The 56,000-nt window shown below is 75.0% G+C and carries 59 protein-coding genes and 1 tRNA gene (2 of these 60 cut by a window edge); 28 read left to right on the forward strand and 32 right to left on the reverse strand.

The genetic code is table 11. The features are described from left to right. The 7 genes from ACI792_RS09280 to ACI792_RS09310 all read right to left on the reverse strand — a co-directional run. A protein-coding gene (locus tag ACI792_RS09280) for a lipopolysaccharide assembly protein LapA domain-containing protein (protein ID WP_456602343.1) crosses the window boundary here: on the reverse strand, positions 1–250 show its 5' portion. The gene continues 122 nt to the left of window position 1, outside the view; 250 of the gene's 372 nt are visible here — the first part of the coding sequence; its start codon is at positions 248–250; the stop codon falls past the left edge of the window. Continuing rightward, positions 247–417: a hypothetical protein gene (locus ACI792_RS09285; protein ID WP_456602344.1), complete on the reverse strand. Its 171-nt coding sequence runs from the start codon at positions 415–417 to the stop codon at positions 247–249. The genes ACI792_RS09280 and ACI792_RS09285 overlap by 4 nt, the downstream gene beginning before the upstream one ends. Positions 418–498: 81 nt before the next feature. Further along, positions 499–924 carry a hypothetical protein gene (locus ACI792_RS09290; RefSeq protein ID WP_456602345.1) on the reverse strand — a complete coding sequence of 142 codons (426 nt, stop codon included), beginning with the start codon at positions 922–924 and terminating at the stop codon, positions 499–501. A 15-nt stretch (positions 925–939) separates the two neighbouring features. Beyond that, a complete protein-coding gene (locus ACI792_RS09295; RefSeq protein WP_456602346.1) occupies positions 940–1,566 on the reverse strand; it encodes a TetR/AcrR family transcriptional regulator in 627 nt (208 codons plus the stop codon). Positions 1,567–1,728: 162 nt separating this feature from the next. After that, complete coding sequence (locus ACI792_RS09300; RefSeq protein WP_456602347.1) at positions 1,729–1,863, reverse strand: hypothetical protein; 135 nt, start codon at positions 1,861–1,863, stop codon at positions 1,729–1,731. Positions 1,864–1,950: 87 nt separating this feature from the next. Next, positions 1,951–2,106, reverse strand: a complete 156-nt coding sequence (locus ACI792_RS09305; protein ID WP_456581011.1) for a hypothetical protein — start codon at positions 2,104–2,106, stop codon at positions 1,951–1,953. Between the two features lie 64 nt (positions 2,107–2,170). Further along, positions 2,171–3,097, reverse strand: coding sequence for a ribokinase (locus tag ACI792_RS09310; protein ID WP_456602348.1), 927 nt, complete (start codon positions 3,095–3,097; stop codon positions 2,171–2,173). A 106-nt stretch (positions 3,098–3,203) separates the two neighbouring features. Between ACI792_RS09310 and ACI792_RS09315 the strand changes: the two genes are divergently transcribed. From ACI792_RS09315 to ACI792_RS09330, 4 genes are all read left to right on the forward strand, one after another. Beyond that, positions 3,204–3,545, forward strand: a complete 342-nt coding sequence (locus ACI792_RS09315) for a DUF3140 domain-containing protein (protein ID WP_456602349.1) — start codon at positions 3,204–3,206, stop codon at positions 3,543–3,545. Between the two features lie 5 nt (positions 3,546–3,550). Beyond that, positions 3,551–4,255 (forward strand): methyltransferase domain-containing protein, encoded by a 705-nt coding sequence (locus ACI792_RS09320; RefSeq protein WP_456602350.1) that lies wholly within the window; start codon positions 3,551–3,553, stop codon positions 4,253–4,255. A 73-nt stretch (positions 4,256–4,328) separates the two neighbouring features. Beyond that, entirely contained in the window at positions 4,329–5,357 is a 1,029-nt protein-coding gene (locus ACI792_RS09325) for a type III polyketide synthase (protein ID WP_456581015.1), read from the forward strand. Between the two features lie 64 nt (positions 5,358–5,421). Continuing rightward, entirely contained in the window at positions 5,422–6,066 is a 645-nt protein-coding gene (locus ACI792_RS09330; protein ID WP_456602351.1) for a response regulator, read from the forward strand. A gap of 11 nt (positions 6,067–6,077) precedes the next feature. On the opposite strand, the gene ACI792_RS09335 is transcribed toward ACI792_RS09330, so the two are convergent. The 4 genes from ACI792_RS09335 to ACI792_RS09350 all read right to left on the reverse strand — a co-directional run bounded on the left by ACI792_RS09335 (position 6,078) and on the right by ACI792_RS09350 (position 9,566). Beyond that, positions 6,078–7,706: a GAF domain-containing protein gene (locus tag ACI792_RS09335; protein ID WP_456602352.1), complete on the reverse strand. Its 1,629-nt coding sequence runs from the start codon at positions 7,704–7,706 to the stop codon at positions 6,078–6,080. A gap of 187 nt (positions 7,707–7,893) precedes the next feature. Then, positions 7,894–7,967: transfer RNA gene (locus ACI792_RS09340), tRNA-Gly, on the reverse strand. Between the two features lie 50 nt (positions 7,968–8,017). Then, positions 8,018–8,986 (reverse strand): methyl-accepting chemotaxis protein, encoded by a 969-nt coding sequence (locus tag ACI792_RS09345; RefSeq protein ID WP_456602353.1) that lies wholly within the window; start codon positions 8,984–8,986, stop codon positions 8,018–8,020. Position 8,987: 1 nt separating this feature from the next. Continuing rightward, on the reverse strand, positions 8,988–9,566 hold the full coding sequence (locus ACI792_RS09350; protein WP_456602354.1) for a PAS domain-containing protein: 579 nt from the start codon (positions 9,564–9,566) through the stop codon (positions 8,988–8,990). Positions 9,567–9,777: 211 nt separating this feature from the next. On the opposite strand from ACI792_RS09350, the gene dcd reads away from it, so the two are divergent. Beyond that, on the forward strand, positions 9,778–10,362 hold the full coding sequence (gene dcd / locus ACI792_RS09355; RefSeq protein WP_091930153.1) for a dCTP deaminase: 585 nt from the start codon (positions 9,778–9,780) through the stop codon (positions 10,360–10,362). On the opposite strand, the gene ACI792_RS09360 is transcribed toward dcd, so the two are convergent. Both ACI792_RS09360 and ACI792_RS09365 read right to left on the reverse strand, forming a co-directional pair. Beyond that, a complete protein-coding gene (locus ACI792_RS09360) occupies positions 10,334–11,695 on the reverse strand; it encodes a CynX/NimT family MFS transporter (RefSeq protein ID WP_456602355.1) in 1,362 nt (453 codons plus the stop codon). The two genes, dcd and ACI792_RS09360, sit on opposite strands and share 29 nt — an antisense overlap. A gap of 134 nt (positions 11,696–11,829) precedes the next feature. Then, on the reverse strand, positions 11,830–14,130 hold the full coding sequence (locus ACI792_RS09365) for a heterodisulfide reductase-related iron-sulfur binding cluster (RefSeq protein ID WP_456602356.1): 2,301 nt from the start codon (positions 14,128–14,130) through the stop codon (positions 11,830–11,832). A gap of 772 nt (positions 14,131–14,902) precedes the next feature. On the opposite strand from ACI792_RS09365, the gene dnaK reads away from it, so the two are divergent. Genes dnaK through ACI792_RS09390 form a run of 5 tightly spaced genes read left to right on the forward strand, consistent with a single transcriptional unit; the run spans position 14,903 to position 19,661 of the window. Further along, positions 14,903–16,777 carry a molecular chaperone DnaK gene (gene dnaK, locus ACI792_RS09370; protein ID WP_456602357.1) on the forward strand — a complete coding sequence of 625 codons (1,875 nt, stop codon included), beginning with the start codon at positions 14,903–14,905 and terminating at the stop codon, positions 16,775–16,777. Beyond that, positions 16,774–17,496 (forward strand): nucleotide exchange factor GrpE, encoded by a 723-nt coding sequence (gene grpE / locus ACI792_RS09375; protein WP_456602358.1) that lies wholly within the window; start codon positions 16,774–16,776, stop codon positions 17,494–17,496. Before dnaK ends, grpE begins: the two co-directional genes overlap by 4 nt. Positions 17,497–17,530: 34 nt before the next feature. Further along, positions 17,531–18,742 carry a molecular chaperone DnaJ gene (dnaJ, locus tag ACI792_RS09380; RefSeq protein ID WP_456602359.1) on the forward strand — a complete coding sequence of 404 codons (1,212 nt, stop codon included), beginning with the start codon at positions 17,531–17,533 and terminating at the stop codon, positions 18,740–18,742. Further along, positions 18,739–19,191, forward strand: a complete 453-nt coding sequence (locus tag ACI792_RS09385; RefSeq protein WP_456602360.1) for a heat shock protein transcriptional repressor HspR — start codon at positions 18,739–18,741, stop codon at positions 19,189–19,191. Before dnaJ ends, ACI792_RS09385 begins: the two co-directional genes overlap by 4 nt. Beyond that, positions 19,188–19,661 carry a MarR family winged helix-turn-helix transcriptional regulator gene (locus tag ACI792_RS09390; protein WP_456602361.1) on the forward strand — a complete coding sequence of 158 codons (474 nt, stop codon included), beginning with the start codon at positions 19,188–19,190 and terminating at the stop codon, positions 19,659–19,661. Before ACI792_RS09385 ends, ACI792_RS09390 begins: the two co-directional genes overlap by 4 nt. Before the next feature lie 34 nt (positions 19,662–19,695). Here the strand turns inward: ACI792_RS09390 and ACI792_RS09395 are convergent, their stop codons facing one another. From ACI792_RS09395 to ACI792_RS09455, 13 genes are read right to left on the reverse strand one after another with little or no spacing between them, the layout of a single operon-like run. Further along, the gene (locus ACI792_RS09395; RefSeq protein WP_456602362.1) at positions 19,696–21,069 is read right to left on the reverse strand and encodes an MmgE/PrpD family protein; all 1,374 of its coding nucleotides are present in this window, start codon (positions 21,067–21,069) and stop codon (positions 19,696–19,698) included. Next, positions 21,066–22,007: an LLM class flavin-dependent oxidoreductase gene (locus tag ACI792_RS09400; RefSeq protein ID WP_456602363.1), complete on the reverse strand. Its 942-nt coding sequence runs from the start codon at positions 22,005–22,007 to the stop codon at positions 21,066–21,068. Before ACI792_RS09400 ends, ACI792_RS09395 begins: the two co-directional genes overlap by 4 nt. Further along, positions 22,004–22,672: a hypothetical protein gene (locus ACI792_RS09405; RefSeq protein WP_456602364.1), complete on the reverse strand. Its 669-nt coding sequence runs from the start codon at positions 22,670–22,672 to the stop codon at positions 22,004–22,006. The genes ACI792_RS09400 and ACI792_RS09405 overlap by 4 nt, the downstream gene beginning before the upstream one ends. An 8-nt stretch (positions 22,673–22,680) precedes the next feature. Continuing rightward, positions 22,681–23,034, reverse strand: coding sequence for a hypothetical protein (locus ACI792_RS09410; RefSeq protein ID WP_456602365.1), 354 nt, complete (start codon positions 23,032–23,034; stop codon positions 22,681–22,683). Further along, positions 23,031–23,591, reverse strand: coding sequence for a hypothetical protein (locus ACI792_RS09415; protein ID WP_456602366.1), 561 nt, complete (start codon positions 23,589–23,591; stop codon positions 23,031–23,033). The genes ACI792_RS09410 and ACI792_RS09415 overlap by 4 nt, the downstream gene beginning before the upstream one ends. After that, positions 23,588–24,475 carry a DUF3891 family protein gene (locus ACI792_RS09420; protein WP_456602367.1) on the reverse strand — a complete coding sequence of 296 codons (888 nt, stop codon included), beginning with the start codon at positions 24,473–24,475 and terminating at the stop codon, positions 23,588–23,590. The genes ACI792_RS09415 and ACI792_RS09420 overlap by 4 nt, the downstream gene beginning before the upstream one ends. Then, positions 24,472–25,839, reverse strand: a complete 1,368-nt coding sequence (locus ACI792_RS09425) for an MmgE/PrpD family protein (RefSeq protein ID WP_456602368.1) — start codon at positions 25,837–25,839, stop codon at positions 24,472–24,474. The genes ACI792_RS09420 and ACI792_RS09425 overlap by 4 nt, the downstream gene beginning before the upstream one ends. Then, the gene (locus tag ACI792_RS09430; protein ID WP_456602369.1) at positions 25,836–27,203 is read right to left on the reverse strand and encodes an MmgE/PrpD family protein; all 1,368 of its coding nucleotides are present in this window, start codon (positions 27,201–27,203) and stop codon (positions 25,836–25,838) included. Before ACI792_RS09430 ends, ACI792_RS09425 begins: the two co-directional genes overlap by 4 nt. After that, a complete protein-coding gene (locus ACI792_RS09435) occupies positions 27,200–28,606 on the reverse strand; it encodes an MmgE/PrpD family protein (RefSeq protein WP_456602370.1) in 1,407 nt (468 codons plus the stop codon). Before ACI792_RS09435 ends, ACI792_RS09430 begins: the two co-directional genes overlap by 4 nt. Beyond that, the gene (locus ACI792_RS09440; protein WP_456581037.1) at positions 28,603–29,436 is read right to left on the reverse strand and encodes a cyclase family protein; all 834 of its coding nucleotides are present in this window, start codon (positions 29,434–29,436) and stop codon (positions 28,603–28,605) included. Before ACI792_RS09440 ends, ACI792_RS09435 begins: the two co-directional genes overlap by 4 nt. Continuing rightward, positions 29,433–30,296: an HpcH/HpaI aldolase/citrate lyase family protein gene (locus ACI792_RS09445; protein WP_456602371.1), complete on the reverse strand. Its 864-nt coding sequence runs from the start codon at positions 30,294–30,296 to the stop codon at positions 29,433–29,435. Before ACI792_RS09445 ends, ACI792_RS09440 begins: the two co-directional genes overlap by 4 nt. Continuing rightward, positions 30,293–31,477, reverse strand: a complete 1,185-nt coding sequence (locus tag ACI792_RS09450; protein WP_456602372.1) for a CaiB/BaiF CoA transferase family protein — start codon at positions 31,475–31,477, stop codon at positions 30,293–30,295. The genes ACI792_RS09445 and ACI792_RS09450 overlap by 4 nt, the downstream gene beginning before the upstream one ends. Beyond that, the gene (locus tag ACI792_RS09455) at positions 31,474–32,271 is read right to left on the reverse strand and encodes an IclR family transcriptional regulator (protein WP_456602373.1); all 798 of its coding nucleotides are present in this window, start codon (positions 32,269–32,271) and stop codon (positions 31,474–31,476) included. Before ACI792_RS09455 ends, ACI792_RS09450 begins: the two co-directional genes overlap by 4 nt. Positions 32,272–32,555: 284 nt before the next feature. Between ACI792_RS09455 and ACI792_RS09460 the strand changes: the two genes are divergently transcribed. The 9 genes from ACI792_RS09460 to ACI792_RS09500 are packed head-to-tail and all read left to right on the forward strand — an operon-like array spanning position 32,556 to position 42,200. Next, the gene (locus ACI792_RS09460; protein ID WP_456581041.1) at positions 32,556–33,770 is read left to right on the forward strand and encodes an ABC transporter substrate-binding protein; all 1,215 of its coding nucleotides are present in this window, start codon (positions 32,556–32,558) and stop codon (positions 33,768–33,770) included. After that, the gene (locus tag ACI792_RS09465) at positions 33,767–34,822 is read left to right on the forward strand and encodes a branched-chain amino acid ABC transporter permease (protein WP_456602374.1); all 1,056 of its coding nucleotides are present in this window, start codon (positions 33,767–33,769) and stop codon (positions 34,820–34,822) included. The genes ACI792_RS09460 and ACI792_RS09465 overlap by 4 nt, the downstream gene beginning before the upstream one ends. Beyond that, complete coding sequence (locus ACI792_RS09470) at positions 34,819–35,856, forward strand: branched-chain amino acid ABC transporter permease (RefSeq protein WP_456602375.1); 1,038 nt, start codon at positions 34,819–34,821, stop codon at positions 35,854–35,856. The genes ACI792_RS09465 and ACI792_RS09470 overlap by 4 nt, the downstream gene beginning before the upstream one ends. Beyond that, the gene (locus tag ACI792_RS09475; protein ID WP_456602376.1) at positions 35,853–36,587 is read left to right on the forward strand and encodes an ABC transporter ATP-binding protein; all 735 of its coding nucleotides are present in this window, start codon (positions 35,853–35,855) and stop codon (positions 36,585–36,587) included. The genes ACI792_RS09470 and ACI792_RS09475 overlap by 4 nt, the downstream gene beginning before the upstream one ends. Beyond that, positions 36,574–37,275: an ABC transporter ATP-binding protein gene (locus ACI792_RS09480; protein WP_456602377.1), complete on the forward strand. Its 702-nt coding sequence runs from the start codon at positions 36,574–36,576 to the stop codon at positions 37,273–37,275. Before ACI792_RS09475 ends, ACI792_RS09480 begins: the two co-directional genes overlap by 14 nt. A 14-nt stretch (positions 37,276–37,289) precedes the next feature. Further along, a complete protein-coding gene (locus ACI792_RS09485) occupies positions 37,290–38,648 on the forward strand; it encodes an MmgE/PrpD family protein (RefSeq protein WP_456602378.1) in 1,359 nt (452 codons plus the stop codon). A gap of 32 nt (positions 38,649–38,680) precedes the next feature. Next, complete coding sequence (locus ACI792_RS09490; protein ID WP_456602379.1) at positions 38,681–39,325, forward strand: aspartate/glutamate racemase family protein; 645 nt, start codon at positions 38,681–38,683, stop codon at positions 39,323–39,325. Further along, a complete protein-coding gene (locus tag ACI792_RS09495) occupies positions 39,322–40,728 on the forward strand; it encodes an FAD-dependent oxidoreductase (protein ID WP_456602380.1) in 1,407 nt (468 codons plus the stop codon). Before ACI792_RS09490 ends, ACI792_RS09495 begins: the two co-directional genes overlap by 4 nt. Further along, a complete protein-coding gene (locus tag ACI792_RS09500; RefSeq protein ID WP_456602381.1) occupies positions 40,725–42,200 on the forward strand; it encodes a dihydroorotase in 1,476 nt (491 codons plus the stop codon). The genes ACI792_RS09495 and ACI792_RS09500 overlap by 4 nt, the downstream gene beginning before the upstream one ends. A 75-nt stretch (positions 42,201–42,275) precedes the next feature. Here ACI792_RS09500 and ACI792_RS09505 read toward each other — a convergent pair whose 3' ends face one another. After that, entirely contained in the window at positions 42,276–42,713 is a 438-nt protein-coding gene (locus ACI792_RS09505) for an OsmC family protein (RefSeq protein ID WP_456581050.1), read from the reverse strand. Between the two features lie 76 nt (positions 42,714–42,789). Further along, on the reverse strand, positions 42,790–43,266 hold the full coding sequence (locus ACI792_RS09510) for a MarR family winged helix-turn-helix transcriptional regulator (protein ID WP_456602382.1): 477 nt from the start codon (positions 43,264–43,266) through the stop codon (positions 42,790–42,792). Between the two features lie 207 nt (positions 43,267–43,473). Here ACI792_RS09510 and clpB point away from each other — a divergent pair, with 207 nt between their 5' ends. Continuing rightward, the gene (gene clpB / locus ACI792_RS09515) at positions 43,474–46,059 is read left to right on the forward strand and encodes an ATP-dependent chaperone ClpB (protein ID WP_456581052.1); all 2,586 of its coding nucleotides are present in this window, start codon (positions 43,474–43,476) and stop codon (positions 46,057–46,059) included. A gap of 508 nt (positions 46,060–46,567) precedes the next feature. Beyond that, the gene (locus tag ACI792_RS09520; protein ID WP_456602383.1) at positions 46,568–47,050 is read left to right on the forward strand and encodes a hypothetical protein; all 483 of its coding nucleotides are present in this window, start codon (positions 46,568–46,570) and stop codon (positions 47,048–47,050) included. Positions 47,051–47,063: 13 nt separating this feature from the next. On the opposite strand, the gene ACI792_RS09525 is transcribed toward ACI792_RS09520, so the two are convergent. Further along, complete coding sequence (locus ACI792_RS09525; RefSeq protein ID WP_456581054.1) at positions 47,064–47,525, reverse strand: hypothetical protein; 462 nt, start codon at positions 47,523–47,525, stop codon at positions 47,064–47,066. Between the two features lie 241 nt (positions 47,526–47,766). Between ACI792_RS09525 and ACI792_RS09530 the strand changes: the two genes are divergently transcribed. The 7 genes from ACI792_RS09530 to ACI792_RS09560 all read left to right on the forward strand — a co-directional run bounded on the left by ACI792_RS09530 (position 47,767) and on the right by ACI792_RS09560 (position 53,846). Continuing rightward, on the forward strand, positions 47,767–48,432 hold the full coding sequence (locus ACI792_RS09530; RefSeq protein WP_456602384.1) for a fasciclin domain-containing protein: 666 nt from the start codon (positions 47,767–47,769) through the stop codon (positions 48,430–48,432). 44 nt (positions 48,433–48,476) lie between these two features. After that, complete coding sequence (pyrE, locus tag ACI792_RS09535) at positions 48,477–49,079, forward strand: orotate phosphoribosyltransferase (RefSeq protein WP_456602385.1); 603 nt, start codon at positions 48,477–48,479, stop codon at positions 49,077–49,079. 117 nt (positions 49,080–49,196) lie between these two features. After that, complete coding sequence (locus tag ACI792_RS09540; RefSeq protein ID WP_456602386.1) at positions 49,197–50,615, forward strand: FAD-binding oxidoreductase; 1,419 nt, start codon at positions 49,197–49,199, stop codon at positions 50,613–50,615. Next, a complete protein-coding gene (locus ACI792_RS09545; protein ID WP_456602387.1) occupies positions 50,612–51,964 on the forward strand; it encodes an FAD-dependent oxidoreductase in 1,353 nt (450 codons plus the stop codon). The genes ACI792_RS09540 and ACI792_RS09545 overlap by 4 nt, the downstream gene beginning before the upstream one ends. 126 nt (positions 51,965–52,090) lie before the next feature. Further along, on the forward strand, positions 52,091–53,125 hold the full coding sequence (fbaA, locus tag ACI792_RS09550) for a class II fructose-bisphosphate aldolase (protein ID WP_456581059.1): 1,035 nt from the start codon (positions 52,091–52,093) through the stop codon (positions 53,123–53,125). Between the two features lie 2 nt (positions 53,126–53,127). Further along, positions 53,128–53,550, forward strand: coding sequence for a DUF3151 domain-containing protein (locus ACI792_RS09555; RefSeq protein WP_456581060.1), 423 nt, complete (start codon positions 53,128–53,130; stop codon positions 53,548–53,550). A 152-nt stretch (positions 53,551–53,702) separates the two neighbouring features. Further along, positions 53,703–53,846 carry a GPGG-motif small membrane protein gene (locus ACI792_RS09560; protein ID WP_346620395.1) on the forward strand — a complete coding sequence of 48 codons (144 nt, stop codon included), beginning with the start codon at positions 53,703–53,705 and terminating at the stop codon, positions 53,844–53,846. A gap of 38 nt (positions 53,847–53,884) precedes the next feature. Here the strand turns inward: ACI792_RS09560 and ACI792_RS09565 are convergent, their stop codons facing one another. From ACI792_RS09565 to ACI792_RS09575, 3 genes are all read right to left on the reverse strand, one after another. Then, complete coding sequence (locus tag ACI792_RS09565) at positions 53,885–54,709, reverse strand: ATP-binding cassette domain-containing protein (protein WP_456602388.1); 825 nt, start codon at positions 54,707–54,709, stop codon at positions 53,885–53,887. Next, on the reverse strand, positions 54,706–55,776 hold the full coding sequence (locus tag ACI792_RS09570) for an ABC transporter permease (protein WP_456602389.1): 1,071 nt from the start codon (positions 55,774–55,776) through the stop codon (positions 54,706–54,708). The genes ACI792_RS09565 and ACI792_RS09570 overlap by 4 nt, the downstream gene beginning before the upstream one ends. A 99-nt stretch (positions 55,777–55,875) precedes the next feature. Beyond that, a protein-coding gene (locus ACI792_RS09575; RefSeq protein WP_456602390.1) for a hypothetical protein crosses the window boundary here: on the reverse strand, positions 55,876–56,000 show its end. It continues 490 nt past the right edge of the window; 125 of the gene's 615 nt are visible here — the last part of the coding sequence; its start codon lies beyond the right edge, outside the window — the gene reads right to left on this strand; its stop codon occupies positions 55,876–55,878.

Here is a 56,000-nt window from a genome sequence, read left to right on the forward strand (position 1 = left end):
TGATCTGCACCGACTGGCCGTTGAAGACGACGAACAGCACGAGCACGACGGTGACGAAGATGAGCAGCGCCAGCGCGAGGGAGCGGCCGATGGCCTTCCCGGTGTGCCGTTCGCGGGCCGGGGCCGGCTCGGCCGGTCGTTCGGTGGTGCGGTCGGGTTCGGCGCCGGGATCGCCCGGGGGCTGGGAGCCGAGCCCGACGCTGAGCGGGTCGCGCTGCGCGCCGGCAGGCTCCCGTCCGGGGCCGGTCACCGGGCGTCCGGTTCGGTGTCGGCGGGCGGGTAGGCCGGGCCGGCGATGCCGTCGGCCGGGCCCTCCGTGGCGCCCAGGGAGTCGCGGTCCTCGCCGGGCGCCTTGTGCGCGCCGAGCGGCTGGGCCTCGCGGTCGGAGCCCGCGTTGTTCTCGTCCGGCATGGTCATGAGGAGTGATCTGCCCGCGCTCCCGCACGCGGAAACAGGGCCCTCACCAGGCGTGTCGGGATCGCGCCCCCGGGCGGGCCGTCAGTCGGCCAGCGCCGGGCCGGCCTCGTGCGCGGGGTGGCCCGCGGTCCGCTCGCGCTGCTTCATCCGCGCCTCGAACACGTGCCGGTCACCTCCGGCGAGCTCGTCCCGGGCGCGCGCGTCGAAGGCGCGGAAGGTGCCCCAGTAGTTCTCGTCGAAGTCCTCGACGATCTGGAACGTCCACCGGTCGGCGATGACGTTGCGCCCCACCAGGTCCCGCTCGAGGTCCGCGGCCAGCGGGCCGGCGCCGGCGTCCCGGAACAGGTCGACGGACTCCTGCAGGAGCCGGTCGGCCTTGCCGGTCAGCTGGTGGAAGGCGTACAGGAAGCCACGCGCCTGGTCGACGGTCTCCAGGGCCTCGGACAGCTTGCCGAGCGCCTCCACGGTCTGGTCGTCGAGGTCGGGCCGGGTGCGGTCGTTGCTCACCGGCCCATCCTGCGGTCAGCCGCGGGCGACCGCGATCTCGATCAGCCGCTCGGCCAGCCGTCGCCCGTGGGCGGCGGGGCCGTCGGGGCCCAGGAGCCCGCCCGAGAGGTACATCCCGTCGATGATCAGGTGGACCTGGGCGGCGAGGTCCTCGCCGTCGCCCGGGACGATCTCGTCGGCCAGCCGCTCCAGGCGCGCGTGCAGCTCGAACTTGTAGTCGGCGGCGGCGCTGCGGGCGGGGTGCTGCGGGTCGTCGTACTCGCTGCTGACGTTCGTGAACGGGCAGCCGCGGAACCCGGTCCGCGTGACGTCGCGCTCGACGGCGTCGACGACCGACAGCAGCGCCGCGCGCGGGTCGCCCTCGAGCCGGTCGAGCTCGGCGTCGATGAAGCCGAGCACGGTCGCCGCCTTGCGGCTGAGGTAGGCCCCGACGAGGTCGTCCTTGCTCTTGAAGAGCCGGTAGACCGTCATCTTGCCCAGCCCGGTCTCGCGGACCAGCTCGTCCATGCCCACGCTGCGGGAGCTCCGGCCGGCGAAGAGGCGCTCGGCGGTGTCCAGCACGATCGCCTGCCGCTCGGCGCGGCTGCGGCGGACCGGAGCCGTGGCGTCGTCGGCGGCGGTGAGGGGCAGGGCGGCGGTCACGTCACCGATGCTGCACCAGATCGTGACGGAGCAGTTCGCGGCACGCCGACCCTGATCGCTCTGGGTGACGAGGGGCGCGCGGGCTCCCCGTGGCACCGGGGAGCGGAGGTGTTCGTGTGACGACGCAGCGTGACCGCCGAGCCCCGCAGGGCCCAGCCGACGTCAGTCCCGCCGGGTGCGGCGCGGGTTCGCCAGCAGCCGCGCGACGGCGCGCGCCGCGGTCTCGCCGGAGGAGTCGGTCCGCGACCCGTCGGTCGACTCGTCGGTGGCCCGGGTGTGCAGCAGGTTGTCCTCCATGCTCCGGCGCGTGCCCGGGTCGTGGCGGTGCGAAACCGGGACGCGGCTGATCAGGGCTGAGAGGTGGGTCACCCGCCCGGGCACTGGTCAGGTGTCCGGGGTGTCGGCACCCCCGCCGGCGGCGTCGGTGCGGCCCTCGGCCGGCTCCTCGGGGTGCGGGGTGCGGCCGCTGCCGGGCTCCTCGCCGGCCGGGTCGCCCTCGGCGCGCTCGGCGCTGCGCGGCGTGCGGTGGGATTCGCTCATCGCGGGTTCCTCCTCGGGTGGGACGGGAAGCCTGTGCCCGGTCCTCGGGCGGGGAAACCGGGGGTCAGCCCACCGGGGTGGCCGCGGGCACCCGGGTCAGGAGCTCGCGCACCGTCTCCTCGTCGGGCAGCGCGCCCCGCGCGCCCGGGCCCGTGGTGGACGCCGCCGCCGCCGCGACGGCGTGCCGGACGGCGTCGGGGAGCGTCGCGCCGGTGGCGAGCGCCTGGCCCAGCGCACCGCAGAAGCAGTCCCCGGCGCCGGTCGTGTCGACGGCGGTCACCGGCGGCGGCGGCTGCAGCACGGCCGGCCCCTCCCCCGCGGGCACGACCAGGGCACCGCGCGCGCCGAGGGTCACCACGACGGCGCCCGGCGTCACCCGGCGGGCCAGCCGCACCAGGTCGGCGGGAGAGCGGTCGGCCGGCCCGGCTCCGGCCAGCAGGAGCAGCTCGTGCTCGTTGGGGACGAGCACGTCGACCCGCTGCAGCAGGGCGTCGGACAGCGGGGCGGGCGGTGCCGGGGTGAGGACGACGGTGCCGGTCGCGGCCCGCGCCGCCGCCTCGACCGCCGGCATCGGCACCTCGAGCTGGAGCAGCAGCACGCGCGCCGACCGCACCGACGGCACCTCGACGTCGACGGGGGAGAGCTCGGCGTTCGCGCCGGGCACCACGACGATCAGGTTCTCGCCGGTGCCCGCCTCGACCGGGATGGTGGCGCTGCCGGTGAGCGTGCCGATCGTGCGCAGCACGCGGCTCACGTTGACCCGGGAGGAGGCCAGCGCGGCCAGCTGCCGGTCGCCCGCCGGGTCGTCGCCCACCCGGCCGACCATGTGCACGCCGCCGCCCAGGAGCCCCGCGGCCGCGGCCTGGTTGGCGCCCTTCCCGCCCGGGGCGAGCGCCGAGGCGCGGGCGACCACCGTCTCCCCCCGGCCGGGCAGCCGGTCGACGGACACCAGGACGTCCTCGTTGAGGCTGCCGACGACGGTGACGGACACGGGGACCTCCGGGGACGGGACAGGGGTACCAGCAGTACCAGACGCGCGGTTTCCGCCGGTCGGCGCGGCGGTACCCGGGGGAGGACGACCACCGAGCGGAGAGCTGATGGCGACCGACGACCCAGACACGATCCGGCGCGCGTTCGGCGAGGCGGTGAACATGACCGCGGGCGAGCTGGAGAAGTGGCTGGAGACGGAGGAGTCCCGGTCCGTGGGGCAGAAGGACGGCGACGGCGAGTCCACCGGCCACGCCTCCGGCCGGCGGATCGTGGAGCTCCTGCGCACCAGGAAGGCCGACCTCGACGACGACGACCTCGCCCACATGCGGAAGGTGCACGGCTACGTGGCCCGCCACCTGGCGCAGCGCCCCGAGCACGAGGACGTGGAGAGCTCCCGGTGGCGGTACTCCCTGATGAACTGGGGGCACGATCCGCTGAAGAAGGGCTAGGCACCGTGCGACCGACCACCCTGCCGCGCAACGACCCCGCCCAGTACGACGACCTCGCCGACCAGTGGTGGGAGCCCGCGGGCGGGTTCGCCGCGCTGCACTGGCTGGCCGCCTCCCGGGCCGAGCACATCCCCCCGGCGGAGGGGCCCGCGCTCCTGGTCGACCTCGCCTGCGGCGGCGGGCTGATGGCCCCGCACGCCGCCCGGCTGGGGTACCGGCACGTGGGCGTCGACCTCGGGCTGGAGGGGCTCCGGGTCGCCGGCGCCCGGGGCGTGCTCCCCGTGCGCGGCTCGGTCCTCGCCGTCCCCCTGGCCGACGGCTGCGCCGACGTCGTCGTCGCCGGCGAGATCCTCGAGCACGTCGAGGACGACGTCGCGGTGCTCGCGGAGTGCGCGCGCCTGCTCCGGCCCGGTGGGGTCCTGGTCGTCGACGCGCTGGCCGCCACCCGGATCGGCCGCTTCCTCATGGTCACCGTGGCGGAGCGGCTGCCCGGCGGCCCGCCACCGGGCATCCACGACCCGGCGCTCTTCGTCGACCGCGAGCGGCTGCTCGCCGCAGCCGACCGGCTGGGTCTGGACCTCCACCTGGTCGGCCTGCGCCCGTCGTTCCGGGACGCGATCGCCTGGCGGCTGGGCCGCCGCGACTCGGTCCGCATGAAGCCGATCCGGTCCACGGCCGTGGTCTTCGCCGGCTACGGCCGGAAGCGGTGAGCGGGCGACGCGGCGGCGGCGCACGTACCGTCGGAAGCATGATCCCGAGCAGGTCGGCCGTGGAGCCGCGCCCGTGACGACCGCCGTCCTCACCGGGGCCGGGTCCGCGCTGCCCACCACGCTCGACCAGGAGGCCGCCTGGGACGGGTTCTTCGCCGACCACTACGCGGGGGTCCGCGCCGCCCGCCGGATCTTCCTCGGCGCCGGCGTCCGCAGCCGGCACGCGGTGGCCAACCCCATGGACGAGGACCTCAGCGGCTGGGGCACCGGCGCGCGCATGGCCCGGTACATCGAGGAGGCCCTGCCACTGGGCAAGCAGGCGGTGGCCGGCGCGCTGGACTCCGCCGGGCTCGCCCCGGGCGACGTCGGCCTGTTCGCCGTCGCGACCTGCACCGGGTACGCGACGCCCGGGCTGGACATCCGGCTGGCCAGCGACCTCGGCATGCCCACGGGGCTGCAGCGGCTGCTGGTCGGGCACATGGGCTGCTACGCGGCCATCCCCGGCCTGGCCGCCGTCGGCGACTTCGTCACCGCCCGGTCCCGGCCGGCGGTGCTGCTGTGCTGCGAGCTGACCAGCCTGCACGTGCAGCCCGCCCAGGACGACCTCGAGCAGGTGGTCGCGCACGCGTTGTTCTCCGACGCCGCCGCGGCGGTGGTCGTCGAGCCCGGCACGTCCCGCGGGCGGCGGCTGGCCGCGGTCGTCGCGCGCACCGACGCCTCCACGGCCGACCACATGACCTGGGACGTCACCGACCTCGGCTTCCGCATGGGGCTCTCCCCGCGGGTGCCCGACGTCCTCTCCCGGCACGTGGGCGACGTCGTCGACGAGTTGCTCTCCGGAGCAGGCCTGCGCACCGAGGACGTCGCCGGGTGGGCCGTGCACCCCGGCGGCCCGCGCATCATCGACGTCGTCCGCGACGAGCTGGGGCTGCGCGAGGAGCAGGTCGCGGCGTCCCGCCGGGTGCTCTCCGAGCACGGCAACTGCTCCTCGGCGACCGTCCTGCTGGTGCTCCAGGAGCTGGCCGACGTCGACGGCCCGGTCGTGGCCATGGCGTTCGGGCCGGGCCTGACCCTGTACGCGGCGCTGCTGCTGCCGGCCTGAGGAAGCCCTTCCCGCGTGCTCGGGACGCTGCCCCGGAGGGCGACCTCGGTCTAGCGTTCGCGGCGTGGAGCAGGCAGCCGGTGGGGCCCCGACCGTGCGGGTGTTCCTGGTCGACGACCACGAGGTGGTGCGTCGCGGCGTGGCCGACGTGCTCGAGGACGACCCGGCCATCACCGTCGTCGGGGAGGCGGGCTCGTGCGCCGAGGCGCTGGCGCGGGCGCCCGCCGTCCGTCCCGACGTCGCCGTCCTGGACATGCGGCTGCCCGACGGCGACGGCGCCACGCTCTGCCGCGACCTGACCGCCCGCCTCCCGCGGGTGCGGTGCCTGGTCCTCACCAGCTACGCCGACCGGGCGGCCCGCGACGAGGCGGTGCGGGCCGGCGCGGCCGGTTTCCTGCTCAAGCAGGTGCGCGGCTCGGCGCTGGTGCAGGCGGTGCGGACCGTCGCGGCGGGCGGCACCCTCGCCGAGCCCGGTGCGCCGCCCCGGCCCCGGTCCGGCAGCGACCGGCTCGCGGTGCTGACCGACCAGGAGCGCACCGTCCTGGCGCTCATCGGCGAGGGGCTGACCAACCGCCAGATCGGCGAGCGGATGGGCCTGGCCGAGAAGACCGTGAAGAACTACACCAGCCACCTGCTGGCCAAGCTCGGGCTCGAGCGCCGCACCCAGGCCGCCATCCTGGCCACCGAGCTGCGCGACCCCCGGCGCTGAGGCGGCGGCCGTCAGGCCGGCAGCGGCACCGTCCACCGGATCTCGGTCCCCGAGGGGCCGGTGGAGACCGCCAGCCGCCCGCCGCGGCGTTCGGCGCGGTCGGCCAGGTTGGCCAGCCCGCTGCGCACCGTGACCGCCGGCACGCCGCCGCCGTCGTCGGTGACCACGACCCCCACCTCGTCGCCCAGGGTCACCGACACGGTCACGCGGGTCGCCCGGGCGTGGCGGACCACGTTGGTGACCAGCTCCCGGACGACGGCGATCACGTCGCCGGCCATGCCCGGCGGCAGGTCCTCGACCTCGCTGCGCACCCGCAGGTCGGGGCGCAGCCCGTGCCCGTCGGTCACCGAGCGCACCACCTCGGCCAGCCGCCGCCGGACGGCGTCCGACGAGGAGTCCTCCGCGCCGTGCAGCTCGAAGATCGACGCGCGGATGCGGGCGATGGTGCCGTCGAGCTCGTCCACGTGCGTCGCGATCCGCCCGGCGACGGCGGGGGCGGTCTCCTCCACGGAACGGCCCAGCCGGTCCAGGGCCAGGGCGGTGGCGAAGATGCGCTGCACCACGTGGTCGTGCAGGTCCCGGGCGATGCGGTCGCGGTCGGCCTGGACCTGCAGCCGCTGCTCGCGCTGCTGGCTGCGGACCAGGCGCATGGCGACGGTCGCGTGGGTGCCGAACGCCGAGGCCGGCTCCAGCACCGCCGGGTCGAAGGGCGGTCGCCCCCGCACCCGCAGCGCGACCAGCGTGGTCGGCGGGGACGCGCCGCCCAGGGGGAGGAACAGGGCCGGGCCGTAGCGGGCCGTGAACTCACCGATCACCGCGGCGTGGGTGGTGCCCGGCTCCTGCGGGACGGCGACGTCCTCGACCAGCACGGGCGTGCCGGAGCGGTGCGCGTCCCCCAGCCGGGTGCCGGCCAGCGGGATCCGCACGCCCTCGGAGTCGGCGGCGTCCGGCCCGACCGCCGCGGTGACGGTCAGCGTCCCCTCGTCCCCGGTCAACGGCGCGAGGATGCCGACGGTGTCGGCGTCGGCGAGCTCGGCGACGCGCGCCGCCGCGGCGCGCAGCACCTCGCCGGCCGGGCGCCCCGAGAGCAGCGCCGTCGCGATGTCGGTGCCCGCCTGCGACCAGGCCCGGCGCTGCTCGGCGTGCTCCAGCAGCCGGGCGTTCTCGATGGCCAGCCCCGCGACCGCCGCCATGGCCCGGGTGATCTCCAGGTCGGCGGCGGTGAACTCGCCCCCGGTCCGTTTCTCGGTGAGGTACAGGTGGCCGAAGGCGGAGTCGCGGGCGCGGACCGGCACGCCCAGGAAGGACCCCATCGGGGGGTGCCCCGCGGGGACGCCCACGGAGGCGGGGTGGGCGCGCAGGTCGGCCAGCCGGAGCGGCGTCGGGTCCTGGACCAGCAGGCCGAGGATGCCCGCGCCCGCGGGCGGGTGGCCGATCCGCTGGTGGTCCTCGGGCCCCATGCCCACGGTGACGAACCGGTCCAGGCTGCTCCCGTCAGGGGTGAGCACGCCCAGCGCCCCGTAGCGGGCGTCGACGTGCCGGACCGCGACGGCGACGATCTCGTGCAGGGTCGCCTCGAGCTGCCCGCCCGAGGCCGCCGCCAGCACCGCGGCGGTGAGCGCCGCGGCGTCGTCGCTCATCGACGGGACCGGCGACAGGGCGGGGGCACGGCCCTGACGGTAGGAGCGCCGGCCCGGTGAGGGAAGCGCCTCGCCCATCGTCGGGCACGATCCGGTCGCCCCCCAGGGACCAAAGGCCCGGTCCTGGTCCGTAATTGCCCGCCCAGAACGCGACGAGGCCCCGGTCGCGGGGACCGGGGCCTCGGGGTGGAGCGGGTGACGAGAATCGAACTCGCACTGTCAGCTTGGGAAGCTGATGTTCTACCATTGAACTACACCCGCGAACGGCGACGAGACTACCTGGTCGCCGTCCCGCCGCGACAGCGGCCTCCTCAGCGCCGCATCTCGGCCAGGAAGCCGATCGCCTCCGACCGCAGCTTCTCCGCCATCCGCGAGAGCCCGGTGACGTCCTCCTGGGCGGTGTTCAGCGACGCCGAGCCGTCCACCGCGGCCGCGATGCCGTCGACGAGCCCGTTCATGTCGTCGACGGTCGAGCTCACGCTGCTCATGACGGCCGCGACGTCCTCCGACGCCTGCCGGATCTGCTCGACCTGGGCGGTGACGCGTTCTGTGGCGCGGCCGGTCTGGTCGGCGAGGTCCTTGACCTCCGAGGCGACGACGGCGAACCCCTTGCCCGCCTCGCCCGCGCGGGCCGCCTCGATGGTGGCGTTGAGCGCGAGCAGGCGGGTCTGGGCGGCCACCGAGTCGATCAGCGCGATGATCTCCTTGATCTCGGCCGACGAGCGGGTGAGCGACCCGATGGTGTCCTGCGCGGTCCCCACCTCGGTGCTGGCCGCGGAGGCGGCCGCGGTGAGCCCGGACGCCGACGCGCTGAGCTCGGTCGCGGCGGTCGCCACCTGCTCGGACATGGAGAGCACCACGGACTCGAAGTCGTCGGCCAGCCGCAGCCGGCTGCTCTGCGCATCGGTGACCCGACCGGCGGTCGCCTGCATCGCGCCCCGGGCGTCGTTGATGTCGGTGGCGGTGCGCCGGAAGGAACCCAGCAGGCCCGTGGTGAGCAGACGGCGGTGGAACCGCCCGTCCGCCGCGGACGTCAGCGCCGCGGACGACTCCCGGACGAAGGCGTCGGAGACGTCGAGCACCCGGTTGAGCGCGTGGTGCAGGGCGACGAGGTCGGGCACCTCCTCCGCGGCGGGCTCGATCCGGCTGCGGGCCTCCAGGTCGCCGCGGGCGGCCGCCTCGCAGGCCGCCGTCAGCTGGCGCACGAAGTCGCGGTGCAGGGCGAGCTCCGCGGCGTCCGAACGCCGGCTCCCCTCGCCGCGTCCGGCACGGATCCCCATGTCAGCTCTCCTCGCGGGTGATGATCGACCAGATGAACTCCTCGTAGGTCTGCCCCTGCTCGGCGAGCACCTCCTCGAGGAGGGCCGAGGAGGCGGCGACCGCGCTCCGCGCGTTCGCGTGCCGGCGCTCCTCCGCGAGCAGCCGCTGGTAGAGCGGCTGCACCCGCTGGACGGCGCCCCGAGAGGGTCGCCGGCGGTTGGAGTGGTAGCCGACCACGGTGCCGCGCGCGTCGTAGGAGGGCGTGACGTGCGCGAGCACCCAGTAGTGGCCCCCGTCGGCCGCCAGGTTGTTGATGTAGGCGAACACCTCGCGGCCGGCCCCCAGGGTGTCCCACAGCAGCGCGAAGACCGCGCGCGGCATCTCCGGGTGGCGGATGACGTTGTGCGGCTGGCCGAGCACGTCGTCGAGCGGGTAGTCGCTCACGCGGAGGAAGACGTCGTTGGCGTAGGTGATCACGCCGCGCAGATCGGTCTTCGACACGATCAGCTCGTCGGCCGAGAAGCTGCGCTCGCGCCCGGTGGGGCGTACGGCGTGGCGGGTGCCGCGGGGGACGGCGGTCGCCGGCCGGGTGTCGAGCACGCAGGTCTCCCTCGGAACTCTGGATCGATTGCGTCCCGTACATCGGCAGCCGGGAGCCCGATCGGCACCGGGGAGGCGACACCGCGCGTGGCCCGGCCGGCCGCGGCGGGCTCTCGCGGGCGGCCACGGCGCCGGCCGACTGCGGCTTCGTGCGCCGGGCGCTGCCCTTCACTCCGAGAGAGGGGGGAGGCGGTTCCCTAGACTCCGCGCCATGCTGCTGAGCGACCGCGACATCACGGCCGCGATCGCCGGGGGACGCCTCGGCATCGAGCCCTACGACCCGGGGCTGGTGCAGCCGTCCAGCATCGACGTCCGGCTGGACCGGTTCTTCCGCGTGTTCAACAACGCCCGCTACACCCACATCGACCCGGCGAAGCAGCAGGACGACCTCACCACCCTGGTCGAGCCCGAGGGCGACGAGCCGTTCGTGCTGCACCCGGGGGAGTTCGTGCTTGGGTCCACGCTGGAGGTCGTGAGCATCCCCGACGACCTCGCCGCCCGGCTCGAGGGGAAGTCGAGTCTCGGCCGTCTCGGACTGCTCACGCACTCGACGGCGGGCTTCGTCGACCCGGGCTTCTCCGGGCACATCACGCTGGAGCTGTCCAACGTGGCGAACCTGCCGATCACCCTCTGGCCGGGCATGAAGATCGGGCAGCTCTGCCTGTTCCGCCTCACCAGCGCGGCCGAGCACCCCTACGGCTCCGCCGTCTACGGCTCCCGGTACCAGGACCAGCGCGGGCCGACGCCGTCGCGCTCGTTCCGCAACTTCACCCGCGCGGAGACCCGGCGCCCCTAGCCGGGCGCGGCGTGGCGTCGTCGACCCGGGCGGCGGCCGGGACCTCGACGCCGGCGCTCTCCAGCACGGCGGAGCACCGCCCCGCCGGCGACCAGCCGGGGACCGTCCGCTCCACCTCGTCGTCGACGAAGACCTGCCGCGTGGCGGTCCACCCGGCGACGGCGAGCACCGCCACACCGGTGAGCACGATGACGAACATGCCGTCGTAGCTGCCGGTCGCCCCGCGCAGGACCCCCACCAGCAGCGGGCCCGCCCCGGCGACGACGTAACCCCAGCTCTGGCTGACGGTGGAGAGCGCCGCGACGGTCTCCGGCGTTCGGGCGCGCAGGCCGATGAGCGTGAGCACCATCGAGAAGGTGCCCATGCCGACGGCGATCAGGATCATCCACAGCCACGGCGCGGCGGTCGGCGCCGTCCAGAGGCCGACCCAGCCGGTCACGTAGCTGGCGAGGAACACAGCCAGCAGCGGGCGCTGCAGGCGCGGCCGGACGGTGAGCGACGGGATGACGGCGCTCAGCGGGAGGCCGACGACGGAGTTCAGGCCCAGCAGCAGCCCGGCGGCCGCTGCGCTCAGGCCCGAGTCGCGCAGGTACTGCGCCGACCAGCCGATGACGACGTACGCCTGCAGCGCCTGGACGCCGAAGAACGCGGTGATCGCCACCGCCGTCGGGCTGTGCACCAGCGACCGCATGCGGACGGCGGTGTGGCTCTGCCGGGAGGTGTCCGGAGCGGCGGGGAGGGCCAGCCAGACCGTCGCCGCGATCAGCGCGGGCAGCGCCCAGACGACGAGCGCCCAGCGCCACCCGCCGCCGTCGGTGCCCGCCGCGTCGGCGATGGGCTGCGAGGCGACGGCGGCCAGGGTCGCGCCCAGGCCCATCGCCGTGCTGTACGCGCCGACGAGCGGTCCGGTCCGCCCCGGGAAGTGGCGCTTCACCAGGCCGGGCAGCATGACGTTGCCGAGGGCCCCGCCGGCCATCGCCAGCGCCGTCCCGGCGAGGAAGACCGGGAAGGCGGCGGCCAGGCTGCGCAGCGCGAGCCCGGCGGTCATCGCGATCAGGGCGCCGGCGAGCACGCGCGAGTCGCGGAAGCGCGCCGACAGGGCCGGGCCGGCGAAGCCGATGAGCGCGAAGCAGAGCACCGGCATGGTGGTGATGACGCCGGCCGCGCTGCTCGAGATGCCCAGGCCCCGCTCGATCTCCTGCAGGACGGGGCCGACGCTGGTGACCGCCGTCCGGAGGTTGAGCGCCGTCAGGACGATGGCGACGGCCAGCATCCCGAGACCCCGCCGTCGATCGCGGCCGGTGCTGCTGCGGGCAGGGGCGGTGCGCGTCACCCCGAAAGCGTCCTCCATGACGCGGCGCACATCGCCCCCCGGGTGGGTGCGCCGCGCAACCACCCTGTGCCCCGGAACGGCGACGGCGCGCGCCCCCGAGCGGGGGACGCGCGCCGTCGCCGGGCTGCCGCGGGTCAGGTCTGCGGACCGTGCTCCGTGGCCGCCGAGCCGGTGCCGGCCGGGTCGTCGGCCTTGGTGGCGACGTCGGCACCGGACTCCGCGCCCGGGGCGCTGACGCCGACCGGCGTCATGGAGCGGAGCAGGATCTGGCTGACGTCGAGGACCTCGACGTGCTCGCCGGCCTCGCCGTTCTGCTTCTTGCTGGTCAGCGCGTCGCTGAGCATCGTGATGCAGAACGGGCACGCGGTGGAGATGACGTCGGGATCGAGCTCGAGGGCCTCCTCGGTTCGCTCCATGTTGATCCGCTTGCCGATCTTCTCCTCCATCCACATGCGGGCACCGCCGGCGCCGCAGCAGAAGCCGCGGTCCTTGCAGCGGTGCATCTCCTGCGTGGAGAGGCCCTGGACGGAGTCGAGGATCTCGCGCGGGGGCGTGTAGACCTTGTTGTGCCGGCCCAGGAAGCACGGGTCGTGGTAGGTGACCTTGCGGTCGATGGGCGTGACCGGGGTCAGCCGGCCCTCCTCCACGAGCTTGCCCAGCAGCTGGGTGTGGTGCACGACCTCGTACTCGCCGCCGACCTGGGGGTACTCCCGGCCGAGCGAGTTGAAGCAGTGCGGGCAGGTCGCGACGATCTTGCGGGTGCCCGGCACCCGGCCCTCGAAGACGCCGTTGAGGGTCTCGACGTTCTCCATGGCCAGCTGCTGGAAGAGGAACTCGTTGCCCATGCGGCGGGCCGGGTCACCCGAGCAGGTCTCGCCGTTGCCGAGGACGGCGAACTCCACGCCGGCGGTGTGCAGCAGCTCGGCGACGGCCTTGGTGACCTTCTTGGCGCGGTCGTCGACGGCGCCGGCGCAGCCGACCCAGAACAGGTACTCGACCTCGTGCGGCAGCGGACCGTCGGCGACGCGGACCTCGAAGTCCATCTCCTTGATCCAGTCCTCGCGGACGTTGCCACCCATGCCCCACGGGTTCCCGCGCTTCTCGAGGTTGGTCATCATGACGCCGGCCTCGGACGGGAAGTTGGACTCGATCAGCACCTGGTAGCGGCGCATGTCCTCGATGTGGTCGATGTGCTCGATGTCCACCGGGCACTGCTCCACGCAGGCGCCGCAGTTGGTGCAGCTCCACAGGACGTCGGGGTCGATGACCCCGCCCTCCTCGAGGGTGCCGACCAGCGGGCGGTGCGCCTGGGCGTCGTTGGTGCCCTCGATGCGGGCGTAGCCCGACGCCCACACCTGCTCGTCGGAGGGCTTGAGGACGTCGTAGTCCGGCGCCGTCTCGGACGCCGTCTTCTCACCGAGGAGGTAGGGGGCCTTCGCGTAGAGGTGGTCGCGGAGGTCCATGATCACCATCTTCGGGCTGAGCGGCTTGCCCGTGTTCCACGCCGGGCACTGGCTCTGGCACCGCCCGCACTCGGTGCAGGTGGTGAAGTCCAGCATCCCCTTCCAGGTGAAGTCCTCGATCTTCCCGCGACCGAAGACGTCGTCCTCGCCCGGGTCCTCGAAGTCGATCGGCTTGCCACCGGAGGTCATGGCGGGCAGCGGGCCGAGCGCGGGAGCGCCGTCGGGCTCGCGCTTGAAGTAGATGTTGAAGAAGGCGCTGAACCGGTGCCACGCGACACCCATGTTCAGGATCCGGCTGATGACGACCAGCCAGGTCAGCGAGACCACGATCTTGATGAACGCGACGATCGAGACGACGTCGGGGTTGTCCGGGAAGAGATTGGACACCAGGCTCGCCACCGGGTGGGACCAGGTCGGGGCGTCGTCCAGGCCGGAGGCGATCTTCGCGGCGCGGATGCTCAGGATGCTGATGCCGACGATCAGGACGACGGCCTCGACGAAGTAGCCGCGGCCCTCGTTGGACCCGGCGAACCGGCTCTTGCGGCCCTGCCGGCGCGGGTGGTCTCGCTGGCGCCGGATGATCAGGTAGAGGATCCCGAGGATCGTGCCGGTGCCGATGAAGTCGACGAAGAGGCTCCAGATCGGCCAGGTCCCGATGAGCGGCAGGTGGAACGCCGGGTCCCACACCTCGCCGAACGCCTCGACCAGCGTCAGGAAGAGGCCGTAGAAGCCGACGAAGACGAACCAGTGGGCGATGCCGATGCTCGACCACTTCAGCATCCGGGTGTGGCCCAGCGACTCGACGACCAGCGTCTTCAGCCGGGTCTTGACCGGGCCGAAGCGGGTGCCGTCGGGCTGGCCGGTGCGGATGATCCGCACCATCGCCCGGACGGCCCGGTAGGCCATGACGGACGACACGATCAGGAACAGGACGCTGATCGTCCCCAGGACGATCTGCAGCGGGCCCGTCATGTTTTCCCCTCCCGTACGCCTGGCGGCGTCGGTCGACTCCCGCCGGCCGCGCTGGCGACGGGGCTGTGTGCGGTGCGCGCGGGCCCACCGGCCGGTGGGCCGGCGATCGGCGCGCAGTGCGGGCAGGCGCAGCCCGCACTCCAGCGCACGATAGCTGGCGCGCTGTGAGGCTACTCGCCGGTAACCGTGGGCGCTGCGCCCCGGATCGGCCGACCTCCACGGGGCGCCGTGCCCAGCGGCCGACCGTCACCCCGGGCCCGTGGTCGGCATCACAGCGTTCTGCGCCTGGGGTCGCGGCGATCGGCCGCGGTCTCAGCCGGCGCGCGTCCGACCTCGCGCGCGGGGTGTGGCGGCGGTGGAGCGGCCAGCCGGTGGCGGGTCTCGGGGTGCTGGCAGCCGGCACGTCGCGCGTCCCGTGCGGTGCACAGGCCCAGCCGGCGCTCGGCGGCGGCGCGGAGGAGGGGGCGCACCGGCGCAGTCTCGGCCGTGCGGGGGCCGTGCGGCGGGTGGTCGACAGATCTGCGGATGCCCGCGAAGGGGCTTCGAGGCTCGTGGGAACCGCCTCCAGCCTCGTACCGCTGGGGGCGCGACCACGAGGCTGGGGCGACGCGTCGAGCGGTGGGCGACAGGGAGCGTCGACGGGGCTCGGGAACACGAGCGCCGCGCCTGCCGTTAGGGTGGGCAGGAAAGTTGAGCGGACCCCGCGCAAGGCGGACCCCGACTCCTCGCACGGACCAGTACCACCCCAGCACACGGAAGAGAGGCCATCTCCATGGCTCGAGCGGTCGGTATCGACCTCGGCACCACCAACTCCGTCGTCACCGTCCTCGAGGGCGGTGAGCCGACGGTCATCGCGAACTCCGAGGGCTCGCGCACCACCCCGTCGGTCGTCGCCTTCGCCAAGAACGGCGAGGTCCTCGTCGGCCAGTCGGCCAAGAACCAGGCCGTCACCAACGTCGACCGCACGATCCGCAGCGTCAAGCGCCACATGGGCACGGACTGGCGGACCGAGGAGATCGACGGCAAGAAGTACACGCCGCAGGAGATCAGCGCCCGCATCCTGCAGAAGCTCAAGCGGGACGCCGAGACCTACCTGGGCGAGCCGGTGACCGACGCCGTCATCACCGTCCCCGCCTACTTCGAGGACGCGCAGCGCCAGGCCACCAAGGAGGCCGGCGAGATCGCGGGCCTCAACGTCCTGCGCATCGTCAACGAGCCGACCGCGGCCGCGCTGGCCTACGGCCTGGACAAGGGCGAGACCGAGCAGACGATCCTCGTCTTCGACCTCGGTGGCGGCACCTTCGACGTCTCCCTGCTCGAGATCGGGGACGGCGTCATCGAGGTGAAGGCCACCGCCGGTGACAACCACCTGGGTGGTGACGACTGGGACGAGCGCGTGGTCAAGCACCTGGTGCAGACCTTCAACGCGCAGAACGGCATCGACCTGTCCAAGGACAAGTTGGCGATGCAGCGCCTCCGCGAGGCCGCCGAGAAGGCCAAGATCGAGCTGTCCGGCGCGCAGTCGACCAACCTCAACCTGCCCTACATCACCGCCGGCGCCGAGGGCCCGCTGCACCTCGACATCACGATCACCCGCGCCGAGTTCCAGCGGATGACGCAGGACCTGCTCGACCGCGCCCGCGCGCCGTTCAACCAGGCGATCCGCGACGCCGGCATCTCGGTGAACCAGATCGACCACGTCGTCCTGGTCGGTGGCTCGACCCGCATGCCCGCGGTCTCCGACCTGGTGCGCGAGCTCACCGGCGGCAAGGAGCCCAACAAGGGCGTCAACCCCGACGAGGTCGTCGCCATCGGCGCCGCGCTGCAGGCCGGTGTCCTCCGCGGCGAGGTCAAGGACGTCCTGCTCCTCGACGTCACCCCGCTCTCCCTGGGCATCGAGACCAAGGGCGGGATCATGACCAAGCTCATCGAGCGCAACACCACGATCCCCACCAAGCGCTCCGAGATCTTCACGACGGCCGACGACAACCAGCCCTCCGTGCAGATCCAGGTGTTCCAGGGCGAGCGCGAGATGGCGATGTACAACAAGAAGCTCGGCATGTTCGAGCTCACCGGTCTGCCCCCGGCGCCGCGCGGCGTCCCGCAGATCGAGGTCGCCTTCGACATCGACGCCAACGGCATCGTCCACGTCCACGCGAAGGACCTCGGGACGGGCAAGGAGCAGTCGATGACCATCACCGGCGGCTCGGCCCTCCCCAAGGAGGACATCGAGCGGATGATGAAGGACGCCGAGGCGCACGCCGAGGAGGACAAGCGCCGCCGCGAGGAGGCGGAGACCCGCAACCTGGCCGAGTCGCTGCAGTACCAGACCGAGAAGTTCCTGGCCGAGAACGGCGACAAGATCCCGGCCGAGAAGAAGGACGAGCTCGGCGAGGCGCTGTCGGAGCTGCGCTCGGCCCTCGGCGGCTCGGACATCGAGGCCATCAAGTCGGCGCAGGAGAAGGTGGCCCGCGTGTCGCAGGAGGTCGGCGGCGCGCTCTACGCCCAGCAGGCCGAGGCGGCCGGCGGGGCGCCCGGCGCCGAGGGCGGTGCCGACGCCGGCGCCGGTGCCACGGGTGCCCGGGCCTCGGGTGACGACGACGTCGTCGACGCCGAGATCGTCGACGAGGACACCGACCGCCGATGAGCTCGGGGGACGAGCAGCCGCGGGTCGTGATCCGTGACAGGCGGCGGATCGACCCCGTCACCGGCGCAGTGCGGACGCCGGCCGGCGAGCAGCCGGCCGGCGTCCGGCCCGGTACCGACCTCCCAGGGGAGCAGATGAGCGAGCACGACACGACGGCCACCGACGAGGCCGTGGGCCCGGACCAGGGCACGGCGCCGCAGCAGGAGACCGAGGCGCAGGACGCCGCACCGCAGGCCGGCGCCGAGGGCGACCTGGCCCAGCAGCTGGCCGAGCGCACGGAGGACCTGCAGCGGGTCACCGCCGAGTACGCCAACTACCGGCGGCGGGTCGACCGGGACCGCGCGCTGGTCGTGGACCAGGCGGCGGAGCGGTTCGCCGCGCAGCTGTTCCCGATCGTCGACGACATCGAGCGGGCCCGCGACCACGGCGACCTGACCGGCGCCTTCAAGGTGGTGGCCGACCGCGTCCTCGGGTTGCTCGACGGGCTCGGGGTCGAGGCGTTCGGGAAGGCCGGCGACGAGTTCGACCCGTCGCTGCACGAGGCCGTCATGCACGACACCTCCGCCGAGGTGAACGTGCCCACGGCCACGACCGTGCTGCGGCAGGGCTACCGCCGCGGCGAACGGGTGCTGCGCACCGCGATGGTCGCGGTCACCGAGCCGGAGTCGCCGGCCCCGGCGGCGGAGCCCGCCGGGTCCGCCGACCAGACCGCCGGCTGAACGGCGACCGACCGAGCACGAGAGGGGGCGTCCGATGAGCACCCGTGACTTCATCGAGAAGGACTACTACGGCGCGCTCGGCGTCCCCCAGGACGCCGACGCCGCCGCGATCAAGAAGGCCTACCGCAAGCTGGCCACCGAGCTGCACCCGGACAAGAACCCGGGGAACGCCGAGGCCGAGGCGCGGTTCAAGGAGGTCTCCGAGGCCTACGACGTGCTCTCCGATCCCAAGCGGCGCGGCGAGTACGACGACGCACGGCGGCTGTTCGGCGCCGGGGGAGCCGGTGCCCGCGCCGGCTTCCCCGGCGGGTTCCCGGGGGCGGGCCCCGGCGGTCAGCCCTTCGACCTCGGCGACCTCTTCGGCGCGGCCGGGGCCGGTGCCGGCGCCCGAGGTGCCGGCGGCCTGGGCGACATCCTCGGCGGCCTCTTCGGCGGCGCCGGGGGTGGCGGGGCCCGGGCGCGCAGCCAGGCGGCGTCCGGTCCGGCCCGGGGCCAGGACGTCGAGACCGAGGCGACCCTCTCCTTCGAGGAGGCCGTCCTCGGCGTGACGGTGCCGCTGCGGATGCAGAGCCCGGGCAGCTGCCCGACCTGCGCCGGGAGCGGTGCCCGCCCGGGCACCTCGCCGCACACCTGCCCGGTCTGCCAGGGCGCCGGGGTGACCAGCCGCAGCCAGGGCGCGTTCGCCTTCTCCGAGCCGTGCCGCAACTGCCGCGGCAGCGGTCAGGTGGTGGAGGACCCGTGCCCCACCTGCGCCGGCAGCGGGATCACCAGCCAGACCCGCACCATCACGGTGCGCATCCCGGCCGGGGTCAAGGACGGCCAGCGCATCCGGCTGGCCGGCAAGGGCGCGCCCGGGCGGCGGGGCGGCCCGGCCGGCGACCTCTTCGTCGTCGTCCACGTGTCCGAGCACGAGCTCTTCGGCCGCAAGGGCGAGGACCTCACGCTGACCGTGCCGATCACCTTCGCCGAGGCCGCGCTGGGCACCACGCTCACCGTGCCCACCCTCGACGGCACCGTGTCGCTCAAGGTGCCGCCCGGCACGGCCAGCGGCCGCACGCTCCGGGTGCGCGGGCGCGGCGTGCCGGCGAAGGGCCGCACCGGCGACCTGCTGGTCACCGTGGAGATCGCCGTCCCCGTGCGGCTGACCCCGGCGCAGCGCAAGGCCGTCGAGAACCTGGCCGAGGAGATCGACGAGGACCCGCGCCCGCAGATCACCGCCGCGGTGCGGGCGGGAGGTGAGGCATGACCAGGCCGTCGGGCGGGCCGCTGGGCGACGCGGCCCAGGCCGTCGCCGACGACGCCCCGGTGTTCGTGATCTCCGTGGCGGCCGAGCTGGCCGGCATGCACGCCCAGACCCTCCGGCAGTACGACCGGCTCGGGCTGGTCAGCCCCGGCCGGACCCCCGGCGGCGGCCGCCGGTACAGCCCCCGTGACGTCGCGCTGCTGCGCGAGGTCCAGCGGCTGTCGCAGGAGGACGGCGTGAACCTCGCTGGGATCAAGCGGATCATCGAGCTGGAGTCCCAGGTGGAGGCGCTGCAGGCCCGGGTGCACGAGCTGCTCGAGGAGCTGCAGCACTCCGAGAACGGGCGGATGGCGGCGGAGGCCGCGGTCCCGGCGGTGTACCGCGCGGACCTGGTGCCGCACCGGCGGCAGACCTCGGCCCTCGTCGTCTGGCGCCCGGGCGGTAGCCGGTGAGCGGGCCGGACGTCGACCCCCACGAGGCCTTCGTCGCGCTCGAGCGCGAGATCGGGCTGCTGCTCCGGCGGTCGCGCGCCATCTCCACCCGGCTGGCGCGGGAGCTGCACCCCGACCTGGACGGCGCCGCGTACGGCCTGCTGGCCCTGCTGCAGGACACCGGACCGCTGCGCGCGAGCGACCTGGTGGCACGGCTCGGGCTGGACAAGAGCACCGTCAGCCGGCAGCTCTCCAGCCTCGTGGAGCTCGGTCTGGTCGACCGGACCGCCGACCCCGACGACGGCCGGGCGCAGGTGCTGACGCCCTCGGCCGAGGGGGCGGCGCGGCTGGCCCGAATCCGGTCGGCCCGCCGGGCCCGCTGGGAGAGCGACATGGCCGGCTGGCCGCCCGAGGACGTCGCGACGCTCGCCGTCCTGCTGGAGCGGCTCAACCGGATCGGCGAGGCCCGCGAGGCCGAGTCCGCGGGATGACCGCACCGGCGGGTCCGCCCGCCGGTGCGGCCCGTCACCGGGTCGCGAGGCCGTCCAGCACCGCGCGCGCCACCGCGGCGAGGTGCCGGCCGTCGTCCGCGTCGAGCAGCCCCGCCAGGACGTCGTCGCGCAGCGCCGGCGCCAGCAGGTCCCCGACGTTGCCCCGGAACTTGGCGGCCACCTCTGGTCGCGAGAGCGGGTCGTCCGGGTTTCCCCGCGCGTTGCGGGTGGTCGCCGTCCACGTCCGGCCGTCCCTCGCCCGCACGGTCACCTCCGCCGGGCGCTCCGCGGGCAGCGCCGCCGTGAACTCCGGTCGTTCGCGCACCGCCACCCGGCGTGCCAGGTCGGCCACCGCCGGGCGCGCCAGCCGTCCGGGCAGGAACGCCCCCGCGTCCAGCCCGCCGTCGGTGAGCAGGGTCGCGACGCAGTACGGCAGCGAGAAGCGCGCGTGCATGTCCGACCGGACGTCGGTGCCGTCCAGCGACGCGGCGAACGCGAACGTCGCGACCTCCACCGCCTCGATCTCCTCCGTGCGCAGCGGCACCCCGTCCGTGGCGGCGCGCACCGCGTCCAGGGCGGGCTGGATCCAGCGGGCGCAGGCGTAGGGCTTCAGGTAGCTCTGCGAGATCTGCCAGCGCAGGCCGAGCCCGCCGGCGAGCTCGGCCTCGGAGAGGTCGGTGCAGACGGCGGAGTCGAAGAGCGCGCGGTAGGTGCCGACGCTGCCGCCCGCGCCGGCCTCCCGGACCCGCCGGCCGGCGAGCGCCCCGTAGCAGGCGCCCAGGCCGGTCCACAGGTTCCGGACGGTCCCGCCCTGCACCGGCACGGCGAGCGTCGCGGCCATCGGCAGGGCGGACCCGAGGAGGAACGCCGACGTCAGCTCGTCCGCGGAGCCGTCGTGCAGCAGCACCTCGGCCAGCGCCGCCGCGGCGGGCCCGTGCACGCCGTGCGGGTGCATCCCCGGGCGCAGCGACGTCGCCGTCCCGGCGCGCAGCCCCACCTCGGTGGCGACCAGGAAGACCTCCAGGAGCCGCCGGTCGCCGACGTCCTCCGCCGCGGCGGCGTGCAGCAGCACCGGCAGCGCGTGCGGCGCGGGGTGAGCGGTGGGCACGGGCGGCAGCCGGTGCCCCTGCGGGTGGAACGAGCCGCCGGAGTCGGCGTCGAGCCAGGTCGCGGCGGTACCGAGGGTGATCAGCGTCCCGACGGGCGGTCCGCCGGCGCGCTCCCCGGCGGTGCCGAGCTCGTGGGCGAGCGCCCGCACCGGCGGGTACCGCAGCCCGCCGAGCAGGGCGCCGAGGGTGTCGACGAGCAGCAGGCGGGTGGCGGCGACGACGTCGTCGGGCACGTCGTCGAGGCGGGCGCCGGCCGCGAACTCGCCGAGGGCCCGGTAGGGCCGGTCGGGTGCGGTCACGCCGGCTGCTCCAGCCCGGCGCGGACGGCGGGGACCAGCTCGGCCAGGTGGTCCCGCACCCCGGCCACGGCTCCGGCGAGGACCACCCCGGCGATGCGCAGTCCGGCGAGGGGGCGCAGCCGGGCGGTGATCGCGGCCGCGTCCCCGGTGAGGACGAACCGGTCCCGCACCCACCGGTCCGCCTCGGTGACGACGCCACCGCGGGCACCGGCGCTGCCGTGCCTCGCGTAGTCGTGGGCCTCGGCGACCTGCCGCGCGGCGGCCACCTCGTCGTCGTCCAGGCCGTACCACTCCGGCGCGGAGACCAGCCGCAGGGCGCACGAGCCGAGGATCGGCTCGGCCGCCGCGGTGGCCTCGGCGTCCGAGCCGGTGACCGTGGCGCGCAGGAACAGCCAGACGGTGGTCGCCGGGTCCTCCCCCCGGGCGAGCGCCACCGCGCGGGCGACCACGTCGGCGTCGGCGCCGGTGTCGAGCAGCACCCCGCCCAGCGCAGCGGCGGTGGCCGCGATCGTCCGGGGTCCCGAGGCGGCGCCCAGCAGCCGCCCGCCCAGGTCGGCGTCGCCGAGCGCCTCGCGCAGGAGGTCCAGCGAGGCGGTGTACTCCCGCAGCGGCGGGAGGTCGAGCCCCTCGTTGCGCACCGAGCTCTCCCCGCGCCCGACGACGGTCAGCACCCGGCCCGGGTGCAGCCCCTCCAGCGTGCGGACGGCGCCGGCCAGCGTCGCCGGGTGGCGCAGCCCCAGGCTGGCCACGCAGGGGCCGGCGAGCCCGGCAGCGGTGCCGGCCAGCACGCGCTCGGTCTCGACGAGGCAGTCGGGGAACAGCCGCGGGCTGTCGGCGAGGCCCACGCCGTCGGCGCCGGCGGCCAGGGCCTGCTCGGCGGTGGCGACCGCGTCGCCGGCGCCCCACGGCTCGGCGGAGTTGAGCAGGACGGCGGTCACGACAGCGCCGCCAGGAGGTCGGCGGCGCGTCCGGTGCCGGCCGGCACGCGCACCGGGGCGGGCAGCGCGACGGCGGGTGCGGGGCGGCCGGTCACCGTCTCCAGCGTGGGCGCCAGGGCGTCGGGCATGCCGGTCAGCCCGGCCTCGGACGCCCGGGCGGCCAGCCAGCCGGCCGCGAGGCAGTGCCCGTGGGCGAGGGCCTGCTCGTCGGCCGCGCCGGCCTCCGCGGGCTGCACCGCCATGAGGCCGGCCGCGACGTCCAGGACCCCGCCGAGATCGGTGCTCCCCGCCGCGACGGCGGCGCAGGCGGCGGCGGCGACCACCCCCGTGGTCGCCCGGGCCGTCGGCGCGGGGCCGTCCGCGCCCGCCGCCAGGTCGGCCCCCAGCGCGAGCCCCGCCGCCACTGCCTGCTCGATCAGCTCCAGCGGCGCGTCGTCGGGGGCCGCGGCGAGCGCGACCAGCGTCAGCCCGTCGGCGTCCGGCGCTCCGGCGCGGTGCAGCCGGGCCCCGTTCCACAGCAGCCCCGGGTAGGGCGCCGCGCGGCGGCCGGCGCCGAGCAGCGGCAGCGCCCCGTCGTCGGTGCCGATCGTGGCGGCCCAGGCGAGGAGGTCCGCCGGCACGGGCGCCGAGGTGGCGGCCGCGAGCCGCTCCAGCGCCGGCCGCACGGCCCCGGTCAGCGGGTGACCTCCGTGCTCTCCGTGACGAGGTAGAACTTGAAGTCCGTCCGCCCCGCCGGGCCGCGCTCGGCCGGGATCGGGTGCTCCTGGAACCACGCCAGGTAGTCGGCGTAGGCCTGCTCGTCGGCGAAGTGCATCTCGGCGATGCGGTAGAAGGAGAGCCCCTCCGGCACGTCGGCGGTGCCGCCCGAGGCCTGGCGCACCGGGCGCAGTACCTTGTTGAACACGATGCGGTCCAGGTGCGGGTTGGCCAGCAGGTCGGGGGCGTGGACGTCGAACAGCCAGGCCTCGTACTCCTCGGCGCTGACGCCGGGCTGGATGTCGTAGCCGAGGATGGTCGTGATGCTCATGTCTCTCCCTGGGTGGGGCGGACGGCGTCCGCGGGGTCGGGGTGGGTCCAGTCGAAGGCCTGGGCGCCCTCGCCGAAGCCCTCGAGGCGGATGCGGTGCGGCGTCACGTGCACGCCCACGAGGTCCTCGACGACCTGCTCGGGGGTGCGCAGCGGGGCCTTCGTGAAGCCGCGCGCCCGCTGCTGACCGACGTGGTGCAGGTAGAGCGCGATCGTCGCCGCGTCGTCCAGGAAGGCCGCCGTCCCCCGGACGAAGACGGCGCGTGGCGGCAGCCGGCCGATGTCGAACACGTGCGGGCGCTCGTTGGTCGCACCGGGCGCGGGGTGGCCGACCCAGGTGACCAGCAGCCGGGGGTCCCGCCGCAGCTGGACCAGCCGGGCGTGCGTGCGCCGCTGCACGAGGTCGACCGACCAGTCGGGGTTCAGGAAGGCCGTCATGGTGCGGCCGACGGGGAAGCCGTCCCGGTCGATCGTCGTCAGCTGGGCGAAGCCGGCCTCCGCCGCCACGAAGGCGAGCGCGGCGCGGCGCGCGGCGGCGAGCTGCCCGTCCTCGGTCACGGCCGTGCCCCGTCCGCGGGGACCAGCCGCCAGGTGACCGTGGAGCGGCGGGTCCGCCGCAGCCGGGCGACCAGCTCCTCGTGGCTCCAGCCGCGGTCGGGGACGAGCACGCGCTCGAGCCCGACCTCCAGCGGTGCCCGGAACGGGAAGGGGGCCAGCGCGACCGTCCCCGGCGCGGGGACCGTGGCGGTGACGGCGACCCGCTCGCCCCCGGGACGCAGGGGCACCGGCGGGAGGACGACGGGCTCGGGGCCGTGCTCCAGCCGCCGCAGCTGCGGGCCCCACGGCTGCGGCGGGGCGCCCTCGGTGCCCGCCTCGTCGGGCGGGGTGACCGCCAGGTACAGCGAGAGGAGGTCCCAGAACTGGAGCAGCTCGTAGTTGTGCCAGAGCTGGGTCTCGAAGACGCTGCGCGGCTCGTCCCCGGTCCAGGCGCGCCGCTTGGCGTCGATCCAGCGCCGCTCCTCGGCGTCCACGACCTCGCCCTGCAGCCGTCGGTCCTCCGCCGAGCGGCCGACGCGCGCCGCCGCGCCGGGCGCGGCCCAGCGCCCGCGGTACAGCCCCGTCCAGTGCATGCCGACCAGCACGCCGGAGTAGACGTCGGCCAGCGACACCTCCTCCACGCCCTGGCGGTACAGCCGCACGTGCTCCCCGGCGTCGATCTCGGTGAAGTGCAGGGGGCGGCGCTCCAGCTCGGAGAAGAGCACGCGGGCGTCCCAGGCGCGCCAGCCCTCGTCGTGGCGCGCCGCGGCGGTGCGGACGGAGTGCAGCGGGGTGGGCACCTCGAACGCCGCGTTGCCCCAGGCGCCGGCGAGCTCGCCGGCGACCCGCCCGTGCTCCACCTGCTCGACCAGCTCCAGCGCGCCGGCGCGGCGGGTGACGATCACCGCGCACCCCCGTCGCCGGCGGCCCGCCGCAGGGCCGCCCCGAGGTCCCGCGGCGTCCCACCGGACGCGAGGGCGTGCACGGCGCCGACCAGCTCGGGCGCCGCGGTGCCGAAGCGGACGGCGAGCAGCCGCCCGGCCTTGGCGGCCAGCTCGGACCGCGTGAAGGCGCGGTCGGCGTCGCCCCGCGGGCGGCCGGCCCCCGCGTGGTGGGCGGTGCCGTCGCCGAGCTCCACGCGCACCCGCGCCGGCCGGCCCGCCGGGTAGCCGTCGTCCAGGGCCGGGTCGTGCACGACGCGGACCCGGCCGGCGAGCTCGCGCACCTCGGGGGCGGCCACGGTCGCCGCGGTCAGGGTGGTCTCGTCCAGCCGGCCGGTGAGCAGGGCGACGGCCACCGACGTCGGCACGCTGAACCGGGCGGCGAGCTCGCCGTCGGCGACGCCGTCGAAGGCGGCCGCCCCGGCGGAGACGCGCACCTCCACCGACCGCACGTCCGCGCCCCGTACGCCCCGGGCGACCAGGTCGGCCACCGCGTCGTTGACCCCGTGCAGGTGGGCACAGGTGGGGTGGGCCTTCACGTACCCGCCGAGGACCTCGTGCTCGTCCCACGGGTCGCCGACCCCTGCGGCGAGCGCGGCCGGGTCCCAGGCGCGGGCGGCGACCGCGCCGAGGTGGTGGTCCAGCGCGCCCTCGGCGGCCGCGAGCCCGGCGACGGCGGCGCCGCCCAGGGAGAGCCCGAGCTGCACCGACGCCCCCAGGAAGGCGTGGGAGCCGGTGGTGCCGGAGAAGACGGTGCGCGCGTCCGTGAGCAGCACCGCGGCGGCCGAGAGCTCGAGGGCCCGGCGGGCGGCCGCGGCGTCGCCCGGGGCCAGCAGCCGGGCGACGGCGGCGGCGACGGCGACCTGCCCCCAGGTGCCGATGTCGTGGACGCCGTCGGGGGTGCCGCCCATCGCCCGGCCCACGCGCACACCGGCCTCGTAGCCGGCCAGGACGGCGGAGAGCGTCTCCTCCCCGGAGCAGCTCCGCTCCTCGGCCAGCGCGAGCACGGCGGGGACGACGTGCGAGGCGGGGTGGCCGCGGGCCTCCCGGTGCCCGTCCTGCAGCTGATCGGCGGCGACGGCGCAGCCGTTGAGGAAGGCCGCCGTCGCCGAGGGCCACCCGCGGGCCGAGCCGACGACGGTCGCCGCCCCCTCCGGCGCACCGGAGCAGGCGGTGACGAGCCGCTCGAGCTCCGCCCGGCGGGAGCCCAGCGCCGTGACGGCGACGCAGTCGGCGACGAGGTCGACCACGCGGTGGCGGACGGCCGTGGGGGAGCTCGCCCACGACGTCCTCGCCACGGCGGCCCCGAGCACGCCGGCCGCGGTCACCGCCGGCCCCCGACGGCGGTGGCGAGGCCGCGCACCGAGGTGGCGTCCGGCAGCCCGGCGCACCAGGCGAGGGCGGCGTCGGCGGCGTCGTCGCTCAGCGCGCGCGTCAGCAGCGCCCGGTGCTTGGCCGCGATCCCGGCGGCCGGGTAGGGGCGGGTCGGGCCGCCCGGGGGGTCGTCCTCCGTGGCGGTCAGGGTCCGGCCGTCCCGCAGCGTCAGCGAGACGCGCGCACCGCGGACGGCGGGCGCCGCGGCCGTCATGGCCGGGTCCTCGACGACGGTGACGCGGGCCATCAGTGCCCGCAGCGCCGGGTCGGCGGCGGCCTCGTCGGTGTAGGCGTCGATCCCGTTGTCCCGGCGCACGAGGCGCGCGGCGACGGAGTAGGGGATGGAGTGCTTGCCCGCGAAGCCGCTGGGGGCGTCACGGCCGTCCAGGCGGGTCGCCGGGGCGTAGGTCGCGACGAGGACGTCGGCCACCTCGTCGGCGCGGACCCCGTGCGCCGCGATCAGCTGCTCGGTGGCCTCGATCGGCGCGTGGTTCCACCGGCTGCAGGCGTGCAGCTTGAGGTAGCCGGTGGTCAGGTACCGCAGCGTGCCGAGCTCCTGGACCAGGTGCCCGGCGTCGAAGGACGAGCCGAGGATCTCGCCGAAGACGATCTCCGGCGCGCGGGGGTCACCGGTGGTGCCGGTCGCGGCCAGCTCGACGGCGAGCACCCCGTTGGACGCGCAGACCCCGGTGAGCGCGTTGCGGACCGTCGCCCCGCGGTTGGCGGCGTGCTGCGTGGACGCCGGGGAGAGCGCGGTGGCGATGAGCACGGCCTGGACGGCGGTCGCCACGTCGCAGCCGCGCAGCCGGGCCACGCCGACGGCCGCGCCGCAGGCCATCGCGGTCCCGAACGGGTGCACGGCCCGGCGCAGCCGCAGCCCGCGGGCGAAGCGGACGGCGACCTCGTACGCGGCGGCCGCCGCGGCCAGCAGCTCCGGGCCCGACGCGTCGACCTCCTCCGCCGCGGCGAGCACCGCCGGCAGGGTGTGCGCGCTCGGGTGGTTCGCCGCGTGCGCGTGCCCTTCGTCGAGCTCGAGCCGGACGGCGGCCAGCCCGTTGACCAGCGCCGCCGCGGCCGGGCTGGTGCCCGCACCGGAGGCGAGCACGGTGGCCGGGCCGCAACCGCCGAGGCGCGGGGCCGCCAGGGCCGCCTGCCGGACCTCCGCCTCGACCGAGGCGCCGACGACCGCCGCGAGCGTGTCGGTCACGACGGTGACCAGGTGCCCGGTGTCCTCCGCCCGCAGCACCTCCGGGCCGAGCGCCCACTCCACGAGGCGCTCGACGCGGCTCGCGGACGGCGCCGGCCCGGGGGAGGTCATCCCCGGACCCCCGCCATGAGCGCCCGGACGTCGGCCGCGTGCGGGAGGCCCAGGGCGGCGTCGGCGACGCTGCGGGCGGTGTCGTCGTCGAGCACCCGGCGGGCGTTGAGCCGGAACTTCTCCGCCAGCTCGTCCGACGAGAGCGGGTTGGCGGGCCCGCCCCGGTTGGCGTCGACCCGGACCTCGTGCCGGGCGCCGTCGCGGCACTCCACGCGCAGCACCGCGGGGAACTGGTGCGGGAAGATCTCGTCGCACCGGGCGTCGGGCACGCAGCGCACGAGCGCCGCCAGCCGCAGCCGGTCGGGGTCCGCGGCGGCCTCGTCGGTGAAGTCCTCGTGGAACAGGCCCAGCCCGCCGCCGCCGGTCAGCGCGGCGGCGACGGTGTACGGGCCGCTGAAGGCGGCGTGGTAGCCGGAGCGGGGCCGCGCCTTCTCCTCGGCGGGCTCGCCGATCGTGCGCAGGACGGCCGTGGGGGCGCCCAGCTCGATCGCCGTGACCTCCTCGGGTCGCACGCCGCGGGCCCGGAGCTCCAGGGCGGCGTCCACGCCGGCGTGGGTGAAGTGGTTGCACGGGTAGGGCTTGAAGAAGATGCCCGGCAGCTCCCAGTGCTCGCCCAGCCGGTCGACGACGGCGTCGACGTCGGCCCGCTCCCCGCAGAACGCGTGCAGGAAGCCGAACCGGCCCTCGATGACCGTCGGCGGGCCGGTGAGCCCGTGGCGGGCCAGGTCGGCGGCGACCACCCCGGCGTGCGCGGCCCAGCCGCAGTGCACCCGCTTCACCGTGCCGCCCGTGCGGTTGGCCTCGATCAGGCCCGAGCCCATCGAGGCGGCGATCCCCGCGGCGTGCGCGATCCCCTCTGCGTCCAGCCCGCCCACCGTGGCCGCCGCGACGGCGGAGCCGATGGCCCCGCAGATCGAGGTCGCGTGCTGGCCGCGCTCGAAGAACTCGGAGTTGCCGAGCTCGGCGTCGTAGCCGCCCATGCCCAGCCGGACGGCGACCTCGATGCCGACACCGGCGGCGTCGAGCAGCGCCGGACCGCTCGCGCCGGTCGCCTCGGCCACCGCGAGCGCGGCGGCCACCACCGAGGCCGACGGGTGCAGCACCGAGGGCAGGTGCGTGTCGTCGAAGTCGAGGGAGTGCGCCAGCGTGCCGTTCACCAGCGCGGCGGCGGCGGCCGGGACCCGCAGCCCGGTGCCGATCGCGGTCGCGTCCTCGGGGCCGCCCCAGCCCCGGACGACGGCGGTGACGGCCGACGCCGAGACCTCTCCGGTCGCCGCCAGGCTGTTGCCCAGCAGGTCCAGCACCCGCCGGGCCACGTCGTCGCGCATGCCCTCGGGGAGGCCGTTCGCGCGGGTGTCGGCCGCCAGCCCGGCCAGCCGCTGGACGATCGTCGGACCGGTCACGCCTGCACCGCCGCCAGGGGGCGCACCGGCGAGCCCGTGCCGCCGACGATGCGCAGCGGGGCCATGACGAAGACGAACTCGGTGAGGCCCTGCTCCGCGGCGGCCTCCAGGTCGAGGTGCTCGATGATGTAGATGCCGTTCTCGACCAGCAGGATGCGGTGGACCGGCAGGATGCTGTGCCCGGCGCCGGGCCGGATCTGCTCGAACGCGGTGGTGTCCGCTCCCGTCGCCCGCACCCCCGCCGCCGCCAGCCACTCGCCGGCCTCGGGGGTCGCCCCGGGCACGCCATCGGCCTGGCCCAGGTAGACGGCGGGCTCCCCGAAGTGGCGGGCCCAGCCGGTGCGGATCAGCGCGACGTCGCCCTCGCCCGGGCGGGCCCCGGCGCGCTCGGACGCCCGCTCCAGGTCGTCGGCGGTGACCCCGTAACCGGCCGGGAGCACGTCGACACCGTGCACCGCCGCGACGTCGAGCAGCACGCCGCGGGTGAGCATGGCCGGGGTGTGCTCGGCGCCGTGCTCGGTGAAGCGGCCGCCGGTCTGCGCCTCGGCCGCGTCCACGCCACCGTGCAGCAGGCCGTCGTGGCTGACGTGGGAGAGCGCGTCCACGTGGGTGCCGACGTGGCCACCGGTCACGATGATCTCGTTGGAGGCCGAGCCGCCGTCGGGTCGCACCATGTCGCCGTGCCGGCGGATGAGGGTCATCCGGAAGCCCGGGTGGTTCGGCGAGCACGGCATCCCGGTGAAGAAGGGCTGGCCCAGCTCGACGAGGCGGACGCCGCCACGGACGGCGCCGAGCAGCGCATCCGTGGCCGCCGGGGCGGTGGTGGTCATCTGGTCTCTCCTGACGAGGGGGCGGGGGAGGGCGGGGCGGACGGGATGCGTTCCAGCACGGTTCGTGCACGGGCCACGACGGCGGGGTCGACGAACCGGCCGTCGGCGTCGAGGACGGCCGACTCGCCGCGGGCGGCGGCCTCCGCGGCGGTGGCGACGACGCGCTCGGCGGCCGTCACCTCCTCCGGCGACGGGGTGTAGACCTCGTGCACCGGCCCGAGCTGGCGGGGGTGCACCACCGACCGGCCGAAGAACCCGGTGGCGCGGCCGGTGCGGCTGCTGGCCCGCAGGCCCTCGAGGTCGGCGACATCGGTCCAGACGCTCTGCACCGGCGAGGGGAGGCCGGCGGCCCGTGCCGCGACGACGACCACGCCGCGGGCCCAGCGCAGCCCCTCGTCGCGGTCGACGAGCAGGTCGGCGGCGAGATCGGCCTCGCCGAGGCCGATGCCGGCCACGAGCTCGTGCGCCCCGGCCAGCTCGTGCGCCCGCCAGAGCCCGCGCGCGGTCTCCAGCAGCAGCTGCATGGGCAGGCCGAGCCGGTCGCCGACGGCGCGGACGGCGTCGGGGTCGTCGGCCCGCGGCACCCGGATCCCGTCGGCCCGGCACCCGCTCAGCTCCGCGAGGTCACGCTCCCCGGCCTCGGTGCCGGGCGGGTTGATCCGCACCCAGAGCGCCGGGCCGCCGGTGCGCGGTCGGGCGAGCAGGGCGGCGGTGAGTTCCCGGGCGCGGTCCTTCTGCGCCGCGGGGACCGCGTCCTCGAGGTCCACCACGACGGCGTCGGCGCCGGCGGTCAGCGCCTTGGCCACGCGGTCGTCCCGGTGGCCGGGGACGTAGAGCCAGGACCGGGGGGACGTGCTCACAGCGCTCCCTTGCTCCGCAGCGCCGCCACCTCGTCCGCGTCGATGCCCAGCTCGGCGAGCACCTCCTCGGTGTGCTGGCCGATGCTGGGTCCGGCGCTGACGATCGCGCCGGGGGTCTCGGAGAGCCGGAAGATCACGTTCTGCATGAGCACCGACCCGAGCTCGGGGTCGGGGACCCGCACCAGGCTGCCGAGCGCCTGGAACTGCGGGTCGGCCAGCACGTCCCGGACGTCGTAGATCGGCGCGACCGCGGCCTGCGCCTCCTCGAAGGCGCGCACCACCTCGTCGCGGTCCCGGGCGGCGATCCAGGAGCCGACGGCGTCGTCGAGCTCGTCGGCGTGCTCGGCCCGCTCGGCGCCGGAGGCGAACCAGGGCTCGTCGATGAACTCGGGGCGGCCCACCAGGTGCATGACGCGCTCGGCGATGCTCTGCGCGCTGGTCGAGATCGCCACCCAGCGCCCGTCGCGGGTGCGGTAGGTGTTGCGCGGCGCGTTGTTCGCCGAGCGGTTGCCCGTGCGCGGCTGCACCTGGCCGACGGCGTCGTAGACCGTCGGCTGGGGGCCGAGCAGGGTGAGGATCGGCTCGATGATCGCGAGGTCGACGACCTGGCCGCGACCGGTGGTGTCACGGGCCCGCAGCGCGGTGAGGGTGGCGAACGCGGCGGCCAGCGCGGAGATGCCGTCGGCGAGGCCGAACGGTGGGAGGGTCGGGGGGCCGTCGGGCTCGCCGGTGATGGCGGCGAACCCGCTCATCGCCTCGGCGAGCGTGCCGAACCCCGGCCGCCCGGAGTAGGGGCCGAACTGGCCGAACCCCGTGACCCGGACCAGCACCAGCCCCGGGTTGTCGCGGCTGAGCTCGTCGTAGCCCAGGCCCCAGCGCTCGAGCGTGCCCGGGCGGAAGTTCTCGATGACGACGTCGGCCGTGGCGACGAGCTTGCGGAAGACCTCCTGCCCCTCGGGCGAGCCCAGGTACAGGGTGATGCCGCGCTTGTTGCGGCCCACGACCTTGCCCCAGAGGCCGACGCCGTCCTTGCTGGCCCCGTGGTAGCGGACCGGGTCACCCTTGGGGTGCTCGATCTTGATCACCTCGGCGCCGAAGTCGCCGAGCATGGTCGCCGCCAGGGGGCCGGCGAAGAGGGTCGAGACGTCGAGGACCCGGAGCCCGGCGAGTGCGGAGGTCATGCGAGGACCTGTCCTTTCGTGGCGGGGAGCCCACCGCGCCAGCCCATGTCGCGGGAGACGCGGTCGGCGGCGGAGATCAGGAAGGGGACGAACCGGTCCCGCGCGGCGGCGTCGACGCGGGCGGCCGGGCCGCAGACGGAGATGGCCCCCTGCACCGAGCCGTCGAGGCCGAAGATCGGGGCGGCGACCGAGCCGGCGCCCTCCTGCCGCTCCCCGTCCGAGCACGCGTAGCCCTTGCGCCGGACGTCCTCGATCCGCCGGCGCAGGTTCCCCGCGTCCGCGATGGTGCGATCGGTGAGCAGGTCGAGGGGCCCGCCGAGCACCGCGTCGATCTCGTCGTCGGGCAGGAAGGCGAGGATGCAGGTGCTGGAGCTGCCGGCGTGCAGGGGGAACCGCCGGCCGATCTCCACGGTCATCTTGATCTCCTGCCGGCTCTCCACCTGGTCCAGGTAGACGCGGCCGCCGGGCACGCGGGCCGAGACGGTGGTCGTCTCCCCGGTCACCTGCTGCAGGTCGCGGAGCACCGGGAGGGCCACCCCGCGCAGGTCCAGGCCGCGCAGCGCACGGGCGCCGAGCGCCGCCGCGGCGGGCCCCAGCCGGTACTCCCGGGTGCCCGCGTCGGCGGTCAGCAGACCGCGCTGGACGAGCGTCTGCAGTATCCGGTGCACGACGGCCTTGGAGAGGTCCAGCTCGCGGGCGATCGCCGAGACGCCCAGCGACCGTGGGCCGTCGAGGAAGGCGAGGAGCACGTCGGCGACCCGGCCGGCCCCCTCGGTGCCTCCGTTGTCCGCCACGGCCGCCCCTTCCCGCTCGGGCGGCCACTCGCCGCCATGCTCTCGTCTCGTTCCGCCACTGTTCCTGTCAGCGGAACGATAGAACGACTCGCTGTCGTGCCGCAATCGCCCTGGTCCGACCGAAACTTAACCGCAACATAGGAATTGTGTCGAGATCTTGCGCACACGACGCGCCTGCTGCCAGAGTGGCGAGTCACCAAGGCGTTTCGTGCAGAGGAACGTCGTCGAGGTCGGGAGACGAGATGCGGAAGCCCTGGATCGCAGCGGTCGCAGTCGCTATGCCGTTGACGCTCGCAGCCTGCGGCGGCTCCGCGCCGCCCGGCACGGAGGGCACCGGTGACACCGGCGGGGGTGGCGGCTCCGGCGACACCATCACGATCGGCTCGCTCCACCCGCTCAGCGGGGCCTTCGCCGCCGACGGCCAGCAGATGGACAACGGCGCGCAGCTCGCCGTCGACGCCATCAACGAGGCCGGCGGCATCGAGTGCCTGGACGGCGCCCAGCTCGAGCTGGCCAGCGCCGACAGCCAGGGCGCGCCCGAGGTCGGCCAGAGCGAGGCCCAGCGGCTGATCCAGGAGGGCGCCGTCGCGCTCGTCGGCACCTACAACAGCGCGGTGAGCCAGAACGTGGCGGCGGTGGCCGAGCGCAACCAGGTGCCCTTCGTCATCGACGTCTCCAGCGCCGACGAGATCCTCCAGCAGGGCTACCAGTACACCTTCCGCCTGCAGCCCAGCGCCGCGGTGCTCGCCCAGCGGGGCGCGGAGTACCTCGCCGAGGTCTCCGAGCAGGCCGGCGCCCCGGCCCAGCAGGTGGCGATCCTGCACGAGCAGGGCCCCTTCGGTACCGCGATCGCCGAGGGGTTCACCGCCGAGGCGGAGAGCCAGGGCATGACGATCGGCCCGGTCATCAGCTACGACCCGGCCAGCGTCTCGGACTTCACCACCCAGATCACCGCCGTCCGGGAGGCCGGGGCCGACGTCATGATGGTCGCCGGCTACTACCGGGACGGCGTCCTGGTGGCCAGGGCCGTGGACACCGTGCAGCCGGGCCTCGACGCGGTCTGGGGCGTGGCCAACGGCGCGTTCGACACCCCGCAGTTCCCCGGCGAGGTCGGCGAGGCCGGCGAGGGCTACTTCGACGCGAACTACCGGCTGGACATGACCAACCCGGAGACGCAGGAGCTGGCCCAGCTCTACAGCGACACCTTCGACGACGACATCCGCACCGCCGCGGTGCTCACCTACGACGCGGTCCGGGTCGTCGCCGACGCGCTGGGCCGGGCGTGCTCCACCGACCCGACGGAGCTGCGCGACGCGATCGCCGAGACCGAGCTGGACTCGCTGATCGCCCAGGACGGGCCCATCGCCTTCGACGAGACCGGCGAGAACACCAACGCCGCGCCGATCCTCATGCAGGTCGTCGACGGCACCGTCCAGCAGGTCTTCCCGTCCGAGTACGCCGAGACCGAGCCCGTCTACCCGGCGTCGCCGAACCCGTGACCGACCCGACGAAGGAGCACGGTGCCCCGCCCCTGGACCGGGGCACCGTCTCCACCGAGGAGCCACCCCAGACCACGCAGCTGACCACGCCGGCGCCGGGGGGCCGGCGGCGGGCGGCCGCGGTCCGCGTGGCGGCGGTCGTGGCCGTCGCGGTGGTGGCACTGGGGCTGGCGTACTGGCGGACCGGCAACGAGGTCGTCGTCACCCAGGCGGTGCTCACCGGCCTGATGATCGGCGGCGTCTACGGCCTGGTCGCCATGGGCCTGACCCTCATCTTCGGTGTGCTGGACATCGTCAACTTCGCGCACGGCGCGTTCCTGGCGGTCGCCCTCTACATCACCGTGGAGATGGTGGGCAGGTTCGGGGTGCACCCGTACGTCGCCCTGCTGGTGAGCGTCCCGCTCATGTTCCTGCTCGGGGCGGCGGTGCAGCGGTTCATCCTCTCGGGCGCGATGGGCAAGCCGCTGGAGAACCAGCTGCTGATCACCCTGGGCCTCGCGCTGCTCATCGACAACGGGCTGCTGCTCTTCTACGGCCCCAACCCGCAGTCGGCGCGCCTGCCCAACGACACCGGGGTCGACGTCTTCGGCGCGGTGGTGACCGTGGGCCGCCTGCTGGCCTTCGCCGTCGCGCTGGTCCTGGCGGGGCTGCTCTACCTGCTGCTGCAGCGCACCCGGCTGGGCACGGCGATCCGGGCGGTGGCGGCGAACGACACCGGCGCGCAGATGGTCGGCATCGACACCCGGCGGATCTACATGGCCACCTTCGCCATCGGCACCGCCTGCGCGGGCGCGGCCGGCGTCCTGGTCGCCCCGCTGGTGACCATCGAGCCGACCACCGGCGAGCTGTTCAACATCGTCGCGTTCGTCGTCGTGGTGCTGGGCGGCATGGGGAACGTCGTCGGCGCGCTCGTCGGGGGGCTGCTGATCGGGCTGACCGAGCAGTTGGGCGCCCTCTACCTGCCGGGCCAGAGCCCGCTGCTGTCGGTGTTCATCGTCTTCGTCCTGGTGCTGTTCCTCCGTCCCCAGGGCCTGTTCGGGAGGGCGGCATGAGCACGGCGGTGCAGAACCCCGCGGAGCCGCGGACGCTGCCCCAGCCCCCGTGGGGCAAGCACCTGGTGGCGGTGGCCGTCCTCGCCGCGGTGCTGGCGGTCCTCCCGCTGGTCCTGCCGCCGGCGCAGCAGGCCGTCGCGGTGCGGGTGCTGATCTTCGCCATCCTGGCGATCGGCTGGAACATCATGAGCGGCTTCGGCGGGATGTTCAGCTTCGGTCACGCCGCCTACTTCGGCATCGGCGCCTACGTGAGCGTGTGGCTGCTGGTCGAGCGGGGCGTCTCCCCGTGGATCGGGATGCTCGCCGGCATGGTGGCCGCCGCCCTCTTCGCGGCGCTGATCGGCTTCCTGGCGCTGCGCTACCGGCTCAAGGGCGCGTACTTCGCGCTCTCCACCTTCGCCTTCGCGGAGATGCTGCGGCTGCTGGCGATCAACAGCGACCTGGTCAACCGCGCCGTCGGGTACAACGTCCCGCTGCGGCCGGAGTCCTCCTGGGCCTTCATCCAGTTCGAGCCGGGCGCGGCGGAGTACTTCTGGATCGCCCTGGCGCTGACGGTCGCCGCGCTGGTGACCACCATCGTGTTCCTGCGATCGCGGATCGGCCGGTTCACGGTGGCGGTGCGGGACGACGAGGACGCCGCGGCGGCCCTCGGCATCCCGGTGATGCGCACGAAGCTGATCACGATCATGCTCTCGGCCGCGATCACCTCGGTCGCCGGCACCTTCTACGTCCAGTACTACTTCTTCGTCGACCCCGACGTCGCCTTCGGGTCCAGCGTCTCGATCCAGGCGATCCTTCCCGCGGTCATCGGCGGCGTCGCGACGATCTGGGGGCCGGTCATCGGCGCGGCCATCCTCGGCCCGCTCAACGACCTCACGGCCACCCTGCTGCGCGACCCGCCGCCCGGTCTGGAGTTCCTGCAGGGCCGCGCGGGGCTGGACGTCATGGTCTACGCGGTGCTGCTCATCCTCATCGTCCTGCTCCTCCCGCAAGGGGTGTACGGGGCCATCCGCGAGAGGTGGGAACGGCGGTGACGCTGCTGCAGGTCGACAACGTCAGCAAGACCTTCCGCGGCCTCCGGGCCGTCGACGACGTCTCCTTCGCGGTGGAGGAGGGCAGCATCCTCGGGATCATCGGGCCCAACGGCGCCGGGAAGACCACGCTGTTCAACTGCATCGCCGGGGCGATCGCACCCGACACCGGCACCGTCCGGCTCGGCGGCGCCGACGTCACCGGGGCGAAGCCGCACAAGGTGTCGCGGGCCGGCATGGCGCGGACCTTCCAGCTCATGAAGCCCTTCGGCAGCATGAGCGTGCTGGAGAACGTCGCGGTGGCGGCGATGGCCCACGGCACCTCGCGGCGCGCGGCCGGCGACACGGCGGCCGACGTCGTCGAGCGGGTCGGGCTGTCGCGGTGGCGCGACGCCCGCAGCGACGGGCTGCCCACTGCCGGGCTCAAGCGCCTGGAGCTCGCCCGCGCGCTGGCGTCCCGGCCGCGGGTCCTGCTGCTGGACGAGGTGCTCGCCGGGCTGCTCCCGGCCGAGCGCCTGCCGGTGATGGAGCTGCTCGAGACCCTGCGGTCCGACGACGGGATCACCCTCGTCTTCGTCGAGCACATCATGGCCGCGGTGATGCGGCTGTCGGACTCGGTGCTCGTCCTCGAGCAGGGCCGGGTGCTCACCGCAGGCTCCCCCGCGGAGGTCACCCAGGACCCCCGGGTGATCGAGGCCTACCTCGGAGAGGAGCCGGCCGGTGCTGGTTCTTGACGGTCTCTGCGCCGGCTACCACGGGCTGCAGATCCTGCACGAGCTCGACCTCAGGGTGGAGGCCGGCGAGATCGTGGCGGTGGTCGGCGCCAACGGTGCGGGCAAGACGACGACGCTGCGGGCGATCTCCGGTCTGCTGCCCACCACCTCGGGGTCGATCAGCTTCGACGGCCAGCGGGCCGACGGCGTCCGCACCGCCGAGCTGGTCCGCCGCGGGCTCGTGCAGGTGCCCGAGGAGCGCGCGCTGTTCGGGCCGCTGACCGTGGAGGAGAACCTCCGCATGGGCGGCTGGACCCAGAAGGCGCCCGAGGTGCAGGCCTCCCTCACCGAGGTGTTCGAGCTGTTCCCCATCCTCCAGGAGCGGCGGCGGCAGGCCGCGGAGACGCTCAGCGGCGGTCAGCAGCAGATGCTGGCGATCGGCCGCGCCCTCATGGCCCGGCCCAAACTCCTGATGCTCGACGAGCCGTCGACCGGGCTCGCGCCCAAGCTGACCTGGGCGGTGCTCGAGGCGGTGCGGACCATCCGCGACCGCGGCGTCGCCGTCCTGCTGGTCGAGCAGAACGCCGCACAGGCGCTGCGGATGGCCGACCGGGCCTACGTCCTGGAGAGCGGCAGCTGCGTGCTCTCCGGCCCCGGGCCTGAGCTCGCCGAGGACGACCGGGTGCGCAGCGCGTACCTCGGCCTGTGACGGCAGGACGACCGGTGACGGCCGCCGCGCTGCGCTCGCCCGCCGACGAGGCGCGCGAGGCGACGCAGGCCCTCGGCGCGTGGGCGGCCGGGCTGCGGTGGGCCGACGTCCCGGCCGACGCGCGGGAGCGGCTGCGGCTGGTGCTCCTGGACTCCTTCGGCGTCATGGTCCTGGGGGCGCGCCAGCCCGAGCAGCGGGCGCTCGTGGCGGCGTGGCGCCCGGGGGCCGGGCCGGCGCCGCTGGTCGGCGGGGGGCTGTCGACGACGGTCGAGGCCGCCGCCTGGCTCAACGCGAGCGCGCTGGTGCGGCTGGAGCTCGACGAGGGCCACAAGTACGCCAAGGGCCACCCCGGCGCGCACGGCCTGCCCGCGGTCCTGGCGCTCGCGGCCGACCTGCGGGCGCCCGGCCCCGACACCGCCGCGGCGCTGATGGCCGCCTACGAGGTCGCCGCCCGCTTCGGCCGCGCCACCCGGCTGCGCCCCGGCATGCACCCCCACGGCAGCTGGGGGGTGGCCGGGGCGGCCGCGGGCTGCGCCCGGCTGCTCGGCCTCGACGCCGACGGGGTGGCCGCCGCCGTCGACACCGGGGCCGGCCTGCCCGTGGCGGGCCACTTCGACTCGGCGCTGGACGGCAACCCGGTGCGGGACGCGTGGATGTCGGCGTCCAACGTCGCGGGGCTCGCCGCCGCGCGGATGGCCGCCGCCGGGGTGGCCCGCAACACCGGGACGGCGGCCGGCTCGCTGGGTGAGCTGCTCGGCTCCTTCGACGCCGCGGCCCTGACCGAGGCGCTCGGCGAGCGGTGGGACGTGCGGCACGGCTACTTCAAGCGGCACGCGTCGTGCTCGTTCACCCACCCGGTGGCCGACGCGGTGCTGCGGCTGCGCCCGGAGCTGACCGACCCCACCGACGTCGACGAGGTCGTCGTCGAGACGCACTCCCTGGCCGCCGGCCTGGCGCGCACCTCCTGGGACTCCCGTCTCGGCGCGCTGTTCAGCGTGCCGTTCGTGGTGGCCGCGGCGCTGGTGCACGGGCACGTGGGGCCCGAGGCGTCCGCGGCGGAGGCCCGCTCGGACGCCCGCGTCACGCACCTGGCCGGCCGGGTCCGCGTCGTGCGCGCCGACGACCTCGACGCCCGGCTGCCCGACGAGCGCGCCGCCCGGGTGACCGTCCGGGCCGCCGGGCGGGAGCTCGCGCTGGAGGTCCCCAACCCGGTCGGCGACGCCGCCCACCACCCGTTCGACGAGGACGACGTGGTCGCGCTGCTCTCCGCGCTGCTCGGGGACGACGAGGTCGTGGCCACCGTCCGGGAGGTCGCCGCGGGCCTGCCCGACGCCCCGGACGTCGCCCCCCTGCTCGGACGGCTGGCCGGATGACCCGCCCGTCCGACCGAACCCCGAGGAGCTCCGTGCGCATCTACGCCGTCACCCCGATCCACGTCCCCGCCGAGGAGCTGGCCCGGCGGCAGGCGCGCTACGACGCCCTCTGCCCGCCGGGGCTGAGCGTGGAACTGCACGACATCGGTTCCGGGGCCCCGCGCGCCCTGGACACCGAGCAGCAGGTGCGCGACAGCGAGGGCATGGTCACCGAGGCGCTCCGCGCGGCGCCGGACGAGGCGGACGCGCTGCTGCCCGACTGCGTGCTCGACCCCGGCGTCCCCGCGCTGGCCGGGACCCTCGGCCGTCCCGTCTTCGGCCTGCTGCGCACGAGCATGACCTGGAGCGCGCTCGCGGGGCGCTCCGTCGGGGCGGTCACCCGCAACCGGCCGATCGCCGACGAGCTCGCCCGGCAGGTCGACGTCTACGGCCTGGGCGGCTCCTTCACCGGGGTGGAGGTGCTCGACCTGGACGTGGACGCCATCCACCAGGCCGATCGCTGGGGGGCGTCGCTGGAGGCGGTGGTCGGGCGGATGAGCCGGGCCGGCGCCGGCGACCTGGTCAACGGCTGCAGCGCCGTCGACCTGCCGGCGGAGGCCGCGGACTGGCCGGTGCGCGTGGTCGACCCCACGGCCCTGGCCCTGCGGCTGATCGCCGCGGGGGAGGCGGCGGCGTGAGCGACACCGGACCCGACCTCGTCGTCGCAGGGGCGGGCGGCGGCCTGGCCGCGGCCCTGCGGGCGGCGCAGCACGGGTTGGACGTGCTGGTCGTCGAGGTCAGCGAGCACTTCCGCCGCGGCAACAACACCTCGATGTCGACGGCGATGATCCCCGGCGCCGGATCGCGCTTCCAGCGGGAGGCCGGCATCGAGGACTCGCCGGATCTCTACGTCGAGGACATCCGGCGCAAGACGAAGGGGGAGGCCGACGAGCGGCTTGCGCGGGCCCTCGCCGAGGTGAGCGCGCCGCTGGTGGAGTGGCTGGCCGACGACGTCGGGCTGCCGCTCGCGCTCGTCACCGACTTCCACTACCCGGGTCACACCGCCGACCGCTGCCACACGATCGAGGGCCGGCACGGCACCGTCCTGCTCGACCACCTGGTCGCCGCCGTGAAGGCCGAGGAGCGGATCGACCTGCTGGTCCCCGCCAAGCTGGTGGACGTCCTCCTCGACGACGAGGGCCGGGTGCGCGCCGCGGTCATCGAGACGCCCGACGGCGCCGCGGAGGAGGTCGAGACGCCGGCGGTGCTGCTGGCGACCAACGGCTACGGCGCCGACCGGGCGTTGGTCGCCCGCCACCTCCCGGAGATCGCCGACGCCGTCTACCACGGCAGCGAGGCCTCCCGCGGGGACGCGCTGCGGATCGGCGCGGAGCTCGGGGCGGCCACCGGCTACCTCGACGCCTACCAGGGCCACGGGGCGCTGGCGGCGCGGTCGTCGACCCTGGTGGGCTGGGCGACGGTCATGCACGGCGCGGTGATCGTCGGCCAGGACGGCCGGCGCTTCGGGGACGAGACGTCGGGCTACTCCGAGTACGCCGCGGTCATCGCGCGGCAGCCCGGCGCGACCGCCTGGATCGTCCTGGACCAGCGCATCCACGACGCCTGCCTGCCGTTCACCGACTTCCGCCAGACCATCGAGGGCGGCGCCCTGGTCTGGGCCGACGACGTCGCCGGCCTCGCCGCGGCCACCGGGCTACCGGCCGACACGCTGGCCGAGGAGCTCGGCGCAGCCGCCGCCCTGGCGCGCGGGGAGGCCGAGGACCGCTTCGGCCGCACCTCCTTCGAGGCCGAGCTCGCCCCGCCGCTGGCCGCCGTCCGCGTCGTGCCGGCGCTCTTCCACACCCAGGGCGGTCTCGTCGTCGACGAGCACGCCCGCGTCACCCGCCCCGACGGCTCGGTCATCCCCGGGCTCTACGCGTCCGGCGGGGCGGCGGCCGGGATCTCCGGTCACGGCGCCGCCGGCTACCTGGCCGGCAACGGCCTCCTGCCCGCCCTGGGCCTGGCCTACCTGGCCGCCGACCACGTGGCCGCGGGCCACGGCCGGCCGGCCGCCACCCCCTCCGAGGAAGGAACCGCATGACCCGCCTCCAGACCCTTGTCAAGAACGTCACGGTCGTCCGGCCGGACGTCCCCGGCGCCGAGGACGGCGAGGCCCTCGACCTCGGCGTCGCCGACGGGAAGTTCGTCCGGGTGGAGCGGGACATCCCCGCCGAGGACGCCGACGTGGTCGTCGACGGCCGCGGCCGGGTGGCCTTCCCCGGCGTGGTCGACGCGCACCAGCACTGGGGGATCTACAACCCGCTGGGCGAGGACGCCGAGACCGAGAGCCGGGCCAGCGCGCAGGGCGGCGTCACCACCGGGCTCACCTACATGCGCACCGGGCAGTACTACCTCAACGAGGGCGGCCCCTACCGGCAGTTCTTCCCCAAGGTGCTCGCGGCGTCCGAGGGCCGCTCCTACATCGACTACGCCTTCCACCTCGCGCCGATGTCGCAGGAGCACATCGCCGAGATCCCCGAGCTCATCGAGGAGTTCGGCGTCACCTCGTTCAAGATCTTCATGTTCTACGGCGGGCACGGCCTGCACGGCGCGTCGTCCGACCAGAGCTCGTTCCTGATGATCCCGCAGGGGGAGCGCTACGACCTCGCCCACTTCGAGTTCGTCATGCGCGGCATCCAGGAGGCGCGGGAGAAGCTGGCGGACAAGGCGCCGCACGTCTCGTTGTCCCTGCACTGCGAGACGGCCGAGATCATGACCGCCTACACCCGGATGGTCATGGAGGAGGGGACGCTGACGGGCCTGGCCGCCTACAGCGCCTCCCGTCCCCCGCACTCCGAGGGCCTGGCCATCACGATCGCGTCGTTCCTCGCCGACGAGACCCAGCTGCCCAGCATCAACCTGCTGCACCTGTCCTCTCGCAAGGCGCTCACCGCGGCGCTGCGGATGGCGAAGGTCTTCCCGCACGTCGACTTCCGGCGCGAGGTCACCATCGGCCACCTGCTGGCCGACATCGACACCGCGCACGGGCTGGGCGGCAAGGTGAACCCGCCACTGCGGCCGCGCGAGGACGTCGAGGCCCTGTGGGAGCACCTGCTCGCCGGCGACCTGGACTGGGTCGTGAGCGACCACGCCTGCTGCAAGGAGGAGCAGAAGTTCGGCGAGCCGCGGGACGACATCTTCCTCGCCAAGTCGGGCTTCGGAGGGGCCGAGTACCTGCTCCCCGGCCTGGTCGGCGAGGGGAGCCGCCGGGGGCTGTCCTACCGGCGCATCGCGGAGCTGACCTCCTGGAACCCGGCCCGGCGCTACGGGCTGCCGGGCAAGGGGACGATCGGGGTCGGCTACGACGCGGACTTCTGCCTGGTCGACCCGTCGGCGACCTGGACGGTCGAGGCGGCGAAGTCCGAGTCGACGCAGGAGTACACGCCCTTCGAGGGCTTCGAGCTCGGCGCGAAGGTGACCGACACGTGGGTGCGCGGCACCCAGGTCCTCGCCGACGGAGCGATCACCGGCAGCCCGACGGGCCGCTACCTGCACCGGCCCTACACCGGCTGAGGCAGCCGGACCCCGGCCGGAGCGCCGACGGCCCGTCTCCCCGGAGGGAGGCGGGCCGTCGGCGTCCGTGCGTGGTCAGCCCTCGAGGGAGGCGTCCAGGGTGATCTCCGTGCCGGTGAGCGCCTTGCTCACGGGGCAGCCGACCTTGGCGGCCTGGGCGGCCTTGTCGAAGCCGGCGGCGTCCAGGCCCTCGACCTCGCCCCGCACGGTGAGCGTGATGCCGGTGATGGTGGGAGCGCCGTCCTGCTGGCCGAGCGTGACGTCGGCCGAGACCTCGAGGGACTGCGGCGTACCGCCGGCCTTCCCGATCTCGCTGGAGAGCGCCATCGCGAAGCAGGCGGAGTGCGCCGCCGCGATCAGCTCCTCGGGGCTGGTCGTGCCCCCGGCCTCGTCGGCGGCCCGCTTGGGGAAGGAGACCTCGTAGGTGCCGATCTTGGAGCTGGAGAGCTCCACCTGCCCCGAGCCCTCCTGCAGGGTGCCGTTCCAGGCGGTACGGGCGGTACGTGTGGGCATGCTGCCCCTTCCGGGCCGTGGCCGCCTCTGGCTCGGGCGGCGCCGTGGCCGCCCTCCTACCCGCCCGCGGGGCGACCTACCGTGCGGAGTCGGGGTGGTCGGCGACCTCGGTCGTCCCGTTGACCCGCTCGGTGAGCAGCCGGAGCCGCGCCTTGAGGTCGTCGAACTCGCTGGCGTCGAACCCGATGGCCCCGATCATCTCCTCGGAGATGGCCACGGCCTTGTCCTCCAGGGCCCGGCCGGCGTCGGTGAGGGCGATGGAGACCGAGCGCTCGTCCTCGACGCGACGGTGCCGCGTGACCAGACCCGCCGCGGTCAGCCGCTTGAGCAGGGGGGAGAGGGTGCCGCTGTCCAGTGCCAGCCGGGAGCCGAGCTGGCCGACCGTCTGGTTGTCCTGCTCCCAGAGGAGCAGCATCACCAGGTACTGCGGGTAGGTGAGACCGATCGCGTCGAGCATGGGGCGGTACCGCGCGGTCACCGCGCGGGACGCGGCGTACAGCGCGAAGCACAGCTGGTCGTCGAGCGCGACGCTCGGAGCCGGCAGGGCGGTCATGGAGCCAGTCTAGGGGGCTCCGCGAACGCGGCCGGGACCTTTCGCCCCTACCTCGCCCCTGAGGGTGGTCCGGGGACGCGGCGGGTGGAGGGTCGAACCCGGCAGAGTTGAGCGGAACAGACTCAACCCCCGGCTCGTTGCAACGACCGATGACGCCGGCTACGTGACGGACGGCGTGCCCGAGACAGGAAGGACGTGCCCCCCAGCATGGAGAGCAAGCTGACGACCCGTTCGCAGGAGGCGGTCGCCGGTGCCCAGCGCCTCGCCGTCGGCCGGGGTCAGGCGGCTCTGGAGCCGCTGCACCTGCTGGTCGCCCTCGTCGAGCAGGCCGACGGCATCGCCGGCCCCCTGCTCACCGCGGTCGGGGCCGACCCGGCCGACGTGCGGAGCAAGGCCGACGCGGCGCTGCGCCGCATGCCGAGCGTGAGCGGTGCCACCGTGTCGGCCCCCTCGCCCTCGCGGGAGTTCCTCCGGGTGATCAACGCCGCCTCGGAGCAGGCCGGGGCGCTCGGTGACGAGTACGTCTCCACCGAGCACCTGCTGGTCGCGCTCGCCGGCTCGGAGGGGGAGGCCGCCGCCGTGCTCACCAGCGCGGGCGCCACCCCTGACGCGCTGCTGGCCGCGTTCCGCACGGTGCGCGGCAACCGCAAGGTCACCACCGCCGACCCGGAGGCGACCTACCAGGCGCTGGAGAAGTACGCCGTCGACCTGACCCAGCGGGCGCGCGACGGCAAGATCGACCCGGTCATCGGCCGGGACACCGAGATCCGCCGCGTCGTCCAGGTGCTGTCCCGCCGCACCAAGAACAACCCGGTGCTGATCGGCGAGCCCGGCGTCGGCAAGACGGCGATCGTCGAGGGGCTGGCCCAGCGGATCGTCGCCGGCGACGTCCCGGAGAGCCTCAAGGGCAAGCGGCTGATGGCGCTCGACCTGGCCTCGATGGTGGCCGGCGCCAAGTACCGCGGTGAGTTCGAGGAGCGGCTCAAGGCCGTCCTCCAGGAGATCACCGACGCCGAGGGCGAGATCGTCACGTTCATCGACGAGCTGCACACGATCGTCGGCGCGGGCGCGACCGGCGACGGCGCGATGGACGCCGGCAACATGATCAAGCCGATGCTGGCGCGCGGTGAGCTGCGCATGGTCGGCGCGACCACGCTCGACGAGTACCGGGAGCACATCGAGAAGGACCCGGCGCTGGAGCGCCGCTTCCAGCAGGTCTTCGTCGGTGAGCCGAGCGTCGAGGACACCATCGGCATCCTGCGCGGGCTCAAGGAGCGCTACGAGGTGCACCACGGCGTCCGCATCACCGACGGTGCGATCGTCGCGGCCGCCACGCTGTCGGACCGGTACGTCACCTCCCGGTTCCTGCCCGACAAGGCGATCGACCTGGTCGACGAGGCCGCCAGCCGGCTGCGGATGGAGATCGACAGCCGCCCCGTCGAGGTCGACGAGGTGGAGCGGGCCGTGCGCCGGCTGGAGATCGAGGAGATGGCGCTGGCCAAGGAGGACGACCCGTCCTCGGTCGAGCGGCTGGCCGCCCTCCGCGAGGACCTCGCCGACAAGCGCGAGGAGCTCGCCGAGCTGACCGCCCGCTGGCAGCAGGACAAGAGCGCCATCGGCCGGATCCAGGCGATCAAGGAGGAGCTCGAGCGGCTGCGCCTCGAGGCCGAGCGGGCGGAGCGGGACGGCGAGCTCGCGCGGGTCGCCGAGCTGCGCTACGGCCGGCTGCCGCAGCTGGAGAAGTCCCTGGCCGAGGCCGAGGCGTCCGTCGAGACCGGCGACTCCATGCTCAAGGAGGAGGTCGGCCCCGACGACATCGCCGAGGTCGTCCAGGCCTGGACCGGCATCCCGGCCGGCCGGCTGCTCGAGGGCGAGACGCAGAAGCTGCTGCGCATGGAGGAGGGCCTCGCCGGCCGGGTCGTCGGGCAGCCCGACGCGGTGCGGGCCGTCTCCGACGCGGTCCGGCGGGCGCGCTCCGGCGTCGCCGACCCCGACCGGCCGACCGGGTCGTTCCTCTTCCTCGGCCCCACCGGCGTCGGCAAGACGGAGCTGGCCAAGGCGCTGGCGGAGTTCCTGTTCGACGACGAGCGGGCGATGGTCCGCATCGACATGAGCGAGTACTCCGAGAAGCACTCGGTGGCCCGGCTGGTCGGCGCGCCGCCCGGCTACGTCGGCTACGAGGCCGGCGGCCAGCTCACCGAGGCGGTCCGGCGCCGTCCCTACACCGTCGTGCTGCTCGACGAGGTGGAGAAGGCCCACCCCGACGTCTTCGACGTGCTGCTCCAGGTGCTGGACGACGGCCGGCTCACCGACGGGCAGGGCCGGACGGTGGACTTCCGGAACACCATCCTGATCCTGACGTCGAACCTCGGCTCGCAGCTCATCGCCGACCAGTCGGTGCCCGAGGAGCGGCGCCGCGACGCGGTGATGGGGGTCGTCCGGGGCCACTTCAAGCCGGAGTTCCTCAACCGGCTCGACGACGTCGTGGTCTTCCGGGCGCTGGGCAGCGAGGAGCTGACCGGGATCGTCGACATCCAGGTCGGCGTCCTGGCCCGCCGCCTGGCCGCCCGCCGGCTGACGCTGCGCGTCACCGACGCGGCGCGCGAGTGGCTGGCGCTCAACGGGTTCGACCCGGTCTACGGCGCCCGCCCGCTGCGCCGGCTGGTGCAGTCGGCGATCGGCGACCAGCTCGCGAAGGCGCTGCTGTCCGGCGAGATCCGGGACGGCGACGAGGTCGTCGTCGACTGGCCGGGCGGCGACGTCGAGGGCCTGACTGTCGCCCGCGGCGCGTGACCCGCACGCACGACGGGCGCCCCGCACCCGCCGGACCCGGCCGGGTCCGGCGGGCGCCGGTGGCCGAACGGGTGCGACCGCGTGCCGTGCTGGTCCGCCCGGAAGGCGTCGTCCATGATCGCGGCGACGGGGAACGACGAGCGGAGGAACGATGACGGCGGGCCAGGACGACCAGCACGGTCGGCAGCAGGGGCAGCCCGAGGGGCAGGGCGGCCAGCAGCAGCCGGGCTGGGGTCCGCCGCCGGGGCAGCCACCGCAGGGCGGCCAGCCCCCGTACGGCGGACAGCCTCCCTACGGACAGCCTCCCTACGGACAGCCTCCCTACGGACAGCCTCCCTACGGACAGCCTCCCTACGGACAGCCTCCCTACGGCCAGCCCCCGTACGGCGGTCAGCCGCCGCAGAGCCCCTACGGCCAGGGGCAGCCGAACCCCTACGGCCAGAACCCGTACGGCTACGCCCCGGCCCCCTCGGCGCCCCAGGGCTGGGGCCCGGACGCGCCCCAGCCGATGGAGCGCCCGCTCACCGTCCGCGCCGGGCTGGGCGCCTTCCTCGCCTCGCTCGTGCTCAGCGCGGTGGCGGCGGTCGTCACGCTGCTCAACTGGGACCGGTTCGTGACCTGGACCCTCGACCGGTCGGGCACCGATCTCCAGGGCCCCGAGTTCGAGGGCCTCGACGCGGAGGCGTTCGCCGAGCTCGTGGGTCAGGTGACGATCGGCTTCACGATCCTCCTCCTCGCCCTGCAGCTGCTCTTCCTGTGGTTCGCCTGGCAGGGGCGCAACTGGGCGCGGATCCTGCTGTGGGTCCTCGGCGGCCTGGCGCTGCTCGCGGGGCCATTCAACGCCGTCGCGAGCGGGCCGCTGCCCTTCGTGACGGCGCTCTCCTGGTTCCAGCTGATCCTGACCGGGGTCGGGGTGGTGCTGCTGGCGGCGAAGCCGTCCAACGACTGGTACCGCTTCCGCAAGTGGCAGCGCGCCACCGGGCAGGGCTGAGCCCCGAGGTCGCTCAGGCCCGGCCGGCGGCCAGCCAGTCCCGCGTCGTCCGCGCGACCAGGCTGGCCGCCGCCGCGACCGAGAGCACCAGCAGCAGCAGCGCGACGACGGTGACCCCGCCGGCGGTGAGCATCGTGGAGAGCAGCACCAGCGCCAGGAGGACCGTCGAGACCACGCCGGCCCAGAGCCCCCACCGGCGGTGGCGGGACACCGCCCAGGCCGAGACGGCGTAGGTGATGCCCAGGACGAGCGGGGCGGTGGTGTTGACGAGCAGGAACTGCTGGGCCTCGTCCGGGGTCAGCCCGGCCTCGGTGAGCGCCTGGGTGACGCCGTCGCGGCCGAGCCAGGTGATCGTCACGTACAGCAGCAGCAGGACGGCGAGCGTCGCCAGCAGCGCCATGGCGACCCGCACCGACGGCGGGGCCTGCGGGGTCGCGTCGCCGTCGACGGGGCGGGAGCGGGGATCGGCCGGCACCCCTCCAGCCTGGCAGACGGCCCGCCCCGGGCCGGCGCGGTGGCCGGGTTTCCCGCTCGAGTCGAATCCGGATCGGCCCCGGCAGGGGAACACCGTTCGTGACCGTGCCGGCGCCCCCGCGCGACGACCGGCCCGGTCCGGGTGGTCCCGGCCACGCCCCACCGGCCGCACCGCGGCCGGTGCCCCACGAGGATCGACCGCGACGCGGCCGTCGCGCCGGACGAGGAACAGGAGCACCACCATGACGCGCACGCTCCCCCGCGGGATCCTGCTCGCCGCCGTCTCGAGCCTCGGGATCGCGCTCAGCGCCTGCGGCTCCGACGACGACCCCGCGGCCGAGAGCGCCGCCACCACGGCGCCCGGCACCAGCAGCCCGGCCCCGGAGAGCAGCGCCGCCGTCCCCGTCCCCGGTGGGCCGTTCGGCGAGGGCTGCGCGGCGGTCCCGGCCGAGGGCCCCGGCAGCTTCCAGGCCATGAGCGCCGCCCCGGTGCTCACCGCCGCCGGCACCAACCCGGCGCTGTCGACGCTGGTGCAGGCGGTGCAGGCGGCCAACCTCGTCGAGACCCTCGACACGACCCAGGACATCACCGTGCTCGCCCCTTCCAACCCGGCGTTCGAGGCGCTCCCGGCCGACGCGCTGCAGGGCCTGCTCGCCGACACCCCGGCGCTGACCGCGGTGCTCACCCACCACGTCCTCCCGGGCCGCCTCGCCCCCGGCGAGCTCGCCGGCACGCACACCACGCTGAACAACGACGAGGTGACGATCGAGGGCTCGGGCGAGGACTTCACCATCGGGACGGACGCCACCGTCGTCGGTACGGAGGCCTCGGTGATCTGCGGGAACGTGCAGACCGCCAACGCCACCGTCTACATCATCGACCAGGTGCTCCAGCCCGCCGCCGGCTGACCTGGTGGTCCGCCGTGGGACCGTCGGCTCAGTAGGGTCCGGGCATGCAGAAGGACCACGTTCCCCCCCACACCTCGTCCCTCGGCGCGGGCCCCGGGAGCGCGGCCTCGCTGCCCGACCGCGACCGGCTGCTCCAGCTGATCATCGATCTCGCCGTGGTGCACGGGAAGGTCACGCTCTCCTCCGGGCAGGTGGCCGACTGGTACATCGACATGCGCCGGCTGACGCTGCACCACGAGGGCGGGCCGCTGGTGGGCCGGGTGATGCGCCAGCTCACCGGCGACCTGCGCTACGACGCCGTCGGCGGGCTCACCCTCGGGGCGGACCCGGTCGCCACCGCGATGCTGCACGCGGCCGCGGCGGGGGAGGGCTTCCTCGACGCCTTCGTGGTGCGCAAGGCGGGGAAGGCGCACGGCCTGCAGCGGCGGATCGAGGGCCCGGACGTCGCCGGGCGCGCCGTCCTCGTGGTCGAGGACGTCTCCACCACCGGGGGCAGCCCGCTGACCGCCGCGGAGGCGCTGCAGGAGGCCGGCGCCGAGGTGGTGGCGGTGGCGGTGATCGTCGACCGGGGCGGGCGCGCGGCGGTCGAGGAGGCCGGGTACGAGTACCGGGCCGCGTTCACCCTCGCCGACCTCGGCCTCGACTGACGGCCCGCTGGGATCAGGGACCCTGATCATGGAGCGTCCTCCCTCACCGTGGGCGCTGAGGGAGGACACCGCGTGATCAGGTCACCTGATCATCGCCGGTGGTCCTACGGTGTGACGGTGACCACGACGACGGCGACGTGGCTCGCCGAGCTGACCGACGCCCTGGGCCCCGACAGCGTCCTGACCGATCCGGACGTGACCACCTCCTACGCCCGCGACCAGGCGATGATGGCGCCCGCCGGCACGCCCGCGGCCGTGGTCTTCCCCCGCCGCACCGAGGAGGTCGCCGCGGTGCTGCGGGTCGCATCGCGGCACGGCATCCCCGTGGTGCCCCGCGGTGCGGGCTCCGGGCTGGCCGGCGGCAGCAACGCCGTCGACGGCGGGATCACGCTGGTGATGACCCGCATGGACGCCGTCCTCGAGATCTCCACGGCCGACCGGCTCGCCGTCGTCCAGCCGGGGGTCGTCAACAAGCAGCTGCGCGACGCCGTCGCCGGTAGCGGGCTCTTCTACCCGCCGGACCCCTCCAGCTACGACTGGTGCACGATCGGCGGCAACCTGGCCACCAACTCCGGCGGCCTCTGCTGCGTCAAGTACGGCGTCACCACCGACTACGTGCTCGGCCTGGAGGTCGTCCTCGCCGACGGGCGCGTGCTGCGCACCGGCCGGCGCACGGTCAAGGGGGTGGCCGGCTACGACCTGGCCCGCCTGTTCGTGGGTTCCGAGGGGACGCTCGGCGTCATCACCGAGGCGACGCTGGCGCTGCGCCCCGCGCCGAAGGCCCCGGTCACCCTCGCCGCCTCCTTCGCGACGACGGCGCAGGCCGGGCAGGTCGTCGAGCGGGTGGTCACCGGCGGCCTGGTGCCCAGCCTGCTGGAGATCATGGACGGCACCTGCATCCGCACCGTCGACCAGGTGCTCCGGGCCGGCCTGGACCACGACACCCGCGCGCTGCTGGTGGCCCAGTCCGACGCGGGCGGCGCGGCCGCCGCCGAGGAGATCGCGGCGCTCACCGCGCTCTGCGAGGAGGCAGGCGCCCAGTTCGTGCACTCCACCGAGGACCAGGCCGAGGGCGATCTGCTGCTCGCGGCCCGGCGGATGGCGCTGCCCGCCCTGGAGCGGGTCGGGGGCGCGGTGCTCATCGACGACGTCGCCGTGCCCCGCTCGCGGATCGCCGGATTCCTGGACGGCTGCGACGGCATCGCCGCCGACCGCGACGTCGTCATCGGCGTCGTCGGCCACGCCGGCGACGGCAACATGCACCCGACCGTCTGCTTCGACGCCTCGGACGCCGACCAGCGCGAGCGGGCCTACGCGGCGTTCGACGACATCCTCGCCCTCGGGCTGTCGCTGGGCGGGACGATCACCGGCGAGCACGGGGTCGGCACCATCAAGCTCGACTGGCTGGAGCGCGAGATCGGCCCGGTGGCCCTGGACGTGCACCGCTCGATCAAGTCCGCGCTCGACCCGGCCGGCCTGCTCAACCCCGGCACGGTGTTCCGCAGCACGCCGGCGGGTGCCACGCTGGGGCGATGACCAGAGAGCGGTTCCTCGTCATCGGCGGCGACGCGGCAGGGATGTCGGCCGCGGCCCAGGCGCGCCGGCTCCGGGGCGCCGACGACCTGGAGATCGTCGTCCTGGAGCAGGGCGACGTGGTCTCCTACTCCGCGTGCGGCATCCCGTACTGGATCGGCGGGCAGGTCGAGGACCGCGACGCGCTGATCGCCCGCACGCCGGCGGAGTTCGCCGCCCGGGACATCACCGTGCACACCGGCACGAGGGCGGTGGAGATCGACGCAGACGCCGGGAAGGTGGTCACCGACGCCGGCGAGCGGGTCGGCTACGACCGGCTGCTCGTGGCCACCGGCGGGCGACCGAACCGCCCACCGATCCCCGGCCTGGACTCCCCGGGCGTCTTCGGCGTCCACCGGCTCGACGACGGCGCCGCCATCCGGGCCGCCCTGGACGCCGGCCCGCGCCGCGCCCTGGTGCTGGGCGGCGGCTACATCGGGCTGGAGATGGCCGAGGCGCTGCAGCGCCGCGGGCTCGAGGTCACCGTGGTGCTCGCCGACCCGCTGCCGATGCAGCTGCTGGACGCCGACATGGCCGAGCGGGTCTGCGCCGGCATGGGCGCCATGGGCATGGAGATGCACCCCGACCAGGCGGTGCGGGAGATCCTGGTCGACGGGTCCGGCCGCGCGCGGGGCGTGCGCACCGACGCCGGCAGCTACGACGCCGACCTGGTGGTCCTCGGTCTCGGCATGGGCCCCGAGGTGGGGCTGGCCGAGCAGGCCGGGATCCGGCTGGGCACCACCGGCGCCATCGCCGTCGACCGCACCCAGCGCACCCGCTCGCACCCGGAGATCTACGCCGCCGGCGACTGCGCGCAGACCTTCCACCGGGTCACCGGCGAGGCCACCCACGTCGCCCTGGGCACCCACGCCAACAAGCAGGGCCGGGTGGCCGGCTCGGTGATCGGCGGGCGGGCGGCGCGCTTCGCCGGCGTCCTGGGGACGGCCCTCACCAAGGTGGGAGACCTGGAGATCAGCCGCACCGGGCTGTGCACCACCGAGGCCGAGGAGGCGGGCTTCGACCACCGCACCGACACGATCGAGGCGACGACGAGGGCCGGCTACTACCCCGGCGCCGAGGAGATCGCGATCAAGCTCATCAGCGAAGCGGGGTCGGGGCGGCTGATCGGCGCCCAGATCGTCGGCGGCCCCGGCAGCGGCAAGCGGATCGACGTCCTGGCCACCGCCATCTGGGCCGGGATGACCGCCGAGGACCTCGCGGGCTCCGACCTCTCCTACGCCCCGCCGTTCTCGCCCACCTACGACCCGGTGGTCGTCGCCGCCCGGGTGGTCAGCCGGATCGAGCAGGGCTGACCGCGCGGTCGCCCGGTCGGGGGCAGCTGCGGCCCACGGTGTCGCCGGGGGAGGCGCGGCGCGATACTGATCACCGACGTCCGCACGTACAGCGCCGTACAGCCGTTCCCGACGGAGGAGTGCCGCATGCCCATCGCCAGCCCCGAGGTCTACGCCGACATGATCAGCCGGGCGAAGGAGGGCGGGTTCGCCTACCCGGCGATCAACTGCACGTCCTCGGAGACCATCAACGCGGCGCTGCGCGGGTTCGCCGACGCCGGCAGCGACGGGATCATCCAGTTCTCCACGGGGGGCGCGGAGTTCGGCTCGGGCACCCGGGTGAAGGACATGGTCACCGGCGCGGTCGCGCTGGCCGAGTTCGCCCACGTCGTCGCGGAGAAGTACCCGGTCAACGTGGCGCTGCACACCGACCACTGCCCGAAGGACAAGCTCGACTCCTACGTGCGCCCGCTGATCGCGCTGTCGAAGGACCGGGTCGACGCCGGGCAGGCGCCGCTGTTCCAGTCGCACATGTGGGACGGGTCGGCGATCGAGCTCGGCGAGAACCTCGACATCGCCGAGGAGCTGATGGAGAAGTCGGCGGCCGCCAAGATCGTCCTGGAGCTCGAGATCGGCATCGTCGGCGGTGAGGAGGACGGCGTCGTCGCCGAGATCAACGAGAAGCTCTACACCGCCGACGGCGACTTCCTGCGCACCGCGCAGCAGCTCGGGCTGGGCGAGCGCGGGGTCTACCTGCTCGCGGCCACCTTCGGCAACGTGCACGGGGTGTACAAGCCGGGCAACGTCAAGCTGCGCCCGGACGTGCTGCAGCGCGGCCAGGCGCTGGTCGCCGAGGAGTTCGGCCTGGGCGAGGACGCCAAGCCGTTCAACCTGGTGTTCCACGGCGGCTCCGGCTCGGCCGAGTCGGAGATCCGCGAGGCGATCTCCTACGGCGTCGTGAAGATGAACGTCGACACCGACACCCAGTACGCCTTCACCCGGCCGATCGCCGGGCACATGTTCGCCAACTACGACGGCGTCCTGAAGATCGACGGCGAGGTCGGCAACAAGAAGGCCTACGACCCGCGCAGCTACCTCAAGGCCGCCGAGACCGGCATGGCCGCTCGCGTCGTCGAGGCGTGCGAGCACCTGCTGTCGGCCGGCCAGTCGCAGGGCGCGTGACGATGAGCCACTCCCACGGCAACCTGCTGGGCGAGCCGCCGGCCACGCTGCTGCCGGCCACGCCCGAGGCCGACGCCGAGCTCGCCCAGGGCGCCACGCTCGCCGAGGTCGCCGCCCACCACCCGACCGTGAGCGCGGTGTGGGCGGGCCTGGCCGAGGAGGCGATGAGCCGTCCCGAGCGGGCGCTGGGCGACACGATCCAGGCCTACGCCTACGCCCGCACCGGCTACCACCGCGGGCTGGACGCGCTGCGCCGCAACGGGTGGAAGGGCTACGGCCCGGTGCCGTGGTCGCACGAGCCGAACCAGGGGTTCCTGCGCTGCGTCACCGTCCTCGCCCGGGCGGCCGAGGCGATCGGCGAGACGGCGGAGGCCGAACGCTGCACCCAGCTGCTCCGGGACTGCGATCCGACGTTGGCCATCTGATCGTTCACGATCGGTAACGGGCGGTCCCCGTGTGCGGGCCGCCCGTTCCGCGTCCAACTGCACTTTCGGGTCGACGGGTTTGGATCGGCGCCGTCGTGATCACTACGCAGAGTGCTCGGCGCCAGAAAGGCGCCCTGGAGAGGAGACCTCTGATGGCCACCCTGCTCTGGATCCTCGCCGTCGTCCTCGTGGTCGCCGGTGTCGTCGCGATCGTCCGCAAGGAGATCGTCTGGGGGATCGTGCTCATCGTCCTCGGGCTGCTGGTCGGGCCCGGCGGGGTGAGCATCTTCACCTGATCGACCCCGGGCCCCCGCACGGCGGGGGCCCGGGGGATTCACCGCTCGCCGAGCTCCGGGTGCAGCGCGGTCAGCGCGTCGGTGAGGGTGGTGAGCTGGTCCCCGCCGGCCATGAGCGCGGTGAGCCCGTCGGAGTCGACGTCCTCCCGCGTCAGGTTGCCGGCCACGTGCCCGTGCGCCAGCAGCAGGAACCGGTCGCCGATGAGATGGGCGTACCGCGGGTTGTTGGTGACGACGGCGACCGCCAGCCCCTGCGCGCGCGCCGCGAGGACCGCCTGCCCGAACAGCGTCTGGCGTGCCACCGTCATGGGGGTGACGGGCTCGTCGATGACCAGGGCCCGGGCGCCGAAGTGGAGGGCGCGGGCGACCGCGAGGCTCTGCCGCTCCCCGGCCTGCAGGGCGCTGGCCGGCTGGTCGGGGTCCAGGTTCGTGACGCCGACCCGTGCCATGGCGCGCACCGTCGTCTCGCGGGCGCCGTCCACGTCCAGCCGGCGCAGCGGCCACACCCCCCGGGTGGGCTCGGCGCCGAGGAAGAAGTTCCGCCAGACCGACAGCAGCGGGGCGACGGCGAGGTCCTGCCACACGGTGGCGATCCCCACCTCCCGTGCCTGCCGCGGCGAGCGGAATCTCGTGGGCACGCCCGCGACCAGCAGCTGGCCCTCGTCGTGGCACCGGTACCCGGACACCACCTGCACCAGCGTGGACTTCCCCGAGCCGTTCTCCCCGAGGACGCAGGTGATCTGCCCGGGCACCAGGGCGACGTTGACCCGGCTGAGCGCCGGCACGCTGCCGTGCCGCACCGTGACGCCGCGCAGCTCGAGGACGGGGGTCGCCTCGCCGGCCGGCTGCTCGGGGCCGGTCACGACCGCGGCCTCGCGCGGAGGCGCCGCCGCACCTCGCCGTTGGCCAGCAGCGCGACCAGCAGCAGCACGCCCAGGAGCGCCTGGAACCAGCGGGTGTCCCAGTCCGCCAGCGTGATGCCCTCCCGGGCGACCGAGTAGAGCAGGGCGCCGACGGAGGCGCCGATCGCCGACCCGTAGCCACCGGTCAGCAGGCAGCCGCCGATGACCGCCACGACGATGAAGTCGATCCCGCTGAGGATCCCCACCGTCCCGCCGGCCTGGACGCTGGCCAGCCGCACGAGGGTCATGGTGCCGAGCAGCCAGCCCGCGGCCGCGGTGAGGCAGAACAGCGCCACCGTCGTCCGCCGCACCGGCACGCCGAGCTCGCGCGCCGCCTGGTGGGCGCCACCACTGGCGAAGACCGCGTTGCCGAACTTGGTCCGCCACAGCGCCCAGGTGGCCAGCGCCGTGATCCCCAGCCACCACAGGATGCTGATGCTGAACCGGCCGTTGCCGAGCTGGACCGTCGCGTCGAAGACGGCGGTCGCGGAGGTCCAGCCGGGGCTCTCGTCCAGGCCGCTGACCCGCGTGCCGCCGGCCACCTCCTGCGCGCCGGCCTGCGAGGTGCCCTGCAGGATCAGGAAGGTCGCCAGGGTGACCAGGAAGCTGGGCAGGCCGGTGTTCACGACCAGCACACCGTTGACCACCCCCACCAGCAGCGCGGCCAGCAGGGAGACCAGCAGGGCCGGCCAGGTGCTCCAGCCCGCGTACCCGATGAGCAGCGCCGTCAGCAGCGAGCTCGCGACGGCCACCACCCCGACCGAGAGGTCGAACTGCCCGGCCACCAGCAGGAGCGCGACGGCGACCCCGCCGATGCCGAGCAGCGCCGCGGTGTCCAGGACCGTCGCCAGGCCGAAGGGGCTCAGCAGGGCGGGCACCCGCAGGGCGAAGAAGGCGACGACGACGACCAGCCCCACGACGGCGGGGAGGCTCGGGCGGGCGAACGCGCGCGCCAGGAAGCGGCGGTGGGCGGGCACCGGGGCGATGCGGGAGCCGAAGGCGGTGCGCGGGTCGGTGATCACCGGCACGGCGACCCGACGGAGCAGCAGGACGTCGGCAGCGGGTCCTCCTCGGGCGGTCGGGTGCCCCCAGTGTCCATGACGGCCCCGGCCCCGCGCAGGGCGCTCCTAGGGGACCAGGCGCCACCGCACCCGGTCGTCGGCGTACCAGGTCCACCGGTCGACGGAGCGCACGTACGGCACCCCGTCGCGGACCACCTGCGCGAGGTCGGAGGCGACCTGCAGCGCCCGGC

This window comes from Blastococcus sp. SYSU DS0669 (assembly GCF_054050895.1).

Coding starts and splice junctions, on each gene's coding strand:
- ACI792_RS09285 (WP_456602344.1), bottom strand. CDS start 417: ATGACCATGCCGGACGAGAACAACGCGGGCTCCGACCGCGAGGCCCAG.
- ACI792_RS09300 (WP_456602347.1), bottom strand. CDS start 1,863: ATGGAGGACAACCTGCTGCACACCCGGGCCACCGACGAGTCGACCGAC.
- ACI792_RS09305 (WP_456581011.1), bottom strand. CDS start 2,106: ATGAGCGAATCCCACCGCACGCCGCGCAGCGCCGAGCGCGCCGAGGGC.
- ACI792_RS09315 (WP_456602349.1), top strand. CDS start 3,204: ATGGCGACCGACGACCCAGACACGATCCGGCGCGCGTTCGGCGAGGCG.
- ACI792_RS09335 (WP_456602352.1), bottom strand. CDS start 7,706: ATGAGCGACGACGCCGCGGCGCTCACCGCCGCGGTGCTGGCGGCGGCC.
- ACI792_RS09345 (WP_456602353.1), bottom strand. CDS start 8,986: ATGGGGATCCGTGCCGGACGCGGCGAGGGGAGCCGGCGTTCGGACGCC.
- dcd (WP_091930153.1), top strand. CDS start 9,778: ATGCTGCTGAGCGACCGCGACATCACGGCCGCGATCGCCGGGGGACGC.
- ACI792_RS09365 (WP_456602356.1), bottom strand. CDS start 14,130: ATGACGGGCCCGCTGCAGATCGTCCTGGGGACGATCAGCGTCCTGTTC.
- dnaK (WP_456602357.1), top strand. CDS start 14,903: ATGGCTCGAGCGGTCGGTATCGACCTCGGCACCACCAACTCCGTCGTC.
- grpE (WP_456602358.1), top strand. CDS start 16,774: ATGAGCTCGGGGGACGAGCAGCCGCGGGTCGTGATCCGTGACAGGCGG.
- dnaJ (WP_456602359.1), top strand. CDS start 17,531: ATGAGCACCCGTGACTTCATCGAGAAGGACTACTACGGCGCGCTCGGC.
- ACI792_RS09385 (WP_456602360.1), top strand. CDS start 18,739: ATGACCAGGCCGTCGGGCGGGCCGCTGGGCGACGCGGCCCAGGCCGTC.
- ACI792_RS09410 (WP_456602365.1), bottom strand. CDS start 23,034: ATGAGCATCACGACCATCCTCGGCTACGACATCCAGCCCGGCGTCAGC.
- ACI792_RS09430 (WP_456602369.1), bottom strand. CDS start 27,203: ATGACCTCCCCCGGGCCGGCGCCGTCCGCGAGCCGCGTCGAGCGCCTC.
- ACI792_RS09440 (WP_456581037.1), bottom strand. CDS start 29,436: ATGACCACCACCGCCCCGGCGGCCACGGATGCGCTGCTCGGCGCCGTC.
- ACI792_RS09450 (WP_456602372.1), bottom strand. CDS start 31,477: ATGACCTCCGCACTCGCCGGGCTCCGGGTCCTCGACGTCTCGACCCTC.
- ACI792_RS09470 (WP_456602375.1), top strand. CDS start 34,819: ATGAGCACGGCGGTGCAGAACCCCGCGGAGCCGCGGACGCTGCCCCAG.
- ACI792_RS09500 (WP_456602381.1), top strand. CDS start 40,725: ATGACCCGCCTCCAGACCCTTGTCAAGAACGTCACGGTCGTCCGGCCG.
- ACI792_RS09505 (WP_456581050.1), bottom strand. CDS start 42,713: ATGCCCACACGTACCGCCCGTACCGCCTGGAACGGCACCCTGCAGGAG.
- ACI792_RS09510 (WP_456602382.1), bottom strand. CDS start 43,266: ATGACCGCCCTGCCGGCTCCGAGCGTCGCGCTCGACGACCAGCTGTGC.
- clpB (WP_456581052.1), top strand. CDS start 43,474: ATGGAGAGCAAGCTGACGACCCGTTCGCAGGAGGCGGTCGCCGGTGCC.
- ACI792_RS09520 (WP_456602383.1), top strand. CDS start 46,568: ATGGAGCGCCCGCTCACCGTCCGCGCCGGGCTGGGCGCCTTCCTCGCC.
- ACI792_RS09530 (WP_456602384.1), top strand. CDS start 47,767: ATGACGCGCACGCTCCCCCGCGGGATCCTGCTCGCCGCCGTCTCGAGC.
- pyrE (WP_456602385.1), top strand. CDS start 48,477: ATGCAGAAGGACCACGTTCCCCCCCACACCTCGTCCCTCGGCGCGGGC.
- ACI792_RS09545 (WP_456602387.1), top strand. CDS start 50,612: ATGACCAGAGAGCGGTTCCTCGTCATCGGCGGCGACGCGGCAGGGATG.
- fbaA (WP_456581059.1), top strand. CDS start 52,091: ATGCCCATCGCCAGCCCCGAGGTCTACGCCGACATGATCAGCCGGGCG.
- ACI792_RS09555 (WP_456581060.1), top strand. CDS start 53,128: ATGAGCCACTCCCACGGCAACCTGCTGGGCGAGCCGCCGGCCACGCTG.
- ACI792_RS09560 (WP_346620395.1), top strand. CDS start 53,703: ATGGCCACCCTGCTCTGGATCCTCGCCGTCGTCCTCGTGGTCGCCGGT.